The organism is Moraxella sp. K127, from assembly GCF_015223095.1.
GTDB lineage: Bacteria > Pseudomonadota > Gammaproteobacteria > Pseudomonadales > Moraxellaceae > Moraxella.
Window position 1 is genome coordinate 1 of the sequence record NZ_JADFBZ010000007.1, and the last position, 57,671, is coordinate 57,671.

Annotated in this window: 56 protein-coding genes (1 of these 56 running past the window's edge); 27 read left to right on the forward strand and 29 right to left on the reverse strand. The window is 44.3% G+C overall.

The window, feature by feature from the left end:
* Positions 1 to 311: 311 nt before the first annotated feature.
* Both parC and IM753_RS02470 read right to left on the reverse strand, forming a co-directional pair.
* Positions 312 to 2,546 carry a DNA topoisomerase IV subunit A gene (parC, locus tag IM753_RS02465; protein WP_194108578.1) on the reverse strand — a complete coding sequence of 745 codons (2,235 nt, stop codon included), beginning with the start codon at positions 2,544 to 2,546 and terminating at the stop codon, positions 312 to 314.
* Positions 2,547 to 2,706: 160 nt separating this feature from the next.
* On the reverse strand, positions 2,707 to 2,862 hold the full coding sequence (locus IM753_RS02470) for a hypothetical protein (protein WP_194108579.1): 156 nt from the start codon (positions 2,860 to 2,862) through the stop codon (positions 2,707 to 2,709).
* A gap of 87 nt (positions 2,863 to 2,949) precedes the next feature.
* Here IM753_RS02470 and IM753_RS02475 point away from each other — a divergent pair, with 87 nt between their 5' ends.
* Complete coding sequence (locus IM753_RS02475; RefSeq protein ID WP_065256033.1) at positions 2,950 to 3,276, forward strand: TraR/DksA family transcriptional regulator; 327 nt, start codon at positions 2,950 to 2,952, stop codon at positions 3,274 to 3,276.
* Between the two features lie 41 nt (positions 3,277 to 3,317).
* Positions 3,318 to 4,166, forward strand: a complete 849-nt coding sequence (locus IM753_RS02480) for a transporter substrate-binding domain-containing protein (RefSeq protein WP_194108580.1) — start codon at positions 3,318 to 3,320, stop codon at positions 4,164 to 4,166.
* Between the two features lie 115 nt (positions 4,167 to 4,281).
* On the opposite strand, the gene IM753_RS02485 is transcribed toward IM753_RS02480, so the two are convergent.
* Both IM753_RS02485 and IM753_RS02490 read right to left on the reverse strand, forming a co-directional pair.
* The gene (locus IM753_RS02485) at positions 4,282 to 6,645 is read right to left on the reverse strand and encodes a RelA/SpoT family protein (RefSeq protein WP_194108581.1); all 2,364 of its coding nucleotides are present in this window, start codon (positions 6,643 to 6,645) and stop codon (positions 4,282 to 4,284) included.
* 668 nt (positions 6,646 to 7,313) lie between these two features.
* Positions 7,314 to 7,466 carry a hypothetical protein gene (locus tag IM753_RS02490; RefSeq protein WP_156065109.1) on the reverse strand — a complete coding sequence of 51 codons (153 nt, stop codon included), beginning with the start codon at positions 7,464 to 7,466 and terminating at the stop codon, positions 7,314 to 7,316.
* Positions 7,467 to 7,711: 245 nt separating this feature from the next.
* On the opposite strand from IM753_RS02490, the gene IM753_RS02495 reads away from it, so the two are divergent.
* A complete protein-coding gene (locus tag IM753_RS02495; RefSeq protein WP_227713053.1) occupies positions 7,712 to 9,583 on the forward strand; it encodes a DEAD/DEAH box helicase in 1,872 nt (623 codons plus the stop codon).
* Between the two features lie 96 nt (positions 9,584 to 9,679).
* Here the strand turns inward: IM753_RS02495 and IM753_RS02500 are convergent, their stop codons facing one another.
* The gene (locus tag IM753_RS02500; protein ID WP_065256030.1) at positions 9,680 to 10,177 is read right to left on the reverse strand and encodes a pyridoxamine 5'-phosphate oxidase family protein; all 498 of its coding nucleotides are present in this window, start codon (positions 10,175 to 10,177) and stop codon (positions 9,680 to 9,682) included.
* A 71-nt stretch (positions 10,178 to 10,248) separates the two neighbouring features.
* On the opposite strand from IM753_RS02500, the gene IM753_RS13190 reads away from it, so the two are divergent.
* Complete coding sequence (locus IM753_RS13190; RefSeq protein ID WP_255518623.1) at positions 10,249 to 10,371, forward strand: hypothetical protein; 123 nt, start codon at positions 10,249 to 10,251, stop codon at positions 10,369 to 10,371.
* Between the two features lie 283 nt (positions 10,372 to 10,654).
* Here the strand turns inward: IM753_RS13190 and IM753_RS02505 are convergent, their stop codons facing one another.
* From IM753_RS02505 to pheS, 5 genes are all read right to left on the reverse strand, one after another.
* Entirely contained in the window at positions 10,655 to 10,942 is a 288-nt protein-coding gene (locus tag IM753_RS02505; RefSeq protein ID WP_062500822.1) for an integration host factor subunit alpha, read from the reverse strand.
* Between the two features lie 95 nt (positions 10,943 to 11,037).
* Complete coding sequence (pheT, locus tag IM753_RS02510; RefSeq protein WP_065256029.1) at positions 11,038 to 13,437, reverse strand: phenylalanine--tRNA ligase subunit beta; 2,400 nt, start codon at positions 13,435 to 13,437, stop codon at positions 11,038 to 11,040.
* A 12-nt stretch (positions 13,438 to 13,449) separates the two neighbouring features.
* Positions 13,450 to 13,833, reverse strand: a complete 384-nt coding sequence (locus IM753_RS02515; protein WP_065256028.1) for a type II toxin-antitoxin system VapC family toxin — start codon at positions 13,831 to 13,833, stop codon at positions 13,450 to 13,452.
* Positions 13,833 to 14,081 carry a hypothetical protein gene (locus IM753_RS02520; protein WP_062500816.1) on the reverse strand — a complete coding sequence of 83 codons (249 nt, stop codon included), beginning with the start codon at positions 14,079 to 14,081 and terminating at the stop codon, positions 13,833 to 13,835. The genes IM753_RS02515 and IM753_RS02520 overlap by 1 nt, the downstream gene beginning before the upstream one ends.
* Before the next feature lie 18 nt (positions 14,082 to 14,099).
* Complete coding sequence (gene pheS / locus IM753_RS02525) at positions 14,100 to 15,158, reverse strand: phenylalanine--tRNA ligase subunit alpha (protein WP_065256027.1); 1,059 nt, start codon at positions 15,156 to 15,158, stop codon at positions 14,100 to 14,102.
* On the opposite strand from pheS, the gene IM753_RS02530 reads away from it, so the two are divergent.
* The 9 genes from IM753_RS02530 (at position 15,144) to IM753_RS02570 (ending at position 25,651) form a co-directional block, all read left to right on the forward strand.
* Complete coding sequence (locus IM753_RS02530) at positions 15,144 to 15,368, forward strand: hypothetical protein (RefSeq protein ID WP_065256026.1); 225 nt, start codon at positions 15,144 to 15,146, stop codon at positions 15,366 to 15,368. The two genes, pheS and IM753_RS02530, sit on opposite strands and share 15 nt — an antisense overlap.
* Before the next feature lie 260 nt (positions 15,369 to 15,628).
* The gene (locus IM753_RS02535) at positions 15,629 to 16,858 is read left to right on the forward strand and encodes a hypothetical protein (protein WP_065256025.1); all 1,230 of its coding nucleotides are present in this window, start codon (positions 15,629 to 15,631) and stop codon (positions 16,856 to 16,858) included.
* Positions 16,859 to 16,875: 17 nt separating this feature from the next.
* Complete coding sequence (locus tag IM753_RS02540) at positions 16,876 to 18,171, forward strand: porin (RefSeq protein ID WP_194108583.1); 1,296 nt, start codon at positions 16,876 to 16,878, stop codon at positions 18,169 to 18,171.
* A gap of 92 nt (positions 18,172 to 18,263) precedes the next feature.
* Positions 18,264 to 20,840 carry a prolyl oligopeptidase family serine peptidase gene (locus tag IM753_RS02545; RefSeq protein ID WP_172823638.1) on the forward strand — a complete coding sequence of 859 codons (2,577 nt, stop codon included), beginning with the start codon at positions 18,264 to 18,266 and terminating at the stop codon, positions 20,838 to 20,840.
* Positions 20,841 to 21,048: 208 nt separating this feature from the next.
* A complete protein-coding gene (locus IM753_RS02550) occupies positions 21,049 to 22,050 on the forward strand; it encodes a siderophore ABC transporter substrate-binding protein (protein WP_065256023.1) in 1,002 nt (333 codons plus the stop codon).
* Between the two features lie 73 nt (positions 22,051 to 22,123).
* Entirely contained in the window at positions 22,124 to 22,651 is a 528-nt protein-coding gene (locus IM753_RS02555) for a hypothetical protein (protein WP_194108585.1), read from the forward strand.
* 259 nt (positions 22,652 to 22,910) lie between these two features.
* Positions 22,911 to 23,912 carry an ABC transporter permease gene (locus tag IM753_RS02560; protein WP_194108586.1) on the forward strand — a complete coding sequence of 334 codons (1,002 nt, stop codon included), beginning with the start codon at positions 22,911 to 22,913 and terminating at the stop codon, positions 23,910 to 23,912.
* A gap of 9 nt (positions 23,913 to 23,921) precedes the next feature.
* Positions 23,922 to 24,893 carry an iron chelate uptake ABC transporter family permease subunit gene (locus IM753_RS02565; protein WP_065256021.1) on the forward strand — a complete coding sequence of 324 codons (972 nt, stop codon included), beginning with the start codon at positions 23,922 to 23,924 and terminating at the stop codon, positions 24,891 to 24,893.
* A complete protein-coding gene (locus IM753_RS02570) occupies positions 24,890 to 25,651 on the forward strand; it encodes an ABC transporter ATP-binding protein (protein WP_029103498.1) in 762 nt (253 codons plus the stop codon). The genes IM753_RS02565 and IM753_RS02570 overlap by 4 nt, the downstream gene beginning before the upstream one ends.
* A gap of 32 nt (positions 25,652 to 25,683) precedes the next feature.
* Here IM753_RS02570 and IM753_RS02575 read toward each other — a convergent pair whose 3' ends face one another.
* From IM753_RS02575 to creC, 11 genes are all read right to left on the reverse strand, one after another.
* Positions 25,684 to 27,561 carry a hypothetical protein gene (locus tag IM753_RS02575; RefSeq protein WP_065256019.1) on the reverse strand — a complete coding sequence of 626 codons (1,878 nt, stop codon included), beginning with the start codon at positions 27,559 to 27,561 and terminating at the stop codon, positions 25,684 to 25,686.
* Entirely contained in the window at positions 27,548 to 28,051 is a 504-nt protein-coding gene (locus IM753_RS02580) for an ABC-three component system middle component 5 (protein ID WP_065256018.1), read from the reverse strand. Before IM753_RS02580 ends, IM753_RS02575 begins: the two co-directional genes overlap by 14 nt.
* The gene (locus tag IM753_RS02585) at positions 28,035 to 28,517 is read right to left on the reverse strand and encodes an ABC-three component system protein (RefSeq protein WP_370582814.1); all 483 of its coding nucleotides are present in this window, start codon (positions 28,515 to 28,517) and stop codon (positions 28,035 to 28,037) included. The genes IM753_RS02580 and IM753_RS02585 overlap by 17 nt, the downstream gene beginning before the upstream one ends.
* Positions 28,518 to 28,525: 8 nt before the next feature.
* A complete protein-coding gene (locus IM753_RS02590) occupies positions 28,526 to 28,876 on the reverse strand; it encodes a hypothetical protein (protein WP_194108587.1) in 351 nt (116 codons plus the stop codon).
* Between the two features lie 218 nt (positions 28,877 to 29,094).
* Positions 29,095 to 30,279, reverse strand: coding sequence for a CynX/NimT family MFS transporter (locus tag IM753_RS02595; RefSeq protein ID WP_194108588.1), 1,185 nt, complete (start codon positions 30,277 to 30,279; stop codon positions 29,095 to 29,097).
* A gap of 242 nt (positions 30,280 to 30,521) precedes the next feature.
* Positions 30,522 to 30,788: a (Na+)-NQR maturation NqrM gene (gene nqrM / locus IM753_RS02600; RefSeq protein ID WP_065256015.1), complete on the reverse strand. Its 267-nt coding sequence runs from the start codon at positions 30,786 to 30,788 to the stop codon at positions 30,522 to 30,524.
* Positions 30,789 to 30,898: 110 nt separating this feature from the next.
* Positions 30,899 to 31,123 (reverse strand): hypothetical protein, encoded by a 225-nt coding sequence (locus tag IM753_RS02605; protein ID WP_065256014.1) that lies wholly within the window; start codon positions 31,121 to 31,123, stop codon positions 30,899 to 30,901.
* A complete protein-coding gene (locus tag IM753_RS02610; RefSeq protein WP_065256013.1) occupies positions 31,110 to 31,409 on the reverse strand; it encodes a BrnT family toxin in 300 nt (99 codons plus the stop codon). The genes IM753_RS02605 and IM753_RS02610 overlap by 14 nt, the downstream gene beginning before the upstream one ends.
* Positions 31,410 to 31,651: 242 nt before the next feature.
* Positions 31,652 to 31,822 carry a hypothetical protein gene (locus tag IM753_RS02615; RefSeq protein ID WP_156065105.1) on the reverse strand — a complete coding sequence of 57 codons (171 nt, stop codon included), beginning with the start codon at positions 31,820 to 31,822 and terminating at the stop codon, positions 31,652 to 31,654.
* The gene (creD, locus tag IM753_RS02620; RefSeq protein WP_065256012.1) at positions 31,815 to 33,386 is read right to left on the reverse strand and encodes a cell envelope integrity protein CreD; all 1,572 of its coding nucleotides are present in this window, start codon (positions 33,384 to 33,386) and stop codon (positions 31,815 to 31,817) included. The genes IM753_RS02615 and creD overlap by 8 nt, the downstream gene beginning before the upstream one ends.
* 90 nt (positions 33,387 to 33,476) lie before the next feature.
* Positions 33,477 to 34,937 carry a two-component system sensor histidine kinase CreC gene (gene creC / locus IM753_RS02625; protein WP_065256011.1) on the reverse strand — a complete coding sequence of 487 codons (1,461 nt, stop codon included), beginning with the start codon at positions 34,935 to 34,937 and terminating at the stop codon, positions 33,477 to 33,479.
* Between the two features lie 114 nt (positions 34,938 to 35,051).
* On the opposite strand from creC, the gene IM753_RS02630 reads away from it, so the two are divergent.
* On the forward strand, positions 35,052 to 35,915 hold the full coding sequence (locus IM753_RS02630) for an MBL fold metallo-hydrolase (RefSeq protein WP_194108589.1): 864 nt from the start codon (positions 35,052 to 35,054) through the stop codon (positions 35,913 to 35,915).
* A 12-nt stretch (positions 35,916 to 35,927) separates the two neighbouring features.
* Here the strand turns inward: IM753_RS02630 and IM753_RS02635 are convergent, their stop codons facing one another.
* The 6 genes from IM753_RS02635 to grpE all read right to left on the reverse strand — a co-directional run bounded on the left by IM753_RS02635 (position 35,928) and on the right by grpE (position 43,208).
* Positions 35,928 to 36,665 (reverse strand): response regulator, encoded by a 738-nt coding sequence (locus tag IM753_RS02635; RefSeq protein WP_194108590.1) that lies wholly within the window; start codon positions 36,663 to 36,665, stop codon positions 35,928 to 35,930.
* 102 nt (positions 36,666 to 36,767) lie between these two features.
* The gene (locus IM753_RS02640) at positions 36,768 to 37,703 is read right to left on the reverse strand and encodes a hypothetical protein (protein WP_194092625.1); all 936 of its coding nucleotides are present in this window, start codon (positions 37,701 to 37,703) and stop codon (positions 36,768 to 36,770) included.
* Positions 37,690 to 38,220 carry a hypothetical protein gene (locus IM753_RS02645; protein ID WP_194108591.1) on the reverse strand — a complete coding sequence of 177 codons (531 nt, stop codon included), beginning with the start codon at positions 38,218 to 38,220 and terminating at the stop codon, positions 37,690 to 37,692. Before IM753_RS02645 ends, IM753_RS02640 begins: the two co-directional genes overlap by 14 nt.
* Before the next feature lie 2 nt (positions 38,221 to 38,222).
* Positions 38,223 to 40,391, reverse strand: coding sequence for a class I SAM-dependent DNA methyltransferase (locus IM753_RS02650; RefSeq protein ID WP_194108592.1), 2,169 nt, complete (start codon positions 40,389 to 40,391; stop codon positions 38,223 to 38,225).
* Between the two features lie 110 nt (positions 40,392 to 40,501).
* A complete protein-coding gene (gene dnaK / locus IM753_RS02655; RefSeq protein ID WP_065255056.1) occupies positions 40,502 to 42,421 on the reverse strand; it encodes a molecular chaperone DnaK in 1,920 nt (639 codons plus the stop codon).
* Between the two features lie 268 nt (positions 42,422 to 42,689).
* Positions 42,690 to 43,208, reverse strand: a complete 519-nt coding sequence (gene grpE, locus IM753_RS02660) for a nucleotide exchange factor GrpE (protein WP_065255057.1) — start codon at positions 43,206 to 43,208, stop codon at positions 42,690 to 42,692.
* 106 nt (positions 43,209 to 43,314) lie between these two features.
* On the opposite strand from grpE, the gene IM753_RS02665 reads away from it, so the two are divergent.
* The 12 genes from IM753_RS02665 (at position 43,315) to mraY (ending at position 55,215) form a co-directional block, all read left to right on the forward strand.
* Entirely contained in the window at positions 43,315 to 43,596 is a 282-nt protein-coding gene (locus IM753_RS02665; RefSeq protein WP_065255058.1) for a hypothetical protein, read from the forward strand.
* Positions 43,577 to 43,978: a type II toxin-antitoxin system VapC family toxin gene (locus IM753_RS02670; RefSeq protein WP_065255059.1), complete on the forward strand. Its 402-nt coding sequence runs from the start codon at positions 43,577 to 43,579 to the stop codon at positions 43,976 to 43,978. The genes IM753_RS02665 and IM753_RS02670 overlap by 20 nt, the downstream gene beginning before the upstream one ends.
* A gap of 111 nt (positions 43,979 to 44,089) precedes the next feature.
* Complete coding sequence (gene rlmB, locus IM753_RS02675) at positions 44,090 to 44,830, forward strand: 23S rRNA (guanosine(2251)-2'-O)-methyltransferase RlmB (RefSeq protein ID WP_227713055.1); 741 nt, start codon at positions 44,090 to 44,092, stop codon at positions 44,828 to 44,830.
* Positions 44,831 to 45,566: 736 nt separating this feature from the next.
* Positions 45,567 to 46,406, forward strand: a complete 840-nt coding sequence (locus tag IM753_RS02680) for an FKBP-type peptidyl-prolyl cis-trans isomerase (protein ID WP_083108287.1) — start codon at positions 45,567 to 45,569, stop codon at positions 46,404 to 46,406.
* Positions 46,407 to 46,531: 125 nt separating this feature from the next.
* Entirely contained in the window at positions 46,532 to 47,515 is a 984-nt protein-coding gene (rsmH, locus tag IM753_RS02685; protein WP_370582599.1) for a 16S rRNA (cytosine(1402)-N(4))-methyltransferase RsmH, read from the forward strand.
* A gap of 63 nt (positions 47,516 to 47,578) precedes the next feature.
* Positions 47,579 to 47,959, forward strand: a complete 381-nt coding sequence (locus IM753_RS02690; RefSeq protein WP_065255061.1) for a cell division protein FtsL — start codon at positions 47,579 to 47,581, stop codon at positions 47,957 to 47,959.
* Positions 47,952 to 50,009, forward strand: a complete 2,058-nt coding sequence (locus IM753_RS02695; RefSeq protein WP_194108594.1) for a penicillin-binding protein 2 — start codon at positions 47,952 to 47,954, stop codon at positions 50,007 to 50,009. Before IM753_RS02690 ends, IM753_RS02695 begins: the two co-directional genes overlap by 8 nt.
* Positions 50,010 to 50,053: 44 nt before the next feature.
* Positions 50,054 to 51,565: a UDP-N-acetylmuramoyl-L-alanyl-D-glutamate--2,6-diaminopimelate ligase gene (locus IM753_RS02700; protein WP_194108595.1), complete on the forward strand. Its 1,512-nt coding sequence runs from the start codon at positions 50,054 to 50,056 to the stop codon at positions 51,563 to 51,565.
* A gap of 33 nt (positions 51,566 to 51,598) precedes the next feature.
* Positions 51,599 to 52,081 carry a hypothetical protein gene (locus IM753_RS13195; protein ID WP_255518624.1) on the forward strand — a complete coding sequence of 161 codons (483 nt, stop codon included), beginning with the start codon at positions 51,599 to 51,601 and terminating at the stop codon, positions 52,079 to 52,081.
* Entirely contained in the window at positions 52,078 to 52,200 is a 123-nt protein-coding gene (locus IM753_RS13200) for a hypothetical protein (RefSeq protein WP_255518625.1), read from the forward strand. Before IM753_RS13195 ends, IM753_RS13200 begins: the two co-directional genes overlap by 4 nt.
* Positions 52,201 to 52,617: 417 nt before the next feature.
* Positions 52,618 to 54,102, forward strand: coding sequence for a UDP-N-acetylmuramoyl-tripeptide--D-alanyl-D-alanine ligase (gene murF / locus IM753_RS02710; RefSeq protein ID WP_065255064.1), 1,485 nt, complete (start codon positions 52,618 to 52,620; stop codon positions 54,100 to 54,102).
* Positions 54,103 to 54,105: 3 nt separating this feature from the next.
* Positions 54,106 to 55,215 carry a phospho-N-acetylmuramoyl-pentapeptide-transferase gene (gene mraY, locus IM753_RS02715; RefSeq protein ID WP_065255065.1) on the forward strand — a complete coding sequence of 370 codons (1,110 nt, stop codon included), beginning with the start codon at positions 54,106 to 54,108 and terminating at the stop codon, positions 55,213 to 55,215.
* A 90-nt stretch (positions 55,216 to 55,305) separates the two neighbouring features.
* Here the strand turns inward: mraY and IM753_RS02720 are convergent, their stop codons facing one another.
* The gene (locus tag IM753_RS02720; RefSeq protein WP_065255066.1) at positions 55,306 to 56,532 is read right to left on the reverse strand and encodes an amino acid permease; all 1,227 of its coding nucleotides are present in this window, start codon (positions 56,530 to 56,532) and stop codon (positions 55,306 to 55,308) included.
* 432 nt (positions 56,533 to 56,964) lie between these two features.
* Between IM753_RS02720 and IM753_RS02725 the strand changes: the two genes are divergently transcribed.
* Entirely contained in the window at positions 56,965 to 57,588 is a 624-nt protein-coding gene (locus tag IM753_RS02725) for a PH domain-containing protein (RefSeq protein WP_194108596.1), read from the forward strand.
* Between the two features lie 82 nt (positions 57,589 to 57,670).
* On the opposite strand, the gene IM753_RS02730 is transcribed toward IM753_RS02725, so the two are convergent.
* On the reverse strand, position 57,671 holds a 1-nt sliver of the coding sequence (locus tag IM753_RS02730) for an amino acid aminotransferase (RefSeq protein ID WP_065255068.1). Its footprint extends 1,196 nt past the window's final position; just 1 of its 1,197 coding nucleotides falls inside the window; the start codon falls outside the window, past its right edge; only part of the stop codon is in view: it crosses the right edge, with 1 base visible at position 57,671.

Here is a 57,671-nt window from a genome sequence, read left to right on the forward strand (position 1 = left end):
TGGTAGGCGTAGGGTACATACCACGCACTTTTTTTATACAATAAAACAACCTAAATTTGATAATTTCACAAGGGCGAATATCATTCGCCCCTGCACGTTCAAATTTTAAAATATATCTTTATTGGGTTCTGGTTCAAAAAGTATGCTACAAGGAAAACCGTTCGTGGTGAGCTTGTCGAACCATAACGGTTTTCCTGCCCTTCGACAGGCTCAGGGTGAACGGAAAACCTAGTTCAGCATACTTTTTAGACTACTACCCTTTATTGAATATCTTTCATTTAAAAGCGTGTGATACACACCCCACAAAATGCCTAATTCTCCACTTTTTCTGCTTTTTCCACACGCTCCACGCCTATCCCCACCACACTCAAAAACCCCTTTGGCAATGCTCCGCCACGCCCTGCACGTTTGCCCTGATAGCTTGCCCAGTCGGCAGGTTTTAGGGTAAGTGTACGCTTATTGGTGCGAATGATGAGATTGTCCGTGTCAGCTAAGGCACACACTGCCACCAGCGTTTCGTTGTCTTTTAGGCTCATGAGTTTGTTGCCCTTGCCCTTTGCCAGTACGGGCAATTCATCACGGTTAAAGATAAGCAGATTTCCGCCACTACTCACCACCGCAATGTGCGTGGCGTTGTCCACAGGGGCAAATGGCAACAGGGTCGCCTCGCCCAGATTGACCACCGCTTTACCTGCTTTTTGGGCGGTGTCTAGCCCTTTGGTGTCGGTGATAAAGCCATAGCCTTGACTGCTGGCTAGGATAATGGGATAACTGCCAAATAGGGCTTGCTCAATTTTTACGCCATTTACCAAATTAAGCATACTGCTAATCGGCTCACCCTGCCCACGAGCGGACGGCAGACTTGCCGTGTCTAGCCCATAGCTACGCCCCATGTTGTCAAGCATGATGAGTCGCTCCCCCGTCTTGCCAAGGGCGTGCGTGGCGTACTCATCGCCTGTGCGAAAGTTTAGGGCGACAGGGTCAATCTCATGCCCTTTTGCCATGCGAATCCAGCCTGCCTTTGAGATGATGACAGTTACGCTCTCGCTCGGGGTCAGCTCGGACGCTTTGATGGCGACAGACTCTTCACGCTCCACGACAGGCGATTTGCGTTTATCGCCATGCGTTTTCATGTCGGCGGTTAGCTCGTCTATGAGTAGGTTTGTTAGGCTATCGGGGTTATTCATTTGCTCGGCAATGATAGCTCGCTCTTTTTGTAATTCATCTTGTTCGGCATTGAGTTCAATCTCTTCTAATTTGGCTAATTGGCGAAGTTTGATGTCAAGAATGGCGTCCGCTTGGGTATCGGACAGCCCATAACGGCTCATCAAGACCGCCTTGGGGTCGTCTTCGGTGCGAATGATGTGAATGACTTCATCAATGTGCAAATATGCAATGAGCAAACCTGCCAAGATGTGCAAGCGTTTGTCAATCTTATCAAGGCGGTTCTGCAAACGTCTTAGCACCACACTACGGCGTGATGAGAGCCATTCGGATAGGATTTGTTTTAAATTTTTGACTTCGGGTTTGCCATTTAGCCCAATCATGTTCATATTGACCCGATAGGACGTTTCTAGGTCGGTCGTGGCAAACAGATGAGCCATGATTTTGTCAATCTCAACCTTGCCCCGCTTAAACTCAATGACAATGCGGCAAGCGTTCTCGTGGTCGGATTCGTCATTGATGTCATTGACCCACGGCAGTTTTTTGTCGGTCATGAGTTTGGCAATCTGCTCAATGATTTTTGAGCCTGAGACTTGATAGGGCAGAGCGTCTATGATGACGGTGTTTTTGTCTTGTTTATCAATGTGATAAGTTGCTCGCATTTTGTAATTGCCACGCCCTGTTTCGTACATTTTGACAAGTTCATCTTTTGGCGTGATAATCTCGGCAGATGTCGGCAAATCAGGGGCAAGCACCGTTTTGCATAGCTCGGCTGTGGTGATGTCGGGGTTTTTTAGGAGCTTGATACACGCCTTGACGGTCTCGGTGAGATTGTGGGGCGGAATGTCGGTCGCCATACCCACGGCAATGCCTGTGGTGCCGTTTAGTAAGATGTTTGGCAAGCGAGCAGGGAGCGTGGCAGGCTCGCTCATCGTGCCGTCAAAGTTGGGGATAAAATCCACCGTACCTTCGCCAAGCTCGGACAACAGGGTGCTGGCGTAATTGCTCATCTTGGCTTCGGTATATCGCATGGCGGCAAAGGATTTGGGGTCGTCAGGACTGCCCCAGTTGCCTTGCCCCATGACAAGCGGATAGCGATAACTAAACGGCTGTGCCATAAGCACCATGGCTTCATAGCACGCTGTATCGCCGTGGGGGTGGTATTTGCCAAGCACGTCGCCCACGGTGCGGGCGGACTTTTTGGGCTTAGCGGTATGGCGAAGTCCTAACTCATTCATGGCGTAGATGATACGTCTTTGAACGGGCTTTAAGCCGTCAGCGATGTGCGGTAAGGCTCTGTCCATGATGACGTACATGGCGTAATTTAGGTAGGCAGATTCGGTAAATTCGGCAATGGAGCGGGTGTCAAAATCGGTTTTCATGGTGTGGTGTCAATAAAAAATTTGGGGTATTGTAGCAAACTTAATAAAAAATGGCTATTTGTCAGGAGGCTAAAAATATCCCTACCCAACACCCTAAATTTGTGCTAATCTAATAGGGCGTGCCTACCCTTTATAACACTATTTACAATATAGAAATATTTTAGAAAAAACTAATCGTTTTTGCATGAAAAATGGCTAAATCTTGTTTTTCATCGTCAAAAGCTCGTTTGATAGAATGGCTATCAAACTTCACTTTTTCCTTGAAAAACGGGCGATTTTTCTCATTTTTCCTTGAAAAACGGGCGATTTTTCTCATTTTTCATTGCAAATACAAAAGGCAGGCACGCCCTACCCAAATCCCTTATTTTATTAAGCCATTAGGTTTTATTAGCCATTAGGAGCTATCATGGACATCAACAAACACAAAGCCGATTTGCTTGCCCTAAAAGCAGAGTATGAATACCGCATTGACAAAATTACCAACCACCTAGAACACCCCCAAGATGAGCTAGGACATCATTGGGATGACCAAGCTGTTGCCGCCCAAGAGAATGATATGCGTAAAAATTTGCTCATCGAAGCCCAAGAAAACCTTGCCAAAGTCAATGTCGCTTTGTCTCGCATTGAAAACGACTTGTATGGCGAATGCAGTGAGTGCGGTGAAGAGATAGAAGAAGGGCGACTGGATGCGGTACCATATGCCACAGAGTGTATCAAGCACGCTAAGTAAACATATTGCTATTTTTTATTTTTTACTCCAAGGACGTTATTATGAGAAAATCTTATCTTTTTGCCCTGCCGATGGCAATTGGCTTGTTCGGCTGTAATCAGCAAGCTCCCACTCCTGAACCAAAACCTGCTGACAGTGCCACGACCAGTCAGTCCACGCCTGCCCCTGAGTCTGCCAATGACCTACCAGTGGACGCTCCTGTGGTACACGTGGCGATGACAGGCATTGATGAGCCGTTTACTTTTAAAGATGAAAAAGGTTCGCTCATAGGATTAGAGTATGACATCATGCAAGCGGTGGGTCAATCCCAAGGATTTAAGGTTGATCCGATTGTCATCTCTCCAAGCGACTTACTGTCAGGATTGGATGCCAAAAACTATGATTTGGTAATTGCGGTCATGGGTTATACTGATGAGCGTGCGTCTAAATATGGTGTTTCTAAGTCTTATTTTTCAACACCATCAGCGATTATGCACATCAAACCTGAGCTGACCATTAACAGCTACAAGGATTTGGCAGGCATGAATGTGGCGGTTGGTAGCGGTTCATTCCACGAAAAAGACCTAAAAGAGATGGGAACAACCAAATCATTAGATACACTTGATAGTACTTATTTGATGTTCCAAGGCATGGTACAGGGCAAATATGATGCCATCGTCCAAGACCAAACCATACTCCAATATACCGCCACCAAATACCCTGATGTCAAAACCACCATCTCGCCTTATTATGCCGATGAAAAAGAAGGTAATGACGATGTTGTCATGATTATGCACAAAGACAACACCGAACTGCTTGAAAAAATCAATCAAGGCATTGATGAGATTAAAGCCAATGGTAAGCTTGATGAGATTTCTCAAAAATGGCTGAACGCACCTGCACCAAAATGATTTGACAAGATTTTGGAAATCATCCATTAATTTTCCCAATCATCAAACAAAAAACGGTTCAATCGCATGAACCGTTTTTTATGGTCAAGTGTTTAGGGTAGGCACGCTCTAAATCTTAACCCACACTTCGCCTTGCCTTGACCACGCTTGGCTGTTGCTCGATTTTTGCAAGCAGACGAGACAAATGCTCAATGCCTGCCACTTCCACAAAGAATTTCATCTGAGCGTCCATGCCATCATCAAAGACTGTCTCGGCACGTTGGATATTGACTTTCTCACGGTCGATGACATTAAACAAATCCCTAAGCAGTCCGTCAGTGGCGTGAGCGTCCACGACCACACAGACAGGCTGATACCGCCCAAACTCCGCTTGCCAGTCGGCACAGACGACCCGCTCGGGCTCTTTTTGGGCGAGCCGTGACAGCTCCACGCAGTCGCTACTGTGGATACTGATCCCATTCATGAGCGTGATAAAGCCTGTGATGGGTTCGCCATGCACGGGGTTACAGCATTTGGCAAGGTGTATCTCGACATTGTCAAGCCCATGCACGTCAATCTTGTATTTGTTGGGGCGAGTTTGGGGTTTGGATTCGATGTGCGTTTCGCTGACATTGGGCGTGCTTAGGTTCAAGTCCTTGATGATTTTGCCTGAGATTTGGCTAACTCCAATCTCGCCCATGGTGATGGCAAGATACAGCTCATCTTCGCCCTTATAGTCCAGCTCTCGGCACAGCACACCAAGATCCACACCCGACACCGCCACGCTTAGTCGCTCTAACTCACGCAGTAGCAGGGCTTTGCCCGTTTCGATGTTTTTGTCACGGTCTTGTTTATTAAACCATTGACGTAGTTTGGATTTGGCACGATTGGTGTGGATGTAGCCGAGCGATGAGACAAGCCAGTCACGGTTCGGCTCACGGCTTGATTTGGTGATAATCTCCACTTGGTCGCCAGTTTTGGGCTGATGGGTCAGTGGCACATAACGCCCGTTTACCCTTGCCCCTTGGGCACGGTTGCCAACTTCGGTATGCACATAGTAGGCAAAGTCAAGCACGGTCGCCCCTTTGGGCAGCTCGGTGATGTCTCCGTCTCGGCTAAACACGTAGATTTGTTGGACGTTATCAAGGTTATCAAGCTCTATCTCGTCGCTCTCGCTTTTGTCTCCGCCTAAGAGCTGTCTTAGCGAGCTGATTTTGGCGGTGAGATAGTCATCTGTTTTGCCCTTTAAGCCCTCTTTATAATTGACGTGCGACGCCTTGCCAAGCTCCGCCTCAAAGTGCATGTCAAAGGTGCGAATCTGCACTTCTAGGGTACGGTTCTGGGCGATGACGACCGTGTGTAGCGACTTGTAGCCGTTGGGTTTGGGGTTGGTGATGTAGTCATCAAACTGCTCGGGGACGTGTCGCCACAGTCCATGCACCACGCCTAGGGTGTGATAGCATTCGGCGTTGGTGTTGACCAGTACTCGCAAGGCTCTGATGTCATAGAGTTGGTCAAAGGATAGGTTTTTCTTTATCATCTTGCGATAGATAGAGTAGATGTGTTTGACACGCCCTGAGACTTCGCATTTGATGCCGACCCGATTTAGCTCATCGGTGAGTGTTTGCTTGACTTCTTCGATGTAGCACTCACGCTCGCTCCGTTTTTGGGCAAGCAGACTGGCGATACGTTTGTACTCATCGGGGGCAAGATAGCGAAAGGCTAGGTCTTCTAACTCCCATTTTAGCTGAGCGATGGATAGGCGATGAGCCAATGGAGCGTAGATGGTCATGACCTCACGAGCCACTCGCTTTTGGCGGTCGGGTGTGGCAAAGGACAGCTCACGCATGGCAAAGGTACGCTCGGCAAGTTTGATGAGCACCGCCCGCACGTCATTGGTGGTGCTAATGAGCATGCTGTATATGGTGGATAGCTGTTCACGGTTGTTATTTTCAAAATAATCTTCAAGCCGTTTGTTGCCCTCTATCGCCTCAGACAGTCGCCCCATGGCAAGCGTGTCTTCGATGAGATGGGCGATGTCCGCCTCGAACTCATGAGCGATGGTGTCCATGCCAATCAGTTCACGCCGTACCGAGCGATAGAGCATGGCGGCGACCAGTGCGTTTTCATCTTGGAACAGATACGCCAAAATGTCCGCCATGCCAATGCCCGTCACATACGCTCCCGAGCGAGAGTTATGGGGTTTGGATGATTGTACTTGTACAAATTGGCAGGCTTTTTTGAGCAGGGGCAACTCATCTTTGCCGATACGTTGGGCGACATTAGATAGCCACTGGGCGACATCGATGTCCGTCTCGCTAATCTTGGCAGGCGTGTCGGTGGCGTGGCTGTGGTCGTGGGTGGTGGTGAGTTTTTGACTGTGAAGCTGTGCCTGAAAATCGGGGTGTAATTGGTCTGCCACAAGGCTTGCTGCTAGGCTTGCACTGTCGCCTGAGTCTTTGCCTGTCAGCAGGGGCAAGCTGTCTCGAATCTGTACCACGTCATGTCCTTTAATCTAAACTTTCAATCACTGTTTGATAAAATATATAGGCATTGTCATCAATCATGTCTTTGGGCGGATTTGTTGGGGTGGATTGTGATTTATCCTATCAACGCATTTATTTGAGCGTTGCGTTTCATCCTATACACCCAACCAACTTGATATCCACCATGGGTTTGTAGGGGTGTGCTGAGCATACCCTTTGATGGCATTACTACACAAGGCGTGCACAGCACGCCCCTACATCCAAACATTATTGTACTTGTAGTAATTTTAAAGTTTCTTGGGTGGATGTCCATGTTTTAAAAAACATCTTGCATTAAACAATGCCAATGATAAAACACTATTATTGCATTTTCGGGGCATTTTTAAAAGCCAAAAACCCCTAAAATTTACCAAAATTTCCTGCCTACTTTGCCAAAAACTGTGGTATAATGGTTCTCTTTGGTAAAATAATTTGCCAAAACATCGCTGAACCTGCTTATTTTCTATTCATATTATAATATATAATAAGCCACATCGTAGGCTAGGACGGTTTTGCCGTCAAATGTGTTTAAGAACGAGTTAAGTTCGTTTTATACTTCTGGGCGTTTGGATATTTCATCATTACGTTTAATGATAAATATATCAGAAAAATGCAAATTGCCATTGTTTATTTTTTAATACAATTAAAATGGCACGTCTAAAATGACTTCTGTGTACTTCTTATCATCATGATTGCTGATTTTGTCAAGATTGGTTTTGATTATAAAACCAATGGCAAACTGTTGGCAGTATGAATTGTCTTCGGTGTTTTTGTAAAACATGATTGGGTTTGGCAAGGGTTATCCTTTGCCATTTAGATGACTTTTTAAGATACTTCTTTCTCAATTTAACATGGTAACTTATTGATTGTCCCATAATTATTTTTTGGGTGTAGGGGCGAATTGCAATTCGCCTTTGATAAATCAATCACTTATACAAGTTGAGATTGGGGTTTAAGATTTTTTTAAATAGACATTTTAAAAACCTAACCACGTTCGCCAAGCCAGCGATTATTATCAACATCATGACATCAAGGTTATTTATGACAACCCAACACCAACAAGATTTTGCCCCACAAAATGAGCAAACAGGCGAACAACCCACCGAGCAAAAAGAGCAAAACAGCTTAACGTTTGAGCAGTTGCAACTTGCCAAACCCATTTTAAAAGCCCTAACCAAATCAGGTTATACCACGCCCACGCCCATTCAGGCAGGGGCAATCCCCCACGCCATAGACGGACGTGATTTGCTATTGTCTGCCCAAACAGGCTCGGGCAAAACGGCGGCGTTTGTCCTGCCGATTTTGCACCAATTAGCCCAGCCAAAACCTGCCGAAAAATCCAGCGAGTTTAGCCAAAAATCACACAATCGCCACCAAAAGACCGCCATTAAAGTCCTGATACTGACCCCCACCCGAGAGCTTGCCATGCAGGTGCAGGACAACGTGCGTAAATACAGCAGTGAAATGCGTGGGATTTTTAGCGTGCCATTGGTTGGCGGAGCTCCGTATGGCGGACAGATTCGTGCCTTGCGTAAGGGCGTGCAGATTGTCATCGCCACCCCCGGTCGCTTGATTGACCACATGAATGACGGACGTGTGGATTTGTCCGAGCTTGACACGCTGATACTGGACGAAGCTGACCGTATGCTGGACATGGGTTTTGCCGATGACATTAAGACGATTTTGGAAGCCGCCCCAAGCGAACGCCAAACTGTGATGTCGTCAGCGACGTGGGACGGAGCGGTTGGTAAGATTGCCGAGAGCTTTACCGTGAATCCTGAGCGTGTCTCTATCAAAGTTGAGTCGGCTCATATCGATGAGAGCGTGTATTTTTGTGATGATTTTCACCACAAAAACAAGATTTTGATTGAACTTCTAAACAACCCCGAGATTAACCAAGCGGTGATTTTTACCGCCACCAAACGCAGTACCGAACAGCTTGCCGAGTCGCTCACCGAAGCAGGATTATCGGCTCGCTACCTGCACGGCGATTTGCCACAAGGCAAGCGTAACCGTATCATCAGCGATGTCAAGTCGGGCAAGTGTAACTTTTTGATTGCCACCGATGTCGCCGCTCGTGGCATTGACATCTCTGCCATTAGCCATGTGGTGAACTATGATTTACCCCGCCAAGTCGAAGACTATGTACACCGCATTGGTCGCTGTGGGCGAGCAGGGCGGACAGGGGTCGCCATGAACCTATGTAGCATGGACGACAGACGTCAGCTCGGACACATCAACCGCTATCTAAACCGTGAAATGAAAGAAGAAGTGGTTGCAGGACTAGAACCCAAACGTCCCGCCCCAAGTGCCAAAGACAAAGACGGCAGACGTGAAGGGCGTGGCAGACGTGGCGAGCGTTATGGTCGCTCGGGCGGTCGTGGTTTTGGGCGTGGCGAGAGAGCAGAGTTCGGCACTCGTTCAGGGCGGTCATCATTTGGCGGTCATGACAGACAGGCTTATGATAAGCAGGCTTATGACCGACAAGGCGACAGACCAAACCGTGAACGCCAATACCGCACAGAGCGATATGAGCGTGGCGAGAGCGGACGTGATGAGCGTTTTGCCAAGCCATACCAAGAGCGTTTTGGCGATAGAGACGACAGACGTACTCGCCAAGACAGAGACTATCGCCAAGATAAGTCCAAATCTTTTGGCTATGCCCGTGAAAACAGCCGTGAAAATAGGTACGAAAGTTATGCCCGTGAAAACAGCCGTGAATTTGGACAACGTGATAATACCTACAAAGGCGAGCGTGCATGGCGTGATGACAAACGCAAGGACAGCAGAGAGACGGCAAAATTTGGCGGTAGAGACGGCGTGAAAAAGCCCTACAAAAAACGAGCGGTCGAAGAAGTGTTCTTTGCCAAACGCCAAGAGAAAAAAGCCAAACGCAAATTTGGCGAGCTGTGATGTTTTTATTGCAAAAATGGACAAAAACCCATGTTTTGGCATGGGTTTTTGTTTTTGGGTTTAATGAACTGTTAAATTAATCTTAATAAATTCATCTTAAAAACGCACAGACGCATTCTCGCCCAAGCTATCGGCAACCTTACCGCCTGTAATGGCAGACGCTGTTAGTTTGAACATATTAACGACACTGTTGCCACTTAGCCAGTATTCTGCCCCATTGGGGACGACTTTGATGAGTTGTACATTGGCATCATCTTTGCCATTGGCAAAAAAGGCACTGTACGTGGGCGACCACAGCTCATCGAGTTTGGCAGGGTTGGCGACCAACTCGGCTTTGCCATTGATAGACAGATAGTCTTTGTTATTTTGGGCGGTGTAGGACAGATTGACCTGTGGGTTTGCCTTGATGTCGGCAACGGTTTGGGTGCTGGCGTCAGCGATGAACCAAATCTCTTTTTTAGCCAAATCAAACTCGCTGGTTGTCATGGGGCAGGCGTGCAAATGTCCGTCTGCGGTAACGGTTGTCATCATGGTAAATTTGATGTCTTTGACCAACTCGCCAATGGTGTCAATGTGGGTTTGGGTGTCGCTCATGGGATTGTCCTTATTTATCAATGAGTTAAAATTGCTTTATCACTAGGGCGTGCCTGCCGTTGGTATTTGCAATGAAAAATGAGAAAAATCGCACGTTTTTCAAGGAAAAAGTGAAGTTTGATAGTCGTTCTATCAAACAAGTTTTCGCCTTCGAGCCACAAGATTTAGCCATTTTTCATGCAAAAATTGATTGAAATTGTCAAGTTTTCATCTTATTTTATAAAGATGTTATCAATGATAGGCGCGCCCTAAATCGTGATGTCTTACTTTAACAAGTTCTGCCCCATTTACCAAGTAAATTTATGTACCGCTTTGTGTGCTTATGTAAGTTATGCCTTGGTTGTGTATAAGCAAATCATGCGTATGTGTGAACAAATCGCCATCTGCCCTATATAACACACCAAAAAGCCCCAATCATTGGGGCTTGGTTGGGGCGTATCCGCCTTTTATTTTTGCAAATTTTTAAAATTGACGCTGTTATTTCACATCAATTTGACGGCGAAACTTTTGCCCTGCCTTAAAGGTAACGACACGGCGAGCCTTGACAGGGATAACTTCCCCTGTTTTGGGGTTGCGACCGGGGCGGGACTTTTTGTCTTTTAATTCAAAGTTGCCAAAGCCTGAGAGCTTGACTTCTTTACCGTCCGCCAAACTTTGGCTAATCTCACTAAAAAAGGTATCCACCAATTTGCGAGCGTCTTGGCGAGTCATACGCAGGCGAATGGTCAAATGGTCTACCATGTCTGCTTTGGTTAAGGTTGCCATGTGTTATCCTTTTAAAATTAAATTAAAATCGGCATTGCTAATCAATGACTGTTTGGGTTAGGGCGAACCACATTCGCCCCTGATAAGTCAATACATCAGCTATCACGCAGTTGTGCTTGGTATTTGTCGGTCAATGCCACAATCACCCTATCCATAAGAGCCTTAATCTCATCATCAGACAGGGTACGAGTGGTGTCTTGTAAGGTCATGGCAAACGCCAATGATTTTTTGCCTTCGGGCAGTTTGTCGCCTTGATAGACATCAAACAAGGCAACGTCTGTCAAATGCTCGCCTGCCACATCACGCACGACATCTGCCACGTCTTGCCATGCCAAATCCTTATCCACGAAAAACGCCAAATCACGGCGAACGCTTGGGAATTTGCTTGGCAAGGCGACATCAAGGGCGGTGCAGTGCAGATTGATGAGTTTATCAAGCTCAAACTGAGCCACCCACACCGTCGGCAAATCTAAGGCGGTGCTGATACTGGGGTGCAACTGCCCAAAATAGCCAATCCGCTCACCACCCACCGACACATACGCACTTTGCCCTGAATGCAAAAACGCCAAATCTGCCCGCTCATAATGGGGCGTGGCGTGGCGTGGCAGTAGGCTCTCCACGTCCGCTTTTAGGTCAAAAAAGTCCACCGTACGCACGCCATGAATGCTGTCGGTTGCCCGTCCTGTGGCGATGATAGCAAGGCTTGGGATTTGCTCCAAACTTGCCACGTCTTTACCAACAAATGACAAACCCGTCTCAAACAGTCGTACGTCCGCTTGCTGGCGGTTTAGGTTGTGGCTCACGATAGGCAGTAGGCTAGACAGTAGCGTACGTCTCATGACCGCAAGCTCTGATGAGATTGGGTTGGCAAGGGGCAAAATCTCGCCCAATTTGTCATCGTGGAGCAGTTGTTCTAATTTGTCATCACAAAAGCTAAAACTCACCGCTTCAAAATAGCCCTGTTTGGCAAGGGTTAATTTAAGCGTATGGGTCAAATCTGCCGTATCGTCATAGCTCATGTCCACCGCAAACTGTGGCAGGCGTGGGGCGATGTTGTCATAGCCATACACACGGGCAATCTCTTCAATAATATCTTCGGATATGCTGATGTCAAAACGATGACTTGGGGGCTGGCAGACAAATGCCGTACCGTCAAACGTGGTATGGATTTCTAGGCGGTTTAATAAGTCGGTGATGTCATCGGCAGACAACGCCACGCCAAGCAGTTTTTCTACCTTGTCAAATGGCACACGCACAGGCTCACGTTTTGGCAAATCTGCCACGCTCTCTGCCATGGTGATTTGTCCGACTTGACCGTTTGCAATGGTTGCTATCAAGGTCGTGGCACGGTCAAGGGCGATTTTTGGTAAGTCAAAATCCACCCCACGCTCAAATCTGGCACTGGCATCGGTGTGCAAACCAAAGCGTCTGGCACGCCCTGCGATGTTTAGCTGATTAAAATGAGCCGATTCTAACACGATGTTGGTTGTGCTGTCCGACACCGCCGAGCGAGACCCACCCATAATCCCTGCCAGTGCAAGCACGCCCACGTCATCAGCGATAACAAGCTCATCACCTGTTAGGGTAATGGTTTGCTCGTTTAACAGTTCCACCGTTTCGCCTTGATTGGCAAGGCGTACCGTAATCGCTCCCACGATTTTATCAGCGTCAAATGCGTGCAGGGGCTGACCGAGTTCTAATAGGATAAAGTTGGTTACGTCCACCAAAAAATTATGGGTACGCAGACCGCTTGCCATAAGATTGTCTTTGAGCCATTTGGGGGTTTTTACGGTGCGGTCAATGCTACCGATGTACTGGGCAAGATAGCGTGGACAAGCGGTCGCATCCGCCACCTTGACATTTACCGTCTTATCCAATGTGGGGGCGGTTTGACTTATCTGTGGGCGGTTTAGGGGCAGGCGGTTTGCCACGCTCATCTCACGAGCCAAGCCAAGCACGCTTAGGCAGTCGCCACGGTTGGGCGTGATTGCCACATCAAAAATCTGTCCGTCAAGCCCCAAATAATCTCGTACATTGACACCAATCGGGGCATCATCGTCCAACTCCAAAAGCCCGTCTATCTCATCAATGAGACCAAGCTCGGACGCACCACAAAGCATACCTTGACTCTCCACGCCACGCAGTTTGCCTTTTTTGATTTTAAAGGGCTTGTCATCCTGACTTGTGCTTGGGGGCGGTAACTCTGCCCCGACTGTGGCAACCGCTACTTTTAGTCCTGCTCGTACATTACTTGCCCCGCAGACGATTTGTAGGGGGGTGTCGGTGCCAACATTGACGGTCGTTACGCTTAATTTGTCGGCATCGGGATGTTTGTCGCAGGTGATGACCTGTCCCACAACCACGCCACCAAACATGGGGGCGATAGGCTCCATGCCGTCCAATTCTAAGCCAAGCATGGTAAGCTGTTCGCCCAATTCGGCAGATGAATTAGTGGGATTGACCCATTGTCTAAGCCAGTTTTCGCTGATTTTCATAAGCTTCTCAAATTATTTAAATAGTTTTAAATTAGGGTATTGGGGAATGATTGTGTCTTCTGTGATTAAGGTAAAATTTTCACTCATGGCTTGGGCGATTATCAATCTGTCAAAAGGGTCTTTATGATATAAAGGCAAGTCTTGCACCAGTAAGCAATGCCCTGACAATACTGGTAATTCCAAATACTGATTTTCAATCAAATGCTGATAAAGCAATTTGACATCAACATCAAAACCTGCCTTACCCAACGCCTTTTTAATGGCAACTTCCCACAAATTGACTGTGCTAAAATACACTTTGACATTTTTATTTAAAAGCAAAGCCTTTAATCTTTCATCTAGCTTTTGAGGTTCTTGGGCAAGCCAAATGACGATATGAGTGTCTAATAAATACATCAGTCCACACCAAACAGTTTTGCCACTTCATCATCGCCCCAATGAATGTCATCAGGAACAGCCCCTTGTCCTTGCATAAAGCCAAAACGCTTTTCGCCTTTTTTATTTAGGTCGTAAGTTTGCGACTCATCAAATGCCAAATCATCAGGCAATAGCGTTACAATCAGGCGAGCATTTTGTACCTGTGGGGGTGTGTCTAGCCATTTTAATTGACCGTGTTCAATGACGGCTTGATAACTTTGCAACATGATTGCACTCCTTGTTGATTAAGCAAACTGCCCCAAAAATCTTACGTCATTTTGGAAAAAGACTCGCAAATCATCAATGCCATAATACAGCATGGCAAAACGCTCAATGCCTAGCCCAAAAGCAAAACCTGTATATTCATCAGGGTCAATGCCACAGTTACGCAAAACTTGGGGGTGTACCATGCCACAGCCTAACACTTCTAGCCATTTGCCACTGTCAGACAAAATATCCACTTCGGCGGACGGCTCGGTAAATGGGAAAAAGCTCGGACGAAAACGCACGGTCATCTCTTTGCCAAAAAACGCATTCAAAAATTCATGAATCACGCCCTTTAACTCGGCAAAATTAGATGATTTTGAAATCATCAAGCCTTCCATTTGATGAAACATGGGCGAGTGCGTCTGGTCGCTATCACAGCGATACACACGCCCAGGGCAGATGATACGCAGGGGCGGTTCGCTCTTTTCCATGGTGCGAATCTGCACCCCACTGGTGTGCGTGCGTAGCAGGTAGTGAGCGTCAAAATAAAAGGTGTCGTGCATGGCACGAGCAGGGTGGTGGTCGGGGATATTTAGGGCTTCAAAGTTGTAGTAGTCGCTCTCCACTTCGGGGCCTGTCGCCACGCTAAATCCTGCCTGTACAAAGAATTTTTTCATGCGTTCGGTGGTGAGCGTAATGGGGTGCAGACCGCCTGTGGGCTTGTGGCGGGCAGGGAGCGTGATGTCTATTTGCTCGGCAAGTAGTTTGGCGTTTAGTGCCTGTGCCGACAGCACCGCCCCACGCTCATCAAAGGCGGTGGCAATGCGGGTGCGAAGCTCGTGCAGGTATGCCCCATAGGTTTTTTTGCCGTCTGCGTCCAGTCCGCCCATTTGCTTAGATAGGGCGGTGATGGGGGATTTTTTGCCTTGCAATGCCCCTTTTAATTCTTGTAGTTGGGCGGTGTCGCAAGCCGTGCCAATCGCTTCGATGACCTGTTTGGCATAATCATCAAAATCATCACTGCTAATATCTGCTAGGGGTTTATCCAAATGCGATAGGGCAAGCACCACATCTAAGGGAGAATGAGTATCAGTCATGTTCGTTATCATCATGAATTTAAAAGAACTATTGTAAAAAATAATTATAAAAATGTAAACAAAAACCACGCCATTTTGGCAAAAACCGACAAATTATGGGTAAATATGACTGATTTTTTGGTTTTAAAAGACAATGGTGAGCATAAAATATTAACAAATAAGCCATTAGTCAGCCTAGACATGAAAGTGATTATTATTAACTTAGCTTAAATAATGTTGTTACATAAAATCATGACAAAAATGTGAAAAATTAATTTTTCCTACTTGACATTTTCAAAAATCAACATTATTCTACACAAACAAAGATTTTTGTATCATTTAGTTACATAACATAATATTTAGTTATGCATATGTATCACAAAATGTCATGTAGCCACCCAAGTCACTTCGACTAAGCGTTAGCCATTACAAATCTTTTGTGCTTTGTGACTTGGATGTTATTTTTTGGTGTTAAGGAGAACAAACTTTCTATGCACAAGCTAATCCACCCCTTTCATCCACTTGCCAGACAGCTTTGTTGGGTTGCTCCCATGTCTGTTTTGGCATTGTTTGCCATGCCAGCTTATGCAGTTACGTTGGAGATACCATCGGTCAAAGATGGTCTTAACCTTAGCATCTATGGCAGCATCAACCCAAATTTTAGTACCGAATCCAATAAGTTTAGCTACTCTTATGGTGACCCAGAGATTTTTGGCAATAAGGGCAGCATTGCTGATGTGCTTGTCAATCAAGACCGTAAAGACAGTGATGAACAGCTAAGATTAAATGGTCTTGATTCAGGTTCGATTAACTTTTATCTTAGACAAAGACTGACCCCAAAAATTACCGCCAACAGTTCCATCTTAATAGAAGCTTCTAAAAGTTACAGCAGTAACTGGGGTGCTTATTGGGGTGTTGGCTTTGATTTTGGTTCTTTTGGTGAACAAGGCAGACTTACTGTTGGCAGTTATCACAATGGACTTGATGTCAGCCAGACAGATTTATACATGCTAAACACCTTAAATGATGGTGGTACCAACATTAATGCCAAATATACAGGCATTCCCAATCTAACTTTATCCGCCTATCACATGCTTACTCAATCAGCAGATATTAATAATCATGATGATTATGACAAAGGATGGCATCACAGCGATGGGGTGTCTGCCAAATATGACTTTGACTTCGCCCCACGCAAGACACTGACATTGACAGGGGGTTATGGTCGCAGTCAGGGGGATAATGATACATTAAATGCTTATAATACCAAAAAGGCAGATGCTTATCTGCTGGGTGTTGGCTTTGGTCATAATGATTGGACGGTTGGGATAGACTATGGCGAGCGTGAAGAGACATACAACGGTGCCATCACCCGTGGTGTGGATAAAAAAGTCTATGGTGCCAAAGTGGACTATGAATTCACCCTACGCCTAAAAGGCACGCTAAGCTATGGACACAGCCATTCTAAAAATAATACACCCATACCTTTTGCAAGAATGGTGAATTTTGGTAGGTTAGAACCTTATTCTGGGGTAGAGGCATTATTTTTTGATAAAGTCAAGCAGAACCGATACGGAGCGACCTTGGAATACAAACTGTATCAAAACATTACCCTAAACGGTTCGCTGACCAATTTAAAGACCGTAAACCATGTCAGCGAAGGTGAATTTAGCCGCCGTGAACAGCTCACCGCCAACATTGGGGCGTCATTCTCATTTTAATCAGTTAAAGGACTTTTATGAAAACAGCTCAATCTTTTAAATTAACCAAAATCGCCCTAATGACAGGCGTCATGCTAATGGCAACCAGCACTCAGGCAGTTTATAATCTTTATAAAAAAGACGGTCTGTCTTTGGACATCGGTGGGCAGATTGACATGCAAGCGACCAAGCAGGATAAACAATTTGTGCTACAAAGTCCGATGTCAGATGCTTATTTTGATAAGACAAATAATTGGCTTTGGTCTGATATCACACCAAAAGGCACAAAGCTTTCTGTTACGGATAAAAAACCACGCCTAGGACAAAACCACGGCGTATCCTATGTGGATTTTCGTGGTTCACAAGAGTTGCCAAATGACTGGCGAGTGACGGGCAATGTTGGCTTTGGGTATAGTAATGGGCGTGATTTTTATCTGTCTAATTCTAGCCTGTCTTTTGACAAACGTCATCTGGGGGCGATTAGCTTAGGTCGCCAATATCTGCACACCAACTACGTCAATCGTACCGGCACAGATACACCACTAGATATTTTTAGCAGTAGTGCGGTGCGTTTGGACTATTATGGTGTCAAAGGACTGCAAACCAGTGCTTATTATAGTTTTGCAGGCTATAACGATGTGACCAAAGAAAATAACACCGAAGTGGATTTAGGTTATGGTGTGTCAGCAAGTTATCGCTTGCCCATCGCCCACAGTCAAAGCCTAAGAGTGGCGGCAGGTTATACACACAGTGCTTATAATCCTGTAAGTAATATTGTTCTAGAAGAGCGAATTGCCAACAAAAACACCCTAAACCGCTATCCACAAAAGGTTGATGGTGTGGCGGCATCACTAGAATATCAAGCAGGTAAATTCTTGGTAGCGGCGGATATTGGTCGCAAAAAAGAGGACATGTCAGACAGTCGTAACACACCTTTGGATGAACGCAACACCGATTATTTGGGAGCTAAGATTGCCTATGATATTAACCCTGTTTTGCAGGTGAGTGCAGGTTATGGCACTAAAAAAGCTAAGACGAATTTGAAAAAGGGTGCATTAGCACTCACCAATGATGCAGACGCTTTACGTGAAATCTATCAAGGCGGTAACCCAAACGATTTGGCAAAGTATTCTTATGTAGGGGCAGGCGAGCGATATCTGTATGATAAAGCCGACACCAAAGAAGCGTATGTGCAGATGGACTATCGCATCCGTCCTAATGTCCGTGTTTATGGTCGTTATGACAGCGAAGAGACAATTTATAAAGTTGATGGTAAGGATGCTGGCAAATTGACCGATGATAATGTGCGTGTGGGCATGGTATTTACGTTCTGATACCACGCCAAAAACCCTAGGGCGGGCGATTGCTTGCCCTTGATGGGTGCATGTGTAGGCTGATTTGCATGGCAAAAATTAAGGAGTTGCCCATGATAAAATTAAAACTCACCACGCTGTCATTGGCGGTGCTGTCATGTGTGTGTATGACACAGACACATGCCAATAACGATACTAACAGCAATAAACCAAACTACCCAAAAACTCGGGTGCATCAAGACAGTTATGACCCCTTTTTGTATGGTGAATTTGGCATCTCTGCCAATAGTGCAGGCATAAAAAATGCCCAATACACAAATAATCAGCACGCCCCAGATGATGGCATTGACCATTATCCTACCGCCACTTATGTGGATGAATACCGCTGGTTAGAAGAGTATGATAATATTGATGCGTATGTTGCCAAAGAGACAGATACTGACCGTGAACGCAACTTCATTGGTACTCGTTTTGAAGATGACAGACCATCGGTAGCCAGAACCACCAAATATCTACAAACCGTGCAACCTAAGGCATCCAGTGAGGTAAATGATTGGGTTGATGAGCAAAATGAGTTAACCGAAGCATACATTCAAAACTCTGCCATCTATGAGCAACTAAAAATAAACCACGATGCTCTAAAAGATGTTGAGCATACCATGAGTCGTTTTTATCGGGATAAGGTTGGTGAGATTCGCCATTATCGCCATGTTGATGGTTTTAGTCGCATTGAGCGTATTGACCCAGATGGCACCCGTACCGAGCTGGTTAATCAGGCAAACATCTCCCCAGATGGCAGTGCTGCCATTCGTAGTGTCAAGGTCAGTAAAGACGGCTCTTATGTGTCATTTTTTGTGCGTCAAGGTTCCGCTGATATTGATCCCACCTTTTTGCATGTGGTAGACACTCACACAGGCAAACTTGCCACACCCATCATCAAAGGTATTAGGCGAGATGCCTTGGCATCTACATGGCTAGATGATGATACGTTATTTTATGTGGGCAGTGTGCCACAGCTTGCGGTCTATCGTCGTGATATTGGTAAAGAGCGTTTTCATGACCCCATCGAAACCAACTCAAACCAAGTGGGCGGTGGTGCGATTACCAGTATCTATTTTGATGGCGATGATGACCGTTATTTGGTTATGGATGGCATGTACTGGGGAGCAACAATGGCTTACATCAAAGACCGCAAGACGGGCGATGTGTATCGTCTGCATGACAATAAATTCTTTGATAAAGCCGTTAGGTACAATCCAGCTTTTAATAATAACATCTTGGCACAGCTGATACATTTTGACCCAGAGACCCGTGATGTGTGGTTTATTAGCGGGGAGAATGACCGTAGGGGCGAGCTGATTAAGAGTAATCTTGACAATCTAAAAAAGCGTGAAGTGGTGGTTAGTATTCCGCAGGATTTGGATTTGATGCGTGATGCGTATTATCACGAAGAAGGTAGTGGCTATTTCTTGGTAACTTATCTAAAAGATGGGGTAAGTCGCCTTAAACTGGTGGATGCAACCACAGGTGTCTTTTTAAAAGATTTGACGCCACCACAGGGAGCGGGCTTTATCTCTGAGCTGACTGGTAATTTGGTGAACAAAGAACAGACCGATTCCAACCACGAAGTGGACGAAAATGACGCTGAATCCAACGAAAACTATGTGCAGTTTCGTTTTGAAAACCCAACTTTCCCGCCCACAGATTATAAGTACAGCATTGCCAAAGATGAGTTTTTGGATATTCGTCGCTTTGACCTAGCACCATTTGATGAGACGCAGTACGAAAGCAAAGTGGTGTTTTATACATCTTATGATGGTACACAGGTGCCGATGAATATTAGCTACAAAAAAGGCATTACCTTAGATGGTAAGAACCCGACATTATTATACGGTTATGGTGGTTATGGTGTCATCTATGACCAAACCTTTGGCTTTCCTGCCAATACCGCATGGCTAGAAAATGGTGGTGTTTGGGCTCATGCCTTTATTCGTGGTGGTGGTGAATATGGACAAGAATGGCAAGATGCCGCTAAGCATACCAAACGCTTGACAGGTTATGATGACTTTGCCGCTGCTGCTGACTATCTAAATCAAGCAGGCTATGCCAATCCTGACCATCTAGGCATTATTGGTGGGTCTAACGGTGGTCTTTTGGTGGGGGCGGCGATGGTGCGTCATCCAGAGAAGTATCGTGTGGCATTCCCACAAGTGGCAGTGCTTGACCAATTACGCCAAGCGGACATGGGTATTACTCAGTATTGGATGGAAGAGTATGGCGTGCCATCAGAAGGTCGTCGTGTTTATGATGTTTTGATGAGTTATTCTCCTTATCACAACCTAAACGCAGGTACTTGTTACCCATCTACCTTGGTGCAGACATCCAAGCGAGATGACCGTGTGGTGCCGTCGCATTCTTATAAGTTTGTTGCGCGTTTTCAAGAGATAGAAAGCTGTGGTCGTCCCGCACTGCTTCATGCTGCCGAAAACCAAGGACATAGTCCAAATACCTATAATGAGCGAAAAGAAGACGAGCTTATGACGATTGCTTTTGCGTTCCAAGAGATGGGCGTGACAGACATACCAAATCTAGAAGTGCGACCTACGACCGATGAGATGAAGACAGACAAATGGCGAGCCGAAGATGAAGCCAAGCGTCAAAAACGTCTCAAGGAACGCTCTGTTCAGTAATTGTAAATAGCAACAAAAACTCAGCTTGGTCTGGGTTTTTGTTTTTTGGCGACCAATTTTTAGATGGTAATAACTCATCATGCACCACAACTGGCAATCTAAATTATTTGTTAAATATTCCTATTTTCATTGATTTATCAAGAATTTTTGGTTAAAATATGTAACCATTATTTATTTTTTCATGTTATTCTCATATATAGGACGTGTTATGTTTACCAAAAAACTTTTAGCCCTTGCCGTTGTTGGTGTGTTCGGTCTGACCGCTTGTAACCAAGACAAACCTGCTGAAAAATCAGCCGACACCCAAACTGCCTCCACCGAACAAAAAGCCGACACCGCCACAGGCGATATTACCATCAAGACCGCCACAGGCGAGCAGACTATCCCTGCCAATCCAAACCCCATTGCTGTCTATGACATGACCGCCCTACAAAACTTGACCGCACTGGGCGTGGCGGTTCAGGGTTTCCCTGATATTGCCGATGACCGTGCTTTGGCATTGAACCTAAAAGCACAAGACGCTCCTGCCACCACTCAAATCGGCACATTGTTTGAACCAAATCTAGAAGTGTTGCACGGTCTAAAACCGCAAGCGGTCTTTGTCGGCTCTCGTATGGCAAAACACGCCGAAGAGCTTGGCAAAATCGCCCCAACGTATAATTTGACCATGGACACCAACAACGTCTATGAGTCAAGTAAACAACAGATTACTGATTTTGGTAAGGTGTTTGGTAAAACTGCTGAAGCCGACAAACTCATCGCTGACATTGATAACGCCATTGCCGAGACCAAAAAAGCGGTAGAAGGCAAGGGCAACGGGCTTGCCATTCTTATCAATGGCAACAAAATGAGTGCCTATGGCAAAAACTCACGCTATGGCTATCTACACACCACATTTGGCATTCCTATGGCGGACGCTGACGTGAACAAAAACGAAGAGCGTCATGGTCAGCCCATTAGCTTTGAATATATCCAAAAAGTTGACCCTGATTGGCTATTTGTCCTAGACCGTGGTTCGGCGATTGGCGAAGAAGGCGTATCGGCTAAGGAAGTGCTAAACAACCCACTCATGCACAACACCAAAGCCTATAAAAACAACCAAATCGTCTATGTTAGTGCAGATTCTTATCTTGCTTTTGGTGGCTATTATCAATGGCTAAAAGACACCAAGATTGTTACCGATGCGTTTAATGCAAAAACAGCTCAGTAATTGATATTGGGTCTAAAAAAAGGGGGCGGATTTTATTCGCCCTTTTGCTGATTTTTTTATTTTAGGGAAAATGATGACTGATATCACTGATTATGTTCATCGCCAAATTGCACAATTTGATAACGCTTGCCAAACCGCCAAACCTAGTATGGTGGCATATTTGGCTGATTATTTTGCCAAAATAGACCGCTCGCAGGTGGACACGCTTTGGGTGGAATATAACGATGATTTGGATTTATTTATTTTTTGGTTAGACAAAACAGGCAAAACCTTAAATCGTGGTTTGGCAGGCATGATACCAAAAGAGCATTATCCAACGGGCAATTTTTCATTGGACGAAATAGAAGATGAGCTTTATGATTTTGATTTAGATGATGATGAAGTCATGGAATATTATGATGATATTTCAGATAATATTCATAACAGATTTGAAACATGGTTTATTGATTGTTGGAAACAGGCTAATCAAAACAACGCCCAACCATTACCTGCTTATTTTTCAGAGCATGACAGTATTACAAAATATGATTTGGTAAATCATACCAAAAAGGCATTAAATAACCTTGAAAAAAAACATGGTTGGACGTGTTTATTTGAATGATTTTTTTTGATTAAATATTTTAAAAAAGTCATTGGATAATTTGGGTGATTTATTTGCCAAATTTCATATTGCCATTTGCCATAGGGCGAATAAATTACCCCTACACATCTAGATTTTAAAAATACGGTTTATCAAAGGGCGTGGAAAGCACGCCCCTACAATGTCCGACTTTTAAATATATTTTGATTTAACCATGTCAATTTATCATATAAACCTCTTTGTCCTGCCATACCCTTAGGAATTATCACTTAGGAACCCTATGACCACAGCGACACTCTCTACCCCGAAGTCCGCCCCAAAATCTCGGTGGTCGCCAGCATTTGTCAATGTTGGTGCATTTTTGCTTTTGTTTGTTTTGATTGTCATCAGCATTTCGGTGGGGGTGGCGGATTTTTCATGGGCAAAGCTCTTTGACGACACCGACAACAGCTCACAGTTATTTTTGGTGAGCCGTCTGCCCCGTACGCTCGCCTTGATTTTGACGGGGGCGAGCATGGCGATAGCGGGCATGATGATGCAGGTCGTGCTAAAAAACCGCTTTGTTGAGCCGTCCATGGTGGGGGCGACACAGTCGGCGGTGCTTGGGATTTTGCTGACAAGCCTATATATGCCAACCTTGCCCCTTTTGGGTAAGATGAGCGTGGCAACCGTCATGGCGTTTGGTGGTATGATGATTTTTATGCAGATTATCAAACGCTTACCGCCCACGGACTTTCTCATCATTCCGCTTGTGGGGATTGTGTTTGGGGGGATTATTGATTCGTTTACGCTGTTTTTGGCGTATCAGACCGAGACGGTGCAAATGCTGTCGGTGTGGCGGTTTGGTGATTTTTCTAGCGTGCTGGCAGGGCGGTATGAGACCTTGTGGCTGGTGGGGATTTTGTCCGCCATTGCCTATATCATGGCAGACCGCTTGACCATTATTGGGCTTGGGGACGGTATCGCCAAAAACTTAGGCGTTAATAAAGATGCTGTCATGTGGCTAGCGATAGGCATGGTGGCGATGATAAGTGCGGTGGTGGTGGTTACGGTGGGAGCGATTAGTTTTGTGGGGCTTGTCGTGCCAAATATCATCAGCCGTCTGGTCGGAGACCGCCTGCGAGTGTCGCTTCCTGCGGTGGCGTTGCTTGGTGCGTCTTGTGTCCTTTTGTGCGACATTATCGGTCGTGTGATACGCTATCCCTTTGAAATCCCTGTCTATGTCGTCTTTGGCGTGCTGGGGTCGGCACTGTTTTTGTGGCTTTTGTCAAAATCAAAATAGGGGCGTGTGATGAATTTTATAAAAAAGTTATTGGGCAATCCTATTTTATTGGCGTTTATCGTGCTTGTGATTGGCTGTGGGCTGTATTTGACCTTAAATGTGATGAGTTGGGATTTTGCCTTGCCCCTGCGTACTCGCAAACTCATCGCTTTTTTGGTGGTGGGCTATGCGGTGGGGGTGTCCACGCTACTGTTTCAGACGCTTACGCATAACCCCATTTTAACGCCAAGTCTCTTGGGCTTTGATGCCTTATATGTCTTGATACAGAGCCTTATGCTGTTCTTTTTGGGTATGCTAAGTTATGTAACCTTGCCAACGGTGGGCAAATTTGCCTTTGAAGTGGCGGTCATGATGATGATGTCGGTGATTTTGTTTCGTTTTTTGTTTACCAAACACAATCAAGACTTAACACGGCTTATCTTGGTGGGCGTGATTTTTGGGACGTTGTTTCGTAGCTTATCCTACATGGTTGCTCGCATGATAAATCCTGATGAATTTGTAACCGTGCAAGCCAATAGTTACGCCAGTTTTACCGCTATTAATGTCAATTTGCTTATCACCAGCGTGGTGCTGTCGGTGGCGACTTTTATTTATGTATGGCGACAACGGTTTGCATTGGACGTGCTACTGCTTGGCAGAAATTGTGCCATTTCGCTTGGCGTGCCGTATCATAAGCTCTCACTCGGCATTTTGATGACAATCTCGCTACTGGTATCCATGGCAACCGCTCTTGTGGGCCCGATTACGTTTTTTGGGCTTTTGGTGTGTGCTTTGACCAATCGTTTTTGCACCAAAATGGCTCATGGCGAACGGCTCATCTTGGTAACACTCATCGCCAGTAGCACGCTCATCGTGGGGCAGGCGGTGTTTGAGCATATTTTTAAAATGGCAGGCGTGCTTGAAGTGGTGATTGAGCTGTTTGGTGGGGTGGCGTTTTTGCTACTGATTTTTACGCAATACAATAAAGGAAAAAGAGCATGATAAAAGTAAAAAACGTAAGCCACAACATCGGCGATTTACCCATTTTAAAAAACGTAAACTTTGAGCTACCCACAGGGCAAATCATCGCACTCATCGGGGCGAACGGGGCGGGCAAAAGTACGCTGTTTAGCCTGATGGCTCGTATGAATCCGTTGCAGGACAAATCCGCCTGTATTAGCTTTGACGGACACGACATCAGCACCGCCACAGATAGCGACATGGCAAAAGTGGTCGCCATGCTCGCCCAAGAAAACCACATTCAGGGGCGACTGCGTGTGCGTGAGCTACTCATGTTTGGGCGTTATCCTTATCATCAGGGCAGACCCACACAGGCGGATAAGGATAAGGTGGAAGAGATGATTACAACCTTTGAATTGGAGCCACTTGCCGAGCGGTTTTTGTCCGACTTGTCGGGCGGTCAGCGTCAGCGTGTGCTGATTGCCATGGTGGTGTGCCAAGATACGCCATATATCCTGCTTGATGAACCGCTCAACAACCTAGACATGTACCACGCAGGGCGACTCATGCGACAGATGAAAGTGCTGGCAAGTCGTGGCAAAACGGTGGTCATCGTGCTACACGACATCAACCAAGCGTCCCAATTTGCCGATACGGTCGTGATGATGAAAGGGGGCGAAGTGGTGTCGGTGGGTACGCCAAAAGACGTGCTAACCGCTGAAAATATGAAAGTACTGTATAACGTGGACGTAACGGTGCTAATGCACAATGGTAAGCCGATTGTGGTGGATGTGGTGTGAGAAAGGGGCGAATGTTCGCCCTTTGCATATGCTTAGCTTTTAATTTTCAATGTATGATTTTCACTGGTATAAAAATCCCCAATACAATATTCTGAATTATTTAATTCTTCAGCAATCATTGACGTAGTAAAAATAATCTGATGTTTTACGGTTAATTTTTTAGATTCGGCAACAATTAGTTTTTGAAAATTTTTACTCCTTGCTTCTTCCATGCCTTTATCTTCAATATTATCCATTATGGCTAATCTTGGATACAAGAAACTTTTATCCTGACAAGAGGCTATCAAAAGAGCTAATTTAAAACAGCTTTTTAAAAAAGCGGTTGAACTTGCTGAAAACATGCTGACGCCATCAACTTTGATAATATCATTGGAAAAACTAAAGCTAACCTCCTTTGCTTTCTTAAAAGAATCTTCTCTATCTAAATCTTGTTTGATTAAATCTAGCACAATACCTGATATTTTTGATTCTTTTGATAGCTTAACCTGCTCATTTTTTTTAACAATTTTATCGATGTCGGAAGACAATTTAGAGACAATCGCTTGCAAGTCATCCCTTTTTTCTTTTAATATTTCAAATTTTGACAGCTGAGCAATCTTTTCTTGCAAATGGATATTTTGTTGCTCTAAATTTCCAATTTCCAATAAAGCGAGTCTATTTTGTGTAGATAGTCCGCCAATAGGTTTTTCCATAACCATTAATTTTGCTCTTACATTATCGATATTTTGATTTATTGTAGCAAGTTCGGACTCTGATTCTTCATATCTTTCTTGATATTTTGGCAATAAGCTTTGTGTTTCTTGAATCTGGAATTCAATATTTTTTTGCAGTCGATATGTTGGTTTTTCGTATTCTTCTGACTGTTCTGAACCACAAACATTGCAAGTTGTATGACTTGTGGTGGGTTTTAATTTTGAGAAACAAGCAGGGCAATGAATAAACTGTAAATCTGATAAAATATTAATCATTTTTTCAGAATTCTGAACGTCAATCAATCTATTTTTTTGAGATTTAATAAATAATTCTGAGTCTTTTATTTCAAAAAGAATCTTATTTAACTCATCAATTTTATCTTCCTTTTGTCTTAATAATTTGTCAAGTCTATCTCTTTGAGTATAAATTTCTTGACGAGTTTCATTATCGGCAGACTCTTCATTAATATATTCAAGTTGTGCATTAAGTTCAGAAATTCTTTCTTGGTTAAAATTTATTTCTTGATTAATTTCATCAATAGTTTTTATGTCTAAATAAACATGTGTGAATGTTTTTATTTCATTAATTGAATTAGCATGATCTTTTTCATATTCTTTCAGCTCATTCTTTTTGTGAAATAGGTCACTAATCACACCGATTAGTAGATCGCCTATTGCTTCTCTTTTTGTATTGGAGTCAAAGTCTTGTTCACGAAATATCCTACTAACACTTGTTAATTGGTCGGTATAAATCAGACGCAATATTTGATTAAAGTTAATGAAATTATTATCTGTGGATTTGATAATAGGGATATTTAATAATTGAAGCAAGTTTGCGTGATAATTTTGTTTATTTTCTCTATCACTATAGGGAAATAATAGACTATCCTTGATTGAAAAATCATCATAACCTCCTTCAAAGATTCTCATTCCAATTCGTGATTTATTGGATATATCGCGACATAAAGTAAATGTCTTTCCGTTTATCTCTATTTCAATATAAGTTGTAGAGCATTTCAGTGCAATTTCTTTCCATTGCTTTGTTGGAATATCTCCACCTAATGCAAAAAACATTAGCTCCATAATTGTGGATTTCCCAGAACTATTATGTCCGCGAATAATATTCACACCCTGATGAAATTTTTCATCATATACAGTATAGTTTTCTTTTTGAATTACTAAACGCTTTATAAAAAGAGTGGGATCAAACTGTATCATAGCGGAACTCCATTAAGCCAGATCTAGATTTTAAGCCTTTTTCACCCAAAAGATCAATAGCTATTAAAACTCTGATAATTTCTTTATGTATTTCACTAGTAAAGTAAGGATTTTTTGCCAACTGTTCATAGGCTACTTCAAAATATTTCCCTTTTCGCATTACCATATTTTCTTCATCAATATCAATAATTAGTTTGGATTTTAAAACTTGTAGAGCATAGCTTTGAAAATCATTCAGTTCAGAAAATAAAATTTTTCTGTTTGGTAATTCTTCATAAGGTTGCTCAATTTGATTTGCTATATTTTTTTGTATTTTATTTCCTTTTGGAAATGTAAAATATGTATTATTAGTTAAAAATATTGGAAAAACTAAATAAAAATCAATGATTTTTAACTTATCCAATTCAATACTTGATAAGTTGTTTGATGATAAAATATGTATCATTCTAAAACAACAATGGTAAATATCATTTCTAGGGTGATAAATCATATTCGTTATCCCAATCAATGTGGCAATTACCAGTTAAAAGAAATAATAAACCATACATTTCATCTATACTATCGAATAATGAGGACATTTGACAATCCTCCCATAAAGGATTAATGATTCTATCTGCAATGAAATCATCAATTTTTTGATTGGAAAATTCTTTGGATAAAATTTTTCCTTTAATTTGATATTGAAATATGGATAATGTATTACTTAATAGGAATAAAAAAACTTCATTTGCTGTTTTGAATAAGCCATATTTTGCAATTTTTCTGTGGATTTTACTTTTGCTTTCAATGGCTATTTCAACAAGGTGCTTTCTATTACCATCAATCAATTTTTGTTTTAAGCCTCTTGCTAATTTGGGGTTATTCTTTTCAATTTTTCTTTGTAAATAATGTGTAAGCTCTTGGCTTAGTTTTTCAAAATCTGGATTGTCTTGCTTACTTCTCTCAAATTTCTCAATTAATTGGCTTAGTTTTCCGTTTTTTTTTGAATATGCTGATTGAAAGTAATAGGTGAATTATTAGCTACAATGTTTGTATTGTTATTGCCAATATTTGTTTGATTTGTCGAGTTGTCTGCTGTGTTAAGCTCAAAATAGTTGGCATATTGTGAGATAAAGTCTTCCTTGCTTATACTGAGTGGTGAGGTGGGAATGTCTTGACTTTTTGCAAAGATGAGCCTTGCCTGTTCATCGGGCAATTCATAAAGGTTTTCTTGGAAAAATTCTTTGATCTTTCTGGCGGACAGTGTAATACCCTCTTTAAAGTAATCATACATTACACCAGATACGATTGCACCACTTAAAAAATCAAAATCCATAACATGACCTTGTGATTTAATGATTTAAATTTCTATTTTATCACTTCATTTATTAAGCTTCAAGAATTAATATTTGATAAACTGTTAAGGGTGATGTTATCAATTGTTATGATTTGATATGGTGGCTACCCCCACCTTATTCCCCACCAAAAATGCGACCAGCCCAATCACCAACGCAGGCACGACAGCGTGCAAATCCCATAAGGCAATCATATCACTCAATCCACCCTATCCCCACGCCCCGCAAGCCAGCCAAAGCCGACATTGACACACATTAAGATAAATAGCACATACAGCGACAGCTCCCAAGTACCTGTTTTTTCGTACAATTTACCCAGCACCAATGGACCAAAAAACGCCACGCCATAGCCCACCGCCTGCACCATGCCCGACAAATCCCGAGCGGTGTCAAGCCGTGTCGTACGAATAGAAAACAGCATAAGCGACAACGTAAAAATACACGCCCCACCAAAGCCCATGAGTGCCGACCACAGCATGAGATAATCAGGAAACCAAATAAATCCGCCCGACCCCACCACGTTGGCAAGGCTTGCCACTAAGGCGATGATTTTTATGGGAAAATTTCTTTTGATTAAAAAGGTTAATAAAAATATGGCGACAGGGGCGGACAACTGAAAGGCAAGGGCAAGAGAGCTTGCCTGTGCCAAACTTAGCCCATAGCCCATACCAATGGACGGCAAAAAGCTCGCCACCGTATAAAACAGTAACGACTGTATGCCCATATACACGCCCAAATACCAAGCGTCCTTGCTTTTCCATGCGTTAAAATGGCTGGGTGTGCTGGTGGTTTGGGCGGTGTCGGCATGATATAACTTATTGATAAATAACAACATAAAAAACGTCATCACCGCAAACATCCCCCACCACGACAACGCCACCTGCCACGACACCACACCCATGAGCGGTACGACCAGATAGGCACACAGCCCTGCACACACTGACATAGATAGGCTAAACACGCCCGTGGCAAGGGCGATGTGATTGGGAGTGTATTTTTTGATAAAGGGGGCGGTTAAGGCATTTAATAGCCCAATGGCAAGCGACAAAACAACTGTACCAACAAACAGCCCACCCACCCCAAGCCACACCCGAGACAGCACGCCTAGTGCCAGCACCACACCGCTTGCTATCATCATGATTTCAAGCCCAAAACGCTTGGCGAGCATGGGGGCAACCAACGCCCCAAACGCAAACATCGGCATGGGTAACGCCCCCAACAGCCCAATGGCGGACACCGACAGTCCGAGTGCGTCTGTGAGTGTGGGGGCGACCGAGCCTAGCATGACAATGGGTGAACGCATATTTATCGCCAACAACACAAGCGTGATGATAAGCAGGGCAAGGGGTAGGGCGGATTTGTGGGGGTGTGTGGTGTTTGGCATGGCGGTTTGGTGTGGGTAAAGATAGGATTTTAACAAAAAAGAACAAGGCTTGAAAAGGGAAAATTTAGGATAAATAAAAGAAAAAGGGCGTAAATCGCCCTTGTGTCTATGTTGATTTTTGTGTTGGTTATTGTAGGGGTAAATTGCGATTTGCCCTTTTAAGAATTTTACATTTGGGCGAATAAATCGCCCCTTTTTTAAATTCAAATTTTACATTCAAACGGATTTTAAAACCGCCACTATCAAATCTCTTTGGCAATCTTATCCAACGTTGTTTTATTGGCGAGCATGGCTTTTTTGTCGTCTTCGGTTAGGGACTCGCATTTGTTCGGGTCATTGCCACAAAACTGGCAAAACTCATCGCCCATCAGTGTCGCCACGCCCCCGCATGAGCCTTTTAGAGGTTTTTTCTTGACCAAATAACCAATCCCCATAAACAAAAAAAACAGCACAAACACCCCAAAGGTTACAATAAACATGGGGATAAATTGGGCGAGTAAGTCATTCATGGTGTTCTCCTAATTGATAGAGATGAAAGGTGTATTATAAAGAATTTTGCCAAAAAAATCAGTCCGTTTTTTGTAATGCTTATGCCAAAAAACCGTTCATGCCATGCGTTTTAAGTGGCAAACAAAACCCTAATCATTGTGTTTAATCGCTCCCTGTCTTTGGGGGTGTTGTGCTGTTTGATGACTTCTTGGACATCGCTGTCAAAAAAACTGCTCAAATCATCATGGGCTTTTTTTCTTGCCCTTGCCTGTAAGATTTGTGAGTTTTTGGTGGGTGTCGCCCCACTAAAATCAAAATCTTTATAGCGTTCGTAATCTAGGTCAATATTTTGCATTGGCATACTCCTTTTCTTGGTTTTTGCTTGGAAAAAAGGCGGTAATAATGCGATAGGTATCGCCCCTTTGTGTCCAAACCACGACCAATAATCGTGCTTGATTGCTCATACCGATTGTTAGGGTTCTTTGTTCATCATAATCGCCAAAATCATCTTTTTCAAGAGCGTTGTCATCAAAAAATACGCTCGCCACTTCGTCTAATGTAATGCCACGATTTTTATGAACAAGTTCGTACTTTTCATCATGCCATTCAAAAATCAACCCAAATAAGCTAAGAATTGGCATAAATACTGTCCTGTTCTGTGATTGTTTGTTAAAAGGTTTGGCATATTTTCAATAAAATATTTTTTATTATAAAGAATTTTGCCAAAAAAATCAGTCCGTTTTTTGTAATGACTGACCAGTAAATATTCACCCTTTATTAAATTTCTAAATCAGGGCAAATTGCAATTTCCCCACCCGCCCAAATTTTAAAAAATAAAAGGCATTGTTATTTCGCAATGCCTTTTACTTTACCTTATTTTACTCTACACCACTTCCACCCCTGCACACACCTGCCGATGAAAGCTCATCAACAGCTTTAATTTTGGCACATATAGCCAATGCAAAAATTCCACGCAGTCATCTTGTTTAAATTCATCTAAGATTGCTGATTTGGGTTTGCCGATTAGGGTGCTTATGGTTGTGATATTAGTCATGGGTAGTCTCCTGATTGGTTGGCGTTGCTTTGGGTAGATGAATGTTTGGCATGAGTGGCGTATTATCATTTTCATTACTTTCATTTTCATCACTTTCACTGTCATCATTTTGCCCTGTCATGCCATACCAATCCACATGGCGAGTGGCAACCATAATCACGGCAATACACACAAAGGAGAACACCGAACCCATAAGCAAATTCATGCCACTTGCTGAGAGTATCGCATAAAAGCACGCATACAGCGTCCCCAGCACCGCCCCAAAGCCCATGCCACGCCCAAACGAGCCGAGCATATAACAGGCATACCAACCGATAAGCCCCACGCAGGCAAGGCTTGCGATGATATAGGCATATAAAAAGGCGATGTGTTCGGCAAGTGATAACAAGAGCAAATAAAACACAAGCAACGCACTTGCCACCAGCAGATACTGAATGGGGTGAATGGCACAAGCCTTGATAACTTCAAACAAAAAGAACGTCCCAAATGACACCATGATGATAAGTAGAGCGTATTTGATACTGCGGTCGGTCTTGGTGTAGGTGTCGTTGGTATGGATAAAATCGGTCATGAGAGCGTAGTGCGTGTGTTGGTCAAAATCGCCCATGATGCCCCGTGATAGCTCCATGATAAGTTTTTGATTTTGCACGCCTAAGACATGGGCTTGCCATGTCGCCCCAAAGCCGTTATCGGTGAGTGATTTGTGCGTGGGCAGGGCTTGCCCGTGGAATTTGGGATTTTGCCAGTTGCTGTTTAGGGTAACGGTGTTCATCTCGCCAAGCGGTAACACGCCAAAACTGCCAATGCCAGACACGTCAAGCTCAAACTGTACATTTAGCTCCCGACTGCCCATAAAATCATCTTTTATAAAGTCGTCTAAGGTCATGGGCAAAGCCACTTCCAAATGCGGTAAGGCGTTGTCCGTACCAAAGGTGGTAGGATAGCTTTTGCCATTGACGGTTACATCCGTTGGCATGACACCCCGTAAATCGCTTAAGGCAATGATAAGTCTTAATGGTTTGGGGGTGGACTTAGCAGGCTCGGTGGGCGTGGGTGTCGCTTGGGTGGTTTGGTTTTGGGAATTTTGGGTGGCGACTTGCTCGTTTGGGTTGGATTGGACTTGTTCGTTTTGGGATTGCTGATTTTGAGCCTGTTCGTTTTGAGCTTGGCTATCAGGCGATGCTGTTTGGGTAGGCTCGGCAGGCTTGTCAATGTGCAAGGTGTGGGCGGTGGCATGGGCGTTAAAGCTCTGCTGTACGACCACCTTTGTGCCATAGCTTATTGCCCGATAAATGCCCCGTTTGTACTCGTCATCTCGCACATTGCTTGTCGCCTTGATGTCGCTTTTGGTGGGGAAAATGTAGTGCTTCTCATCGCCATGTCCTGCCACCAAAAAGGGCGTGGCTAGGATTTGCGATGACACATGGGACGACTTAATCTCGCTGATAACTTCATCGTGATAAGACTGTCGCTCGCTCACAAGTCCGCTTACGAACATGAGTCCGACAAAGAACACAAGGCATACCGCCCCGATGAGTGATAATTTTGTACCGATTTTTTGCATAAATAACTCCTAAAAACATGAAGTCATTATAAAAATCGTGTGTGTAAAAATTATGGAAAAATGGGGCGGATTTATGGAAAATGTGTGAAATCAGCGTGGCACGCTCATCGCCACAACCACGCAATTATCCTTATCCTGCCCAAAACTCACCGCCCCGCCATGAAGCTCTATCACTTGCTTGACAAGGGTTAGCCCAAGCCCCGTGCTTTTTTGGCGGTGGGTATTGCCCATGCTAAAATACCGCTCAAAGGCTCGTTTGATGATAAAATCGTCCAGCGTGTCGCTGTCGTTTTTGATATGGATAAACGTATCCGTCTCGGTTTGGCTTATATGAATGGCTATCGCACTTTTGCCATAATAAATGGCGTTGTCAATGACGTTTTGCACCGCTTGGGCAAGCCAAAATTCATCAGCACGGATAGAAATACCACTTTTGTCAAATTGCACGGTTTTGCCAAGCTGTTTTAGGGTTGCCGACTGCTGATTTAGGCAAGTTTGAATGAGTGCGTCCAAATCAACATCGCTCATGGTAAGTTTGAAGGTGGGCTGTTCAATCTTGGCAAGGGTCAAAAGTTTGTCCACTAGGGCGGTCAATTTGTCCGTTTGTGATAAAATAATGCCCGTAAACTGCTCACGCTCGGCAAGCGTCAGCTCGTCTGTCAAAATCTCGCTACTGGCACGAATGGCGGTCAGGGGCGATTTTAGCTCGTGCGTGAGCGTGTGGACGTACTCGCTGACGTACGCCTTGTTTTCTATGGTGTCTTTCATGGCGTGAATGCTTGCCATGAGTTCGTTTAGCTCTCGCCCAAGATAAAAATGGGGCGGCGCGGTACTGGCAAGCCCTTTGGTGTAGCGGTTTACGCTGTCTATGCTGTGGCGTAACCACCATGCCATGAGCGTGGCGGTGGCAAGCGTGATTGCCATAATCGTTAAGATAATCTTAATAATCTCATCGGTGCTTTTGTTGATATAAGGAATGAGCGTTTGGGTAGGTTTGCCAACGGACACCACGCCAATTATCCGCCCGTCCGAGACAATCGGGCTTGCCACATACATGACCGAATGCCCGCCGATGTCGGTACTTCTTGCCCCATATTTACCACGCAAGGTCAAATACACGTCATTCCAACGGCTAAAATCCGCCCCCACGCTCGCCCCACGACTGTCATAGATGACCATGCCTGTGCCGTCTGTGATATAGATGTGGTAAGTGCTTGTGGATTTTTGATGATACCAGATTGGCGTGCCAGCAAGCTCGCTCGGGTTGGTAAAGGCGTGAGATAGTTTGGTATTAAGGGATTGATTTAATTCATCTTTTGATAAAGTTGCTACGTCTGTTGCCACGATGTGCGACAGTAGCACCGAGGTATCCACAAGGCTGTCTTCTACCACACGCTTGGCGGACGGTCGCACGGTTTTTTGGACATAATACAGAGCAAGGGACGATGACAATAGGGTAATCAAGGCAAAGGTGAGCCATATCCGCACAAAAATGCTAAAACTTAGGCGTTTTTTAAAAATGCGGTCAAGTAGGGTGTGAAATGTTAGCATGATGATAATTATTTTGATTGAATTTTTTTATTTTAGAATTATCTAAAATAGCATTGTATGAGCTAGTAAGTTATGTTATAAATAACTAAACCATAAATATTAAGGAATAAACACATGAACGTGCATTCTTTTTTAGACCCACAGACCGAGACATATAGCCACATACTCATCGATGATGATACCAAACTGTGTGCCATCATTGATCCTGTGTTAGATTATGACCCTGTGTCGGGGCGGGTGAGTTATGACAATGCTGATAAACTCATGGATTTTATCACAACGCACGCCTTGACGGTCAAATACATCATCGAGACCCACGCCCATGCCGACCATCTTACGTCCGCTCATTATCTAAAAGAGCGACTTGGCGGTCAGACGGTCATCGGCAAGCACATTGCCACGGTTCAGCATATTTTTAAGGACATCTATGACCTTGATGATGATTTTATCCCCAATGCGTCTCAATTTGACCATTTGACCGATGACGGCACGACACTCACGCTCGGCAGTCTTAGCATTACCGCCATGCACGTGGCAGGGCATACCCCTGCGGACATGGCGTATCAGGTAACGGACGGCATACGGCTCATCGTCTTTGTTGGCGATACGTTATTCGCCCCTGATGTTGGCACGGCTCGTTGTGATTTTCCTGCTGGCGACAGTGGTCGGCTCTATGATTCGATACGGCAAATATTGGCATTGCCCGATGAGACGGTCTTGTATCTGTGCCATGACTATCCGCCAGAGCACCGCACGCATAGCCCAACCACCACAGTCGGCGAGCAAAGACGGCATAATATCCATGTCAAAGACGGTATCAGCAAAGATGACTTTATCAACCTAAGAGACGCTCGGGATAAAACCCTATCCGTGCCTAGACTTATGCTTCCGTCTGTACAGGTTAATATCAACGCAGGCGAGTTTTTTACCACCCAAAATGGTAAACCGTATGTCCGCATTCCTGTTAATCAGTTTTAAGTCTTAAAGTTTTTAAGCCAACCCATAACCAAGCCCCCGATGTGTGATGATAATCTCATCATCGCACACTTCTGCCAATTTCTGCCGTAAGGTCTTGATATGACTGTCAATGGTGCGTGATAGGCGGTGTTCGGGGTGGTCAGAGATGCTTGCCAAAATCTGCTCACGGGACAAAATGTGCGTGGGATTGGCAAGTAAAGTGAGCATGATGCCAAGCTCGGTTTTTGATAAGGTTAAGGCGTGATTATTTATAAAAAGTGAATAATCATGGGCTTGATAACGCCAAGTATGCATGCCTGTGGTTTTGGTAAAATCGGTGTGGGCAGGGTCTGATTTGCCTGATGTGCCTGATATATCGGTTTTGTCCGATTTTTGGGTAAAGATGTTTTCTCTACGCCATATCGCTTTTAGCCGTGCTATCAGTTCTCGGGGGCTAAATGGCTTGGCGATGTAGTCGTCCGCCCCCAGCTCCAAACCCAAAATGCGGTCTATCTCGTCCGTGCGTGCTGTCAAAAACAGTATGGGGGCGTGGGCGTGTCTGTCGCCTTGGCGTATCATTTGGCACACGCCAAAACCGTCTCCGTCAGGCAGTCCCACGTCCAGCACGACAGCGTCAAGGCGTGGCGTATCAAGGCAGGGGGCGACTTTGGCAACCGTGTCCGCCCATGACGCGGTATAGCCTTCACGCTCTAAGGCAAAACGCAAGGTCGTGGCAATGGCAGGGTCGTCTTCGATGATGAGAATGTGCATGGTGTGGTGTATGATGTAGCGTGGCTGTGATGTTAAGTTAGCTCATTATACGCCAAAATTGTGGGTTTATGTAGAGCGTGAGTATTTTTCATGGATTTTTCATCACTCATCAAAAGCGATCATACATTCCCTATCATCAATCACACATTCAATCGCTCTATTCAAAAGCTGTTTTAAGTATTTGGCAGTTTTATCCAATTCATAAATGCCAGCCTGTTCATTATACTGATTGTCTAATTCTAAAAAGTTTTCCAATGAAAATTGATCGGTTGGATATTTAATTGGGTTATGGTAAAGTTTGGTGATTTCTTGCTGTTTTTCGCTTGGGAAATCTGGGAATGGGATAATATTCCAATATTTTTGAGCCAAACTTCCTCCATTGCCTCCAACCTTAATACCATTAACTACTTCTTTTTGTGCTAAATAATCCATAAAGCATTTAACGAAGATGCTTAATGTTAAATCTTCCTGATACAGAGTAATACCATGAATGTTGGTAATGTAATTCTCTGTATTTTCACAGATAACTATACTTCTAAAAGTCCCTTCTGCTCCAAAGATAATTTCACCTTGATTTAAGGTTTTTAGTTTCTTTTTATTCCCTAAGTAGCTAATTTTATTCATAATACCATAATTGGAAAAGTTGGTTGGTAAAATTAAATTATAAAAACCATTATGATAAATATCTGAATAAACGCTTTTTCCAATATTACTTTCCTGTAAGTTTTGCCCCCTGCTTAGATGAAATCCCAATTCATAAATTGTGGAAAATCCTGATTTATAATTTTTTATTTTAAATATTTCTTTCTTGAATTTCTTAGAATATAGACCAGTATCCAACCGCCCTATATTTTTTATCTCTTCAAAAGTCGGATAATCAAAAGTAAATCGATTATCTAGCTGATTTTCTAATAATTCTTGCTCTATTTTTTGTAAAATCGCCAAATGTCGCTCTTTAATGAGACTTTCCTTATTGATGATTGCTTGTGTTAATAATTCAATAAATAAAATTGTGTTATCGCTATTATGATTTGGCATGGCGAATGGTTGCTCCTTTTGGTACAATAAAATCCAACTGCTCTCTAAAAATATCATGTTTTATCATTGCTAACAAATAATATTTGTACTTATCTGTCGGCAATTTATACAAAGCTCCTGACAACATATAATTGGGATAATCTTTTTCCAAAATGACAATTTCACCAATATTGCTATCTTTTGAAATAATAACATCACCCTTTTTTAAATCCATTTTTTTAAAATTGCTTGGTATGATTGGAATAGCAGTTTCAGACGTAATTTCAGGCAAAAATGAATGTGCTTGCAGAGCTTTTGTTCGTAAAAAATAGTGAGTGGAGCGTTCAATATAGCTTATTGAACCAACTTCCAATCCTAAATCGCTACGTTTTAAATCACGACTTAAAAAATCTCGTACATAAAGAAAATTGTCATTTTTGATATTTAAATCCCTATACTGCGATGATGAAAAACTATAATTTTTATCAATCATTTCCGATAAAGAAATATGATGTTTTGTGGTAATATATTTACTCATTTTTATTTTTCCTTAATAAAAATATCTTGCAATGACTGCTCTTGACCTAAACACCATTGTTTAAAATCAACAATCGTTTGGCTAAAATCCTCATCTTTAACCGCTTGCCCACTCTCATCAATTTCAATCTCAAAAGTTTCGTAATTAATTTTATAGATTGGCACAAATTGTTTAACTCGTTTACTGGTTTTGACTTCATAGCCTACTTTTTGAATGTCTTTGGCAAAAATTTGATAACCTTGCTTTTTAAGGTTTTCCAATTCTTTATCGCTTGGCTTGTAGGCGACAATGATAGAAGTATTTACCCCAGTCTCGGCAAATACATTGGCAGGCAAATCAAAGATTGCCACAATTCGCATTTTATCCATCAACCATTGACGGGCGATTTTATGGCTGTCAATACTGGCAATGGAATTGGATAGTACAATGCCCATTCTGCCATTTTCTGCCAATATACGATAGGCATTTTCTAAAAATACCACTCCTAAATCTATTTTATTGGCTTGTTTTTTGGATTTTTTATTGTCATTTTGCTCATTATCATCGTTATTGTTGCCATATAAATGCCATAATTCATAGCACTCAATCATTGCTTTATCTTTGTCATCTTTTGGCGTGAATGCACGGTCTTCACCAAATGGTGGATTGGTTAAAACCACGTCAAATTTTTTTAACTCATCATCGTCAGAGCGATTATCCCAATCTCCTTTTTTGTTATCATTGGTGTCTAATTCTAAAATATGACCTTCTTTGTTAAATTTGTGAGATAATGAACCATAGCCTGATTTGGATTCTATTTTTGCATTACCATCACCATTTAATAGCATATTTAAGGTGGCAAGCATAACCATTTGTTCGTCAATATCCATGCCGAATATATTGCCATCGTCCAGTTTACTATTAGAATTTACATAAGAAACAGACAAAAAGTCCGCGATACCGACTGTTGGATCAATCACTGTTTCGCCATTTCTAGGATTAACAATATTGACCAAAAATTCTATAAGTGGCAATGGGGTTACAAATTGGGCATTTTGCTCTTTTGAAAACGGTGTGGCAAATTTATTGAATACCAACTGATAAAGGTCGGTTTTGTGAGAACGCACAAAAGAGTAATGCTGAAATTGACTGACTACCTCAATTAAAACTTTAATGTGATTTTCGTTTTTTTCATTAAATGAATAATTCTTTAAAATACGATGATAAATTCCTGTTGCACTATCTTTTAATTGATTTATGCGGTTAATAAAGTTTTTTATGTTGGCATCGGATAATTTTTTAAAAAACTTTTCGTCATTGGTGATGTAAAAATCCAAATGTCGGCTTGGTGTTTTTTCATTGCGTTTTTCATCAAATATTTTTAGGGACAGAATTTGAATAAGAATTTCAAATCCACGCTGATTGACCATGCCAACCTTATCCATTGTTCGCAAAATATCACTCATCACATCGTTGATTTGTGTAGAATGAATACCAGAAATAATATCTAAATCAAAAATGGTGCGTTTAGATAAATCAATATCTATTTTGTTTTCAATATTTAATAAATCTTGAAAATTAGGAATATTAAAATAAGGGTCTGTTAAATGTAGTGTTAAATCTTTCGTTTTACTATCGTCCCCTTTTGTGTTGTATTCTTCACTATAACGCAAAAATTTGCCATTATGTTTTTTAAATAAATATAGTCGCTCTGTATCGTATAAAGTTCCGAAACAAAAGTTACGATTGCTTTCTTTTAAATAGGCTTTTAGTTGTTTGTCCCAAACTTCACTAATATTTTTATTATCTTCCTTTTTAAATTCAATGGTTGCAATTAAATGGTCTCTCAACCATTCTAAGCTATCGCCATCATTATTTTGATGATAGTTTTGATAATGAGTAAACCAATTCTTGTCGTCAAAAATTGCACCGTCTATTTTGATAGGTGCTGATGACTTGTTGCCTTTTGGGAAATGTATTTCTGTGCCAATATAGTCTTTGGCAAACAAGCCTGAATTAATTAGAGCATACAGAAATTGCCATTTGTAGTATTGCTCATTTCTACCGCCATCCTTTTTCTTAAAATAGGTAGATTTATTTAATGTCAAATGTTCTGGCAAAAAACAAGTAAATTCATCTGCCGAGCCATATTTATCATCAAATTGGGATTTTAACTCTGAAAAATTGGACATATTAATCGTCTCTTAAAAAAATTAGGTAATTATACTCAAAATATCCCAAAAAATCCATGAAAAAACAAGCCCCCAATTTTCATTGAGAGCTTGTCTGTCAAGTCAAAGAATTACTTCTTATCATCTTTCACTTCGGTAAACTCAGCATCTACCACGCCGTCATCGGCAGGTTTGGCGGGCTCGGCTTGACCTGCGTCCGCACCTGCACCAGCTTGGTCAGTGCTATAAATCTTGGTACCGATTGGCAAGAATGCATTATCAAGGGCTTCTAGCTTGGCTTTGATTGCGTCCACGTCATCTTCTTTGGTCGCAAGTTCTAGCTCACTGATTGCCGTTTCTACCGCTTGTTTTTCTTCATCGGTCGCTTTATCGCCATTTTCTTTTAGGGCTTTTTGTACCCCTGCGATACGTCCGTCCGCTTCGTTACGCACGCCCGCAAGCTCGGCAAACTTCTTATCCGCTTCGGCATTGGCTTCGGCATCACGCACCATTTGTTCAATCTCTTCATCCGTCAAACCGCTGTCAGCTTTGATTTGGATAGATTGTGATTTGCCCGTTCCCTTATCCTTAGCAGAGATGTTCATGATGCCGTCTGCGTTGATGTCAAAGGTAACTTCAATCTGTGGCACGCCACGGGGTGCAGGCGGAATGTCGGTTAGGTCAAAGTTGCCCAAAAGTTTGTTTTGGTTGGCAATCTTACGCTCGCCTTGATACACCTGAATGCTTACGGCAGGTTGGTTGTCGGCAGCGGTTGAGAACACTTGTGATTTTTTGGTAGGAATCATCGTGTTTTTCTCAATGATTGCCGTCATTACGCCACCCATGGTCTCAATGCCTAGGGTCAATGGGGTAACGTCAAGTAGCAACACGTCTTTTTTGTCGCCAGAGAGTACCGCACCTTGGATAGCAGCACCGATTGCCACCGCTTCATCAGGGTTCACGTCTTTTCTTGGCTCTTTACCAAAAAACTCTTGCACTTTTTGCTGTACAAGTGGCATACGGCTTTGACCACCCACCAAAATCACGTCATCAATGTCGCTAGCCGACAGACCTGCATCTTCTAGGGCGATTTTACATGGGGCAATCGTGCGAGCCACCAGCTCTTCGGTCAAGGCTTCTAGTTTGGCACGGCTGATTGTTACCACCAAGTGTTTTGGGCCTGTGGCATCTGCGGTGATGTATGGCAAGTTTACTTCGGTAGACGTTGAGCTTGACAGTTCAATCTTGGCTTTTTCGGCAGCTTCTTTTAGGCGTTGCATGGCTAGCGGGTCGCCTTTTAGATTGACGTTTTGCTCTTTTTTGAACTCGTCCACAAGGTAGTCAATCAAAGCAATATCAAAGTCTTCACCGCCTAGGAATGTATCGCCGTTGGTAGATAGCACTTCAAACTGCTGTTCGCCGTCCACGTCCGCAATCTCAATGATAGACACGTCAAACGTACCACCACCCAAGTCATACACCGCAATGGTGCGGTCGCCTTCTTTTTTGTCAAGACCAAACGCAAGGGCAGCAGCGGTTGGCTCGTTGATGATACGCTTAACATCAAGCCCTGCGATACGTCCTGCGTCTTTTGTGGCTTGACGCTGGGCATCGTTAAAGTAAGCAGGGACGGTAACGACCGCTTCGGTTACGGTTTCGCCAAGATAATCTTCGGCGGTTTTTTTCATTTTTTTCAAAACTTCGGCAGAGATTTGTGGCGGTGCTTGTTTTTTACCGTTCACTTCTACCCACGCATCGCCATTGTCGGCTTTGACGATTTTGTAAGGCACAAGACCGATGTCTTTTTGAACCGCTTGTTCGTCATAACGGCGACCGATAAGACGTTTTACGGCAAATAGGGTGTTTTGTGGGTTGGTAACTGCTTGGCGTTTGGCAGATTGACCGACTAGGGTCTCACCGTCTTTGAATGCCACGATAGAAGGCGTAGTTCTGGCACCTTCGGCATTCTCAATGACTTTGACGTTGCCATTTTCTAGGACTGCCACACAAGAGTTGGTTGTACCTAAGTCAATACCGATAACTTTACCCATAATTTTTCTCCGATTTGTTAAGTGAATTTAAGTGATTTTTTGGCAAATTTGCAAAACAGTTTTGCCAAACTTGTCTGTTATATTTGTGTCAAATTTGGATTTTCAAGAGAAAATTTGACAAATTTTTAAAAAATTTTTTGTAAAAATTTTGTTTTAAGCCATTGAAATTTAAAACAAAATCCATAGGCGTTGATAAAATTTTGCCTATGTGTTTTTGATGATTTATCCAGTAGGGGCGAATTGCAATTCGCCCACATTTAGGGCAAGGCTATGCCCCTACAAGCACCATTGCAGGGCGTAACGTACGTTCATTTAAGGTATAACCCTTTTGCAACACTTGACCAATGGTGTCTTTGTCGGCATCAGGGAAAATGCCCACCGCTTCATGAATATCAGGGTTAAAGGCATCGCCAATCTCACCCACGGCAACCACGCCATTACGTTCTAGGACGGTCAGTAGTGATTTGTGGGTCAAGCGTAGCCCTTCAAGGGTAGCTTCATCTGCCCCTGCTTGCTCACTGGCTTGTAGACCACGCTCCAAGTTATCCACCACGTCAAGCAGTTCTTTGGCGAACTTTTGTAGGGCGAATTTTTTTGCCTTTTCGGTTTCTTGCTCCATACGGCGTTGGGCGTTGTAGGACTCGGCATTGGCACGAGCCTGTGCTTCTTTGGCTTCTTTGACTTCGGCTTCAAGCGTTTCAATGGTGGCAATCAGTTTGGCAAGCTCGTCCGTCTCGGTAGGCTCGGTTTGTTCGTTTTCGTTTAGGATTGGCTCTTGTTCGCTCATGGTGTTCTCCAAATGGGATAAAATTCCCCTTATTGATAAAGGTTATGGGGCAAAATTTCAAGGGAGAATGTCGGTTTGGGCAAAAATTTTGTTATAATGGGGCAAAATGCAATTAGGATATGCCATGCTGATTTTAGACCTACCGCCCAGCGTAGAACAAACGCTCATCGCTCACGCTCACGCCCAAGATTTAAGCGTAAGCCAATACGTCCAAAACCTATTGCCAAAAGCCGACCAATCCAACCAAGACCCCCATGAAAATTTGGCATGGGAGCATGGTAAAGAGTTGTTTGGTTGTTGGGAAAGTCATGACGGCACATTAAGCCAAAATGTCAAAAAATTAGTCCTACAAAAGGTATTGGAAAAGCATGGCAAAAATATTGATTGATAGTGGTATTTTTGTGGCGTTGTTTGATAAAAGTGATAAATATCATCAACAATCCGTGCAATTTATCAAAGACAATAAAAAGCCGTTAATCACAAGTTTGGCGTGTGTTACCGAAGCCATGTTTTTACTTGCTCACCCACGCCCACAAAATGCCTTGTTAAATTTTTTGCATTTGGCACGCATTGAGATTGCCGAATTTAGCCATAAAGATATGCCAGCATTGGCGGATTTGATGAGCCAATACAGCAACGTGCCAATGGATTTTGCGGACGCTTGTCTTGTGCATTTGGCACAGCGTGAGACATTAAGCCACATTGCCACCATTGACAGCGATTTTCGCATTTATCGCATTCACGGTTATCCGTTTCGTGTGATGATTTAAAATAACCCCATTTGGAAAACCCCCATGACCACCCAAAAATCCTTTAAAAAAGACCCCAAAAAAGACGTTCAAAAAAACAAAAAACCCACCCAAAAACCCAAAAAACCCACCATGCCCCATTTTTATGGGACGCACGCCATTAAAGCGATTTTAAATACTCGCCCAATGGACGCCAAAGCCCTATTTGTGCAAAGCTATGACAATCATCACAACGACAACCACGATGAGATTATCGCCCTTGCCACATCGCTTGGCGTGTCGGTACAAACCGCCCAAAAAGACACATTGACCGAACTGTGTGGCAGTCCCCAACATCAAGGCGTGGTGCTGTCGGCACGTTCTCGCCCCATGCTGGACGACAGCGAGCTTGATAGCCTAGCAGGGCAGGATAATGCGGTGTTTTTGGTGCTAGACCAGATTACCGACCCACACAATTTTGGGGCGTGTCTGCGAACGGCAAGTGCCATGGGCGTATCAGCAGTCATCGTGCCACGTCATCAAAGCGTGGGGCTAACGCCAACGGTCGCCAAAGTCTCGGTAGGCGGAGCAGAGAGTGTGCCTGTGGTTGCGGTAACTAATCTGGCACGGTGTTTGGAGAAGTTAAAATCGGCAGGGGTGTTTGTGTTTGGCACGGCTCTTGATGAGAGTGCCAAGCCCTTGCAGGCGTGTGATTTTGGCGGAAAAGTCGCCATTGTCATGGGGTCAGAAGGGGACGGCATGAGACGGCTCACAGGCGAGCTGTGTGATACGCTCGTTTATATCCCCATGACGGACAACCCCGACCGCCCTCAGAGTCTGAACGTGAGCGTGGCGACAGGTATGGTGCTGTGGGAAGTTTTTAGAAGTCGTTAGGATAAGGGGTGCTTATTTTGTTTTGGCATTGTTGATGAATAATACACTCTACAAAATGAAAAAGTGCTACGGTTTCCGTTCGTGGTGAGCCTGTCGAACCATGACGGAAACCGACCCTTCGACAAGCTCAGGGTGAACGGTTTCCGTAGTAAAATTCAATTTTTTTGACTGTACCTTTGAATAGATGTGTAGGGGTAAATTGCCATTTGCCCTGTGATAGATATGAATATATTGCACATTTATATGGTAAAAATTATCTTAATTGGCTAATGCTTTGTTTTTTAAAAATGCCTATTTGTCGATTACCAAATCCAAAATCTACCCTTATTTATCCAATCGCCCCACCCCAGCTTTGTCTTTCATAAAAGCATAAAAGACAGATAAAGTAACAATAATCATACTCAAGCGTTTTATATCATTAAAAATTTTTTGCAATCATCATGGCGATTTTTATGTTTTTTTGGTATGATATGCTGTATTTTTTCGCCAAGTGATTTTGTAAGCGATTTTGGGTGTTGGACAGTTAGCACGCCCATTTGATGATTTTGCCAATATTTACTAACGGCGTTTTATTTTTTGGTAGTAGTCTAAAAAGTATGCTGAACTAGGTTTTCCGTTCACCCTGAGCTTGTCGAAGGGTAGGAAAACCGTTATGGTTCGACAAGCTCACCACGAACGGTTTTCCTTGTAGCATACTTTTTGAACCAGAGCCTATTTTTTAAATAAGAGACACACAATGAAAACCACTCGCACCACTTTTTTGATGACTGCCCTAATGGCGTCCATGCTTGCCCTAACAGGCTGTAACAAAGAGAGCAATACCGCCAAACCTGCCAGCACCGCAAACATCAGCGAACAAAGCCCTGAAATGGACAAAATCAGCTACATCTTGGGTCATGACGCAGGCAGAAACCTAAAAGAAATGGACGGCGAGATTAACCCAAAAATCATCGCAGCGGCACTCTCTGAGGGTTTTGAGGGCAAAGAGAGTAAATTTACCGATGAGCAAGCTCGTGCCATCTTTGAAGAATACCAAACACGCAAAGAAGCAGAAGCGGTCAAAGAGCTAGAAACCAAAGCGACCACTAACAAAGAAGCAGGGGCAAAATTCTTAGAAGAAAATAAAGCCAAAGAAGGCGTAAAAACCACGCCATCAGGACTACAATATAAAGTCATTACCGAAGGCACAGGAGCCAAGCCTAAGGCGACAGATGTGGTGGTGGCACACTATGAGGGTAAGACCATTGATGGCAAAGTCTTTGACAGCTCGTATGAGCGTGGCGAGCCTGCCCAGTTTGACCTAGGTCACATGATTCCCGGTTTTACCGAAGGCGTGCAACTCATGCCTGCTGGCAGTAAATATGAGTTTTATCTACCGTCAGAGTTGGGTTATGGCGAAGCAGGGGCACCGCCTGTGATTGAACCTAACAGCACCTTGATTTTTACCGTAGAGCTACTAGATGAAGCCAGTGCCAAAAAGGCGACTGCCGATGCCCAAGCTGCTACCGAAGCACAAATGGCAGAGTTGATGAAGCAGTTGGAAACACAGGCAACAGAGCCAGCGACCAACCAATAATCATCGCCATGGGTGACGCCGACCCAAGCAAGCCAAGTGCGTCGAGACGGACTTGGTTTTTGTTTTTATCAAGACTGATTTTAAGCCGATTTTAAACCAAACACCCAAACACATCCAAGCCTATTATCATGACCACGACCGACCACACACCTGCCTTTATTCATCAGACTGTCCTACTGCATGAGACGGTAGCAGGCGTGCTTGGTGTGTCCGATTTGTCGGGTGTGTCGCCACAGGCAGGCGTGTATGTCGATGCCACCTTTGGGCGTGGGGGGCATAGCCGTCTGTTGCTTAAATATTTGACACCCGATAGTACGCTTATTGTCTTTGACAAAGACCCGCAAGCGATAGCGGTAGCACACGAGCTTGCCAACACCGACCGCCGTGTGGTGGTGGTGCATGACAGCTTTGCCAATCTTAATGAAAATTTGGCAAAACTTGGCATCAATCAAGTGGACGGTATCATGGCGGATTTGGGCGTGTCTAGCCCACAGCTTGATGATGGCTCTCGTGGGTTTAGCTTTATGAAAGATGGGGCGGTGGATATGAGAATGGACACGAGCCGTGGACAAAGCGTGGGGCAGTGGCTCAAAGTTGTGGACGAGGAAACCCTTGCCAATGTGCTTTATGAATATGGCGAGGAGCGTCATAGCCGTAGAATCGCCCGTGCGATTAAGGCGATGGACAGCTATGATTCCACGTTGGCACTTGCCGAGACTATCAAACAAGCTCACCCTGCTTGGCAAAAAGGCAAGCACCCTGCCACGCAGAGTTTTCAAGCCATGCGGATATTTATCAATAATGAACTGGGTGATGTCAAAGATTTTTTACATCAAACCCTAACCGCCCTAAAATCAGGCGGACAGCTTGCCGTCATTAGCTTTCATTCGCTAGAAGACCGCATCATCAAGCAGTTTTTAAACAATCACAGCAAAGGGCGACATGAGGGCGATGATAAAATGCCCCTACCGCCAAAACGCCCAAAATACTTTGATAAGCCCTATCGCATCGCCCCAAGTGATGGCGAGGTGCGTGCCAACGTGCGTGCCAGAAGTGCCTATTTGCGTGGGGCAAGGCGAAATCAGACGGCATTTGAGCCATCCAATTGATTTATTATAGCCATGATTTGTCCCATTTAATTTATCATTTAAACCATTATAAATCACAACCCCATGAATCCAAGTGCTGACAGCGACTTACACGAATACACGACCGAGCGGATGAGCTTGGTGGGCTTGTATCGGCTGATTGTCGCTGGATTACTGCTCGGGATTCTCATCACGGGCGTAATGATAGCCACACAAACCCAAAAACGCCATCAGACCTATCAAGAACTTACCCGCCTAAGACAGCAACTGGCGAACATGCAAGTCGAAGAGAGCCGTCTGCTCATCGAACAGCAGACATTTAGTGCAACCCCACAGGTGGCAAGACGAGCGGTGGGCGAGCTTGGCATGCATTATCCAACCAAAAAAGAGCAGATAAATCAAGATGAATGGGACGAGCTTGGTAATTTAGACAATCTAGATAACACGGGGGTGTCTTATGAGTAAAAACGACCAAACCCCAAAACAGCCCAAACACCCAAAAAACCAAAACCGCTCAGGGCAAAAGACAAATACGTCCCCCAAGGGTGATATTGGCGAGAAACTAAGCAAAATCGGCAGTCTGGGCAAAAAGCTGGACAAAAGCCATGCCATCAAACGCACATCTGATGCCCAAAAGTCAACCCAAAGCCCCCTGAAAAAAACACGCAAACGAAAAAAAAGCTCGGGCGTCTCGCTGTTGGGTGGGCTTCAAGATGTGGGGCGTTATAAGATAGTTTGGGCGGTTATGGTGGTGTGTTTTTCGGCACTTTTCGCTCGTGCTTATTGGCTTCAAATCGCCAATGCCGACTACTACATCAGCCAAGGCGACAAGCTCATCACCAGTAAGCGAACCATCACCGCCCATCGTGGCAACATCTATGACACCAATGGGGCTCCGCTTGCTGCCAATGCCCCTTTGAGCACGGTGATTTTTAGCCCTTATGACTATGCTTTGGCGTATTATGATTTGCAAAAGAAAATCAAAAACACCAAAGGCGAAGAGCGTCGCCAAAAGCTACTACAAGAGCTCGATGAGATGAACTTAGAAACGCTGGCGGCTGCCAGTGGTGTTTCACGTGAAACATTAGAACAAGCAGTACATCTGGATGGGGCGGTGGATTTGGATGACCCAGAAGCGATTAAACAGGCCCTGCCATCGGGGACGGGGTCCAAGCGATTGGTGCTACTTAACCGAGTCGCCCCTGAGGTGGCTCAGCGGGTTACCATGTTAGGCTTTAAGGGCGTGTTTAGAGAGACGAGCGAGAAACGCTACTATCTACAACCTGAGCCCATGGCACAGATATTGGGCTATATGGGCTACTCCCAAGATGACCCGCCTGTCTATGGGGGGCGAACAGGCATAGAAGCCAAATACGACAAACAGCTGACAGGACAAAACGGTCAAGTGCTAAGCCTGCGAGCGGTGCAGGGCAGTATCGGCGACATCAAAGAACTCTCGCCCATGACGGCAGGGCGGGACATTCATCTGACCATAGATTCACGGTTGCAGTATATTTTGTACAAAGAGCTAGAAGAGCTTGGGCGTGTCCAGTCGGCACGGTCAAGTTCGGGCATGATTGTCGATGTGCAGACAGGTAACGTGCTTGCCATGGGGTCGTGGCCGTCTTTTAACCCAAATGATTTGTCAAAAAGACATGGGGCAAGCGAGCGTAACCGCCCTGTGCTAGACACCTTTGAACCAGGGTCAGTGGTTAAGCCTTTGACGGTGGCGGCCGCCTTGGAGTCGGGGCGGTATAGTACCCGAACGCTCATTGATACGGGCGAGGGTAGCATGAGACTTGGTGGGTATAGCATTCGTGATGGCGGTCGCTATGGGGCGATTACCATGGGTAAGCTTATCCAAAAGTCATCCAACGTAGCATCCGCCAAAATCGCCCTAGAACTGCCCCCTGACGCCATCGTGAACATGCAAAGAAAGTTTGGCTTTGGGCAAAAGACCGCTTTGAACCTGCCTGCTGAGTCGGCAGGTGTGCTACATACCCCGACCGCCAAAGACGTCACCCGTCGTGCCACGCTGGCATACGGCTATGGGCAGTCGGTCACACTGGCTCAGATTGCAGGGGCGTATGCGACACTTGCCAATGGGGGCAAGATGAATCATCTTAGACTGGTCAAAGAAGAATCCGTCCCTACTCCAGAGCAGGTCATCAGCGAGCAACATGCCAAAGACATCACTAACATGATGATTAGCGTGACCGAAAAAGGCGGTACGGGGACAGCCGCCGCCATTGATGGCTACTATGTGGCGGGCAAGACAGGCACGTCACGTCGCACCAATCCAGCAGGCGGTTATTATACCGACCAATATCGCAACGTCTTTGCAGGGTTTGCCCCTGCGACCAGTCCCCGTTTTGTGGTGGTGATTTTGGCAGAAGACCCAAGACAGGGCAAATATGCTGGACAAACCGTCGCCCCTGTATTCGCCAAAGTGATGAAAGAGACGCTTAGGATTTATAACGTGCCATTTGACAAACCGCTAGATACGAACCAGTAAGTCGTTTTGCCACTTTATTTTTTTATTTTTAAGAAGGATTTTTCATGACAACATTCAACGATTTTGCCGAAATTTTACAGCCCCATGTGTCCGATATGGATTGGGGGTGTATCAAGGATTTGCTCATCGCAGGCTTTGTGTCGGACAGTCGCAAGGTGGCAGGTGGCGAGATTTTTGTGCTGTTGTCGGTCAATCCTGACATCAAATCCAAGGCAAAAGGCTATATTGACAGTATCAATAGCCAAGCGGTGCTGTCCGAAATCAGTGCGTCCGACATGGGCGTGGATAACGCCAAAATGCCGATTGTGCATATTGCCAATTTACGCCTGATTTTGGGCGATTTGGTCAAGGCGTACTTACAAAAAACAGGGGCGGCGGCTCTGCCAAAAGTCGTGGCAGTTACAGGCACCAACGGCAAGACCACCATTAGCCAGCTTACCGCCCAGCTTTTATCCCTTGCCAATCACAAAACCGCCGTCATGGGCACAGCAGGTAATGGCATTTTGCCAAACTTAACCCCAAGCACCCATACCACGCTAGAAGTGGTCGCTCTACAACACGCCATTTATGACTATGCCCAAGCGGACGTAGAGTGTATCGCATTGGAGGCAAGCTCGCACGGACTTCATCAGCACCGCTTGCAAGGCGTGCCAATCACGGTGGCGGTGTATTCCAACCTATCCCGAGACCATTTGGATTATCATGCCGACATGGACGACTATGCAGGGGCGAAGGCACGGCTCTTTGACAAGGCGTTATTTCCCACGCTGACTCATGCCATTATCAATGCCGATGATGAATTTAGTGAAATCTTTATCCGTCAAGCCAAACAGTCGGGGCTTACCATTTGGACGTACAGCACCAAAAACCCCAAGGCGGACTTTTTTGCCAAACAAATCAGCCCAAGCCTAAACGGGGTGGATTTGGTTATCCAAACCCCACAGGGCGAGATGACGGTAAAAAGCCCATTGCTAGGCTTATTTAACGTGGCAAACCTACTAGCCAGCATTGGGGCAAGCCTTGCCATGAATGTAAGTTTTGATGAAATTATCAATAATATCAAACACTTAAAAGGGGCAAGGGGACGCATGGAGCAAGTGCCGTCCGAGCGTGGTTCGTTTATCGTGGACTATGCCCACACCCCTGACGCTTTGACCCAAGTTTTGACGAGTCTAAAAGCTCATTGCACAGGCAAACTCATTGCCGTCTTTGGCTGTGGGGGCGACAGAGACAAGGGCAAACGCCCGCTTATGGCACAGGCAGGGCTTGCCTTGGCGGATACAGTCATCTTGACCGCCGACAACCCCCGAAGCGAAAACCCCAACGCCATACTCTCCGACATGCAGGTCGGCATGACGTGCGATGACCATTATCGCACCGTGATAGAGCCTGACCGCAAACGTGCCATTGAGCTTGCCATAAAAGACGCAGGCGAGCAGGACATTGTCGTGATTGCAGGCAAGGGGCATGAGACGTACCAAGAGATACAGGGCGTACGGTATGATTTTGATGATGTGGCGATTCTTGGGGAGTTGATTGGGAAATTTGGCAAATAACAGATTTACTGTATTTATTTTTAGGGATTTAAAATGCACATTCAATGTCAAAAATGCAACCATTATGAAGAAGTTAATTTAAAATTCTTTATAAACATTATTGGCGGTGCGGTTGTTGGTAGTGGTTATTGGGCTTGGACTGCGTATTTATTTGCAGGGACAGGTTTTGCCATGCCAATTTGCATTGCGATTATGACAGGTGGCGTGGCAATGCTTGCTTTTTCTGATGAAATTGTGGCTTGGATTGCAAAAAGATATGATTGTCCAAAATGTCAATCAAATCAATGGGTGGCGGTTGATATCAAAAGGCTTTTGGCTGAAAAATTAACCCAAAATCCAACTGATAAGCAAGAAGTAGAAAATGATGATGTGTTAAAAAAGAGAATGTCATCAATCTTGTCAAAAGCCAAAAATGGCAAGCATATAGAAAAAGATGAAAAAATCCAATCGTTATTAAATCAAATTGAAGGGTTGCAATTTTTATTAGGGTGTGTTGAACTTTGGTATTTGCAATGAAAAATGAGAAAAATCGCCCGTTTTTCAAGGAAAAAACGCAGGTTGATAGTTATTCTATCAGACAAGTTTTTGACGCAGAAAAACAAGATTTAGCCATTTTTCATGCAAAAATTGATTGAAATTGTCAAATTTTCATCTTATTTTATAAAAATGTTATCAATGTTCAACACGCCCTAGAAAAACAACAAAAAATTTCTAATAAAGACAATCCACAAATTGCAATCTTGACAAATAAAATCCAAGAAAAAATTTTGGAATTAGAAAAACTCATGTCATGATGGTTGTTATGATTTGATTGGCATGAATACGACTTAAAATTATTTTGATAAATTGGGTTTTTATTTTTAACCCAATTTATAAATGTTTGTTGATTAAATAATGTTTTGATGTATACAAATGTAGGGGCAATTTATTCGCCCAAAAATCAACACTTTACACAGGGAAAATTGCAATTTGCCCCTACAAAATATCCAAAAGGTATCGTTAATTAACAATGCCAAATTTTAAAAATTAACTCAAATAAACAAGAGAACCCCATGACCCCATATATTTGGCAAACCGATAATTTAACACAGGCATTAGCCAGCCTAAACCCCACATGGCACAACGCCAACGGCTTTACCCAAAGCACTCGTATTACGACTGACACTCGCAAGATTGAGCGGGGCGATGTGTTTTTGGCGTTAAAGGGCGATAATTTTGACGGTCATGACTATGTCGCCACCGCTTTTGACAAGGGGGCAAGCCTTGCCATTACAAGCCGTGCCGTGGGCGATTTTGCCCAGATTGTCGTTGATGACACTCGTTTGGCACTCGGGCAACTTGGCAAATACCGTCGTGATGTTCACCCCAATCTTACCGTGATTGCCCTGACAGGCTCGTCTGGCAAGACCACCACCAAAGAAATGCTTGGGGCGATTTTTGGGCAGTTTGCCCCCACCTTGACCACCCGTGGCAACCTAAACAACGATTTGGGCGTGCCGATGATGTTATTAGAGCTGTGTGATGAACACGAATTTGCCGTCATGGAGCTTGGGGCGAACCATGTGGGCGAGATTGCCTACACCGCAGGACTGGTGTCGCCTGATGTGGCGTGCGTGCTAAATATCGGCACGGCTCATTTGGGCGAGTTTGGCGGTCGTGAGAATATCGCTCGTACCAAGGCGGAGATTTTTTCGGCATTGACGGCGGACGGCGTGGCGGTGCTACCCTTTGGCGATGAGTTTTTTGACTTTTTAAAAGACGAGAGTGCCAAATTTACCGAGCAGTACATTACCTTTGGCGAGCGAGCCGAACGCCCCGAAAAAGCATTGGATTTTAGCAAACTATCCCAAGCCGAGATAGACGAGCTATCCACCCTTGACAGCGTGCTAATTATGGGCGATGTGTTTGCCGATGATGTAGACTGTGCCAGCACGCACAGCGACTTTGAGCTGACGGTCAATCTGGCGATAGATGAGCTTGACAGCACCGAGGTGCAGTTGCCCTTTGTGGGCGAGCATAATGTGGTAAACGCCCTAGCCAGCACCGCCATTGCCACCGCCTTGGGCGTGCCACTTGACAAGATAAAATCAGGCTTGGAGCGTGCCACGCCACCAAAGGGGAGATTGACTCGCCTTAGCTTTGGCGAGCATACCTTGATAGATGACACCTACAACGCCAATCCCAATTCTATCTATATGGCGGGTAAGGTTTTGGCGAACGAGAGCGGGCAAAAAATCTTGGTGTTGGGCGACATTGGCGAGCTTGGCGATGAAGCGGTGTCCGAGCATGGTAAACTTGGGCAAACCCTTGCCACGCTTGATATTGACCATGTTTTGACGGTCGGCACGCTGATGAAACATTGCACCGATAGTCTAAATGGCATTCGTGGCAATAGTGAGCATTTTGCCAATAAAGCAGACTTATTAGAAAAATTAAAAAGCCTATTAAACGAGCCGTCTGTCGTGCTGTTTAAGGGGTCAAGAAGTACCACCATGGAAACCCTAATCCACGATTTAACCCAACCTGTAAGCGAGTAAACGATGTTATATTGGCTCATTGATTATTTTGACATTTTGTATAGCCAGACCATTGCGTCTTTGGGGCTAAGGAGCTTGCTTGCGGTCATGACGAGCATGGCGATTGTACTCATGGCGGGTAAGCCTGTCATCGCCTATCTTAGAAATCTCAAATACGGTCAAGCGGTACGCACGGACGGCCCAAAAACGCACCTTGTCAAGCAAGGCACGCCAACGATGGGCGGTGTGTTGATTTTGTTTGCCATTGGGATTTCTACCTTGCTGTGGGCGAATTTGACAAACCCTTATGTATGGATTTTGATGGCGGTCATGGTCATCTTTGGGGCGGTCGGCTGGCGTGATGACTGGCTAAAAATCAAACACAAAAACCCACAAGGCTTGGTCGCCAAAAAGAAATATTTTTGGCTGTCGGTCGGAGCGTTGCTCGCTGGCGGGTCGCTTTACTATATCTCTTTGCAACAAAATCCCACCACCATGCACGCCATGCAGGATTTGCTCATACCTGTCTTTAAGGACTGGGTCATTCCGCTGTCTGTCATACCATTTGGGCTTGGCTTTATTACGCTCACTTATTTTGCCATTAACGGCACGTCCAATGCGGTCAATTTAACAGACGGCTTGGACGGCTTGGTCGCCTTGCCTGTGGTGCTGGTGTCGGCAGGGCTTGGGGTGTTTGCTTATGTGTCGGGTCATGTGGAATGGGCAAATTATCTGTCCGTGCCGTATATCGCTTATAATAGCGAAGTGGTCGTGGTGTGTGCGTCCATGATTGGGGCGTGTTTGGGCTTTTTGTGGTACAACGCCGCCCCTGCCGAAGTCTTTATGGGCGATGTGGGGGCGTTGAGCCTAGGCGGTATGCTTGGCACGATTGCGGTGATGACACGTCAAGAAGTGGCATTTATCCTAATGGGCGGTATTTTTGTCATGGAAGCCTTGTCGGTCATCATTCAAGTCGGCTCGTACAAACTACGTAAAAAACGAGTCTTTCGCATGGCACCTTTGCACCACCATTTTGAAGAAATGAGACTAAAAGAAACCAAGGTTGTGATACGTTTTTGGATTGTGTGTATTATCCTTGTGGTGCTATCACTCATGACATTAAAATTAAGATAAGAAAGATAAAGGAAAAGCCCTGCAAAGATGCGGGGCTTTTTTGTGGGGTGTGGGTTTTTATTTTTAAAAACCAAACGTCCTTGCCCGAATCTACCCGCCAAAACTTGGCACCACACCCAAATAACCGCCAATTTGGGCGATGATGTTTATCACACCAAAGACGATAACAAAATAAATCATAAACTGACCGCCAAAAGCTCGGTAAGTGCTGTCGGGGTATTTTTGGCGGTGAGCCTTGGCAAGCAGGGCAGGGACGATGACACCCCATACGGTCAAGGCAAGCCCTGCAAAACCAATGGCGGTTGTAAAGCCAAATGGGGCAATCAGACTTAGCACCAAAGGCGGTAAGAACACCACCGCCACCGCATAGGCTCGCCCTGTCTTGTCATCGCCAAACCCAAAAAAATCACTCAAAAAGTCAAACAATCCCAACGCCACGCCCAAAAAGGAGCTGGTCAATGCCATGTAAGCAAATGCCCCCAACATGGTGCCGATAAAACCCGATTTGCCAATCGCTCCTAGTAGCGTTGCCACATCGCCGTCTTTGGCGATGACTGGGGCAAAATCGGTGCGTGGTAGATTGCCTTGGACGACCACTTGCCACAGCAGATAAAACCCGAGTGCCATGAGCGAGCCTATCAAGACCGACTTGGCGACTTTGGCGGTGTCGCCCCCAAAGTATTTGACCATGCTTGGCACGCCGATATGATAGCCAAACGACACCAGCACCGTGGATAATGCCACCCAAATGTAGGGCGTGTAAGCTGTGCCAGTTGGGGCGTGAGTGTCAAAGAGCGTATCCAGACTAACCGATGACATCATGCCAAAGGCAGAGATGAAAAAGCTGGTTATCATGCCAATCATCAGTACGCTTGCCACTCTGTCCACGACCCGAGTTGAGAGCCACACAAACACCGCAAATAGCACGCTGATGATGAGCGAGCCTAGGCGTGGGGCGATGTCCGTGCCTGTCAAGGCAGACAGATGACTGGCGGTCAAGCCCCCGCCACTGGTGATGTAGGCGTAGAGCAGGATGTACAGCACAAAGACGAGCGATAGGCTATTGATGGTGTTCCAGCCTTTGCCGAGCAAGGATTTGACAATGGTTGCAAGGTTGGCATTGGGTGGAAATGTGGTGCTGGCTTCTAATATCATAAGACCCGATGCGTACATACAAAGCCAAGTGTAGGCGAACACCAACAGCGACCATGAGAACCACACGCCTGCCGTGGCGGTGGGGTTGGCGAGCATACCCGCCCCAATGGCGGTGCCTGCGATAATCATCGCCCCGCCAAAGACCGAAGGGGATTTTGACATAAATAAACCTTGATAACCTGCCAAATGTGGCAAAAGGGGATTATTTTAATCGTTTTTGGGAGTGATTACAAATACGGTTGTATGATAAGTCAATGAAAAACCCAACTCATATCTTTTAACACGATTGTCTTTTAAAATAAATTGTCTTTTAAAATAAAAAATGCTTGTGCTACAATAAGTGGGCTTAGGGCGTGCCCGCCCTTTATAACACAATTTAAAATTTAGAAATATTTTAGAAATAAACTATCTGTTTTTGCATGAAAAATGGCTAAATCTTGTGGCTCGAAGGCAAAAACTTGCTTGATAGAATGACTATCAACCTGCGTTTTTTCCTTGAAAAACCTGCGATTTTTCTCATTTTTTCATTGCAAATATAAAAGGCAGGCACACCCTATTTAAGTTATTTCAATCCATTTAAAAAAGGAAATCCCCATGTTCAAAAACTTCGCCTCAGACGCTCTTGGTTTATCCGACATTGGCAAAATCATACCGCCCAGCCAGTTTAACCAAACGGATATTGACGACTATATTTTTCATGAAGATGATGAGCGGATTTATTTTGTCATCAAATCAAAAATGGACGAATACTGCTTTACCAATACCGCCTTTATCCACTTGGACGGGCAATCCGCCACAAGCAAAAAACGTACGCTAAAACGCTATCCTTATCGCTATTTTGCCCCAAGTCAAGTCTCCATTGAGACGGCAGGGACAATGGATTTAGACGTGGAATTAAAGTTTCATTTGGGCGGTTTGGCGTTTAGCATTGACATTGACAAAAGTCAAATTGAAGGCGTGCGAGACATTTACAAGGCATTGACTGCCATTGCCGAGCGTTGTCAGGCAATCCGTCATGATGAGATGGTATTGGAGAAGACCTTTGAGACAGTGACAGGCATGTTTAATTTAAAAGACGTGCCAGAAGCGGTGATTATGAGTCTACCTACCGTCATCAATCAAACGGTGCAAAAGGTAGAAGCAGGCTATAACGAACGCCTAAATGCCATTCGCCAGTATGACTTTGGGGTGGTGTTTGAGCATTATTTGCGTGACTAATTATTTGCGTAACTAAGGGTTAAATGGGATAAACTAAAACCGCCCCGATAGTCATTCGGAGCGGTTTTTTATGGCAACTGGAT

What these genes read in the sequence shown, in the direction of transcription:
- parC (WP_194108578.1), bottom strand. Translation starts at nt 2,546, where the DNA reads ATGAAAACCGATTTTGACACCCGCTCCATTGCCGAATTTACCGAATCT.
- IM753_RS02470 (WP_194108579.1), bottom strand. Translation starts at nt 2,862, where the DNA reads ATGAGAAAAATCGCCCGTTTTTCAAGGAAAAATGAGAAAAATCGCCCG.
- IM753_RS02480 (WP_194108580.1), top strand. Translation starts at nt 3,318, where the DNA reads ATGAGAAAATCTTATCTTTTTGCCCTGCCGATGGCAATTGGCTTGTTC.
- IM753_RS02495 (WP_227713053.1), top strand. Translation starts at nt 7,712, where the DNA reads ATGACAACCCAACACCAACAAGATTTTGCCCCACAAAATGAGCAAACA.
- IM753_RS02500 (WP_065256030.1), bottom strand. Translation starts at nt 10,177, where the DNA reads ATGAGCGACACCCAAACCCACATTGACACCATTGGCGAGTTGGTCAAA.
- IM753_RS13190 (WP_255518623.1), top strand. Translation starts at nt 10,249, where the DNA reads ATGAAAAATGAGAAAAATCGCACGTTTTTCAAGGAAAAAGTGAAGTTT.
- IM753_RS02505 (WP_062500822.1), bottom strand. Translation starts at nt 10,942, where the DNA reads ATGGCAACCTTAACCAAAGCAGACATGGTAGACCATTTGACCATTCGC.
- pheT (WP_065256029.1), bottom strand. Translation starts at nt 13,437, where the DNA reads ATGAAAATCAGCGAAAACTGGCTTAGACAATGGGTCAATCCCACTAAT.
- IM753_RS02515 (WP_065256028.1), bottom strand. Translation starts at nt 13,833, where the DNA reads ATGTATTTATTAGACACTCATATCGTCATTTGGCTTGCCCAAGAACCT.
- IM753_RS02520 (WP_062500816.1), bottom strand. Translation starts at nt 14,081, where the DNA reads ATGTTGCAAAGTTATCAAGCCGTCATTGAACACGGTCAATTAAAATGG.
- IM753_RS02530 (WP_065256026.1), top strand. Translation starts at nt 15,144, where the DNA reads ATGAGTATCAGTCATGTTCGTTATCATCATGAATTTAAAAGAACTATT.
- pheS (WP_065256027.1), bottom strand. Translation starts at nt 15,158, where the DNA reads ATGACTGATACTCATTCTCCCTTAGATGTGGTGCTTGCCCTATCGCAT.
- IM753_RS02535 (WP_065256025.1), top strand. Translation starts at nt 15,629, where the DNA reads ATGCACAAGCTAATCCACCCCTTTCATCCACTTGCCAGACAGCTTTGT.
- IM753_RS02540 (WP_194108583.1), top strand. Translation starts at nt 16,876, where the DNA reads ATGAAAACAGCTCAATCTTTTAAATTAACCAAAATCGCCCTAATGACA.
- IM753_RS02545 (WP_172823638.1), top strand. Translation starts at nt 18,264, where the DNA reads ATGATAAAATTAAAACTCACCACGCTGTCATTGGCGGTGCTGTCATGT.
- IM753_RS02550 (WP_065256023.1), top strand. Translation starts at nt 21,049, where the DNA reads ATGTTTACCAAAAAACTTTTAGCCCTTGCCGTTGTTGGTGTGTTCGGT.
- IM753_RS02555 (WP_194108585.1), top strand. Translation starts at nt 22,124, where the DNA reads ATGACTGATATCACTGATTATGTTCATCGCCAAATTGCACAATTTGAT.
- IM753_RS02560 (WP_194108586.1), top strand. Translation starts at nt 22,911, where the DNA reads ATGACCACAGCGACACTCTCTACCCCGAAGTCCGCCCCAAAATCTCGG.
- IM753_RS02565 (WP_065256021.1), top strand. Translation starts at nt 23,922, where the DNA reads ATGAATTTTATAAAAAAGTTATTGGGCAATCCTATTTTATTGGCGTTT.
- IM753_RS02570 (WP_029103498.1), top strand. Translation starts at nt 24,890, where the DNA reads ATGATAAAAGTAAAAAACGTAAGCCACAACATCGGCGATTTACCCATT.
- IM753_RS02575 (WP_065256019.1), bottom strand. Translation starts at nt 27,561, where the DNA reads ATGATACAGTTTGATCCCACTCTTTTTATAAAGCGTTTAGTAATTCAA.
- IM753_RS02580 (WP_065256018.1), bottom strand. Translation starts at nt 28,051, where the DNA reads ATGATTTATCACCCTAGAAATGATATTTACCATTGTTGTTTTAGAATG.
- IM753_RS02590 (WP_194108587.1), bottom strand. Translation starts at nt 28,876, where the DNA reads ATGGATTTTGATTTTTTAAGTGGTGCAATCGTATCTGGTGTAATGTAT.
- IM753_RS02595 (WP_194108588.1), bottom strand. Translation starts at nt 30,279, where the DNA reads ATGCCAAACACCACACACCCCCACAAATCCGCCCTACCCCTTGCCCTG.
- nqrM (WP_065256015.1), bottom strand. Translation starts at nt 30,788, where the DNA reads ATGAATGACTTACTCGCCCAATTTATCCCCATGTTTATTGTAACCTTT.
- IM753_RS02605 (WP_065256014.1), bottom strand. Translation starts at nt 31,123, where the DNA reads ATGCAAAATATTGACCTAGATTACGAACGCTATAAAGATTTTGATTTT.
- IM753_RS02610 (WP_065256013.1), bottom strand. Translation starts at nt 31,409, where the DNA reads ATGCCAATTCTTAGCTTATTTGGGTTGATTTTTGAATGGCATGATGAA.
- IM753_RS02615 (WP_156065105.1), bottom strand. Translation starts at nt 31,822, where the DNA reads ATGACTAATATCACAACCATAAGCACCCTAATCGGCAAACCCAAATCA.
- creD (WP_065256012.1), bottom strand. Translation starts at nt 33,386, where the DNA reads ATGCAAAAAATCGGTACAAAATTATCACTCATCGGGGCGGTATGCCTT.
- creC (WP_065256011.1), bottom strand. Translation starts at nt 34,937, where the DNA reads ATGCTAACATTTCACACCCTACTTGACCGCATTTTTAAAAAACGCCTA.
- IM753_RS02630 (WP_194108589.1), top strand. Translation starts at nt 35,052, where the DNA reads ATGAACGTGCATTCTTTTTTAGACCCACAGACCGAGACATATAGCCAC.
- IM753_RS02635 (WP_194108590.1), bottom strand. Translation starts at nt 36,665, where the DNA reads ATGCACATTCTCATCATCGAAGACGACCCTGCCATTGCCACGACCTTG.
- IM753_RS02640 (WP_194092625.1), bottom strand. Translation starts at nt 37,703, where the DNA reads ATGCCAAATCATAATAGCGATAACACAATTTTATTTATTGAATTATTA.
- IM753_RS02645 (WP_194108591.1), bottom strand. Translation starts at nt 38,220, where the DNA reads ATGAGTAAATATATTACCACAAAACATCATATTTCTTTATCGGAAATG.
- IM753_RS02650 (WP_194108592.1), bottom strand. Translation starts at nt 40,391, where the DNA reads ATGTCCAATTTTTCAGAGTTAAAATCCCAATTTGATGATAAATATGGC.
- dnaK (WP_065255056.1), bottom strand. Translation starts at nt 42,421, where the DNA reads ATGGGTAAAGTTATCGGTATTGACTTAGGTACAACCAACTCTTGTGTG.
- grpE (WP_065255057.1), bottom strand. Translation starts at nt 43,208, where the DNA reads ATGAGCGAACAAGAGCCAATCCTAAACGAAAACGAACAAACCGAGCCT.
- IM753_RS02665 (WP_065255058.1), top strand. Translation starts at nt 43,315, where the DNA reads ATGCAATTAGGATATGCCATGCTGATTTTAGACCTACCGCCCAGCGTA.
- IM753_RS02670 (WP_065255059.1), top strand. Translation starts at nt 43,577, where the DNA reads ATGGCAAAAATATTGATTGATAGTGGTATTTTTGTGGCGTTGTTTGAT.
- rlmB (WP_227713055.1), top strand. Translation starts at nt 44,090, where the DNA reads ATGCCCCATTTTTATGGGACGCACGCCATTAAAGCGATTTTAAATACT.
- IM753_RS02680 (WP_083108287.1), top strand. Translation starts at nt 45,567, where the DNA reads ATGAAAACCACTCGCACCACTTTTTTGATGACTGCCCTAATGGCGTCC.
- IM753_RS02690 (WP_065255061.1), top strand. Translation starts at nt 47,579, where the DNA reads ATGAATCCAAGTGCTGACAGCGACTTACACGAATACACGACCGAGCGG.
- IM753_RS02695 (WP_194108594.1), top strand. Translation starts at nt 47,952, where the DNA reads ATGAGTAAAAACGACCAAACCCCAAAACAGCCCAAACACCCAAAAAAC.
- IM753_RS02700 (WP_194108595.1), top strand. Translation starts at nt 50,054, where the DNA reads ATGACAACATTCAACGATTTTGCCGAAATTTTACAGCCCCATGTGTCC.
- IM753_RS13195 (WP_255518624.1), top strand. Translation starts at nt 51,599, where the DNA reads ATGCACATTCAATGTCAAAAATGCAACCATTATGAAGAAGTTAATTTA.
- IM753_RS13200 (WP_255518625.1), top strand. Translation starts at nt 52,078, where the DNA reads ATGAAAAATGAGAAAAATCGCCCGTTTTTCAAGGAAAAAACGCAGGTT.
- murF (WP_065255064.1), top strand. Translation starts at nt 52,618, where the DNA reads ATGACCCCATATATTTGGCAAACCGATAATTTAACACAGGCATTAGCC.
- mraY (WP_065255065.1), top strand. Translation starts at nt 54,106, where the DNA reads ATGTTATATTGGCTCATTGATTATTTTGACATTTTGTATAGCCAGACC.
- IM753_RS02720 (WP_065255066.1), bottom strand. Translation starts at nt 56,532, where the DNA reads ATGTCAAAATCCCCTTCGGTCTTTGGCGGGGCGATGATTATCGCAGGC.
- IM753_RS02725 (WP_194108596.1), top strand. Translation starts at nt 56,965, where the DNA reads ATGTTCAAAAACTTCGCCTCAGACGCTCTTGGTTTATCCGACATTGGC.